The following is a 40,927-nucleotide window of genomic DNA, read 5'->3' as shown; positions in this document are numbered from 1 at the left end:
GTCGCTGTAAACAGCGCCGGTAGGATTGCTGTATTTAGGCACGCACCACATACCACGGATGTCGAGTCTTCAGAAACCAGTTTGCGCACCGCATCCATGTCCGGACCATCCTCCAGCAACGGCACGGGATCATCCGGACATAAATGGCTCGCACAGGGCGAAATGCCGATCGTAGCCAGGTACTGGACAAATAAAAGCCACACCTTGAAGTTCTGCTGCCAAGGCACGGACGATTCAGGAAAGCCGTTGCGCATGGCAAAGGCCAGGCAGTCATGCATCAGTGCAAGGCTTGAATTTCCAGAAACCACTGTCTGTTCAGCTGGCAATCCGAGTAACGGGCAAACAATCGACGCGCTTCTGCAGACCTTGCTGCCCCATGTAGTTACGACAGTCGGTGCCATCTTCAGCCAGGAAGTCGCCCGCCAGTGAATGCTCGAGCAAGCATTAGAGAGGTCCAGTTGCTCGGAACCGGGAAAGCCTCTAGCCAAATTGATCGACAGCTTGCGCTCCGCCAGACGAAGGTACTCAACCTGGCTGGCCATGTAACTGCTCCAGAGCGTCAATAGAATAGTCTGCAAGTTTCAATTTTACCTCTCTATCACGGCATGAACCCACAACAACTGCCTGTTCATCGCACCCGGCAATCGCCCTCGCTGCATTCCAGCTTCAGAACCTGTGACCGTTCGACGATCTCGATCAGGCTTTCAATGACCTCAAACTTCATTTCCAACATCCGCCGGGTTAATTCAGCCCTATACGCTTCAAATAAAGCTGACGATTTTAATCCTTCGGCTTCCAGTGTTCGACATACGTGTGCCGCAATATCTGCTGCGTTCGACCACCAGGGTGTTGCGCGGACGGTTGCAACTTGACCAACCCAAGGTCGTTCAAGAAAGCCGACTCAGCAGCAGACAAACCGCCCAGAAGTCCGGGCGGTGACTGTAAAAGAGGTGACACGTCAGTTTTGTTGGTGGGCCCCGACATGTAGGCCACCGACAGGTTGCTGCGCATGGTTTAGTCGAACGAAATCAGCCCACAGCGCAGGCCCTCCTCCAGCGATGTTCGGTAGGTCATGTCTTTAAGGCGGCGTTAGCGCAGCAGGTCGACGTTCTCGTCGATTCTGCCTTGAATGATATCAGGGTGTCTTGGGTGATTGCGTGTGGGCACATGTTATGGCGATGTCCGCAAACTGGCTAGCGACGCGGCAAACTCTGTCAATGATGCCGTCAGCAGTCTCCCCTGAGAGCTCTGCTTCTTCTGCAAGTCTGACCATCACCTCTCGGTCAATCTCCAAGGCCTCGCCCATCACGTCCATCTGGTGATAACCGCCCGGCCCCTCGCAGAAAGTCACGTCGTAGGCGGCGCCAGCTGCCATGCACCGGACGGCGACATGACGTAGGCGAAGTTTTTGGGGTGGTCGTCTCGATTGTTGAACGCGACATTGAAGACTGTACGCTCGAAGGCGATAGCTTTCTCCCGCACATCATTGGTGCACATCTGTGTCGCACGCAAGAAATTGACATAGTCCAGGGCCCCCGGTGACGTGTAGTCGGCCCGGTAAAGGCTGCAAGGCTTTGCATGGGCACGCGCTGACCGTCTATACGATCAAAGCGTTTACTCGCGAAGGCTGCCAGCCCATTGGGCAGACTGAAGTGCTGAGTCTCCGGGGTCTGAATGCCGCACATGCGCAAGCACTCGGCATAGACCATTTCGATAGCACATACCTCGGGATGTCTGCTTGGCCGGGAACTTAATCAGCCAGGCTTCAAAGCCGGCTTGGCAGCGGTGGTAAAAGCTCCAGTTTGAGAATCGCGATAGACCAATGCCTTTGGCCTGGCGCCTTGAGGCGAGCCCCCCACCAGCAGTAACGTCTGCAGAATTCTCCACCCTCACCATGAGAACTTCCTTAATCTCAGCCGCAAGCAGCTCAAGGGAATATGCGCTTGCGGCTCCTGCCCCTCGGGCGCCACGGGCTCGAACGACATTGCTCCCATGGCTTGTGCCAATATAGGCCAGCCGCTCCAGAGGTCCTATGCGTGCGGTGTTGAGGCCGCGACGCTTGAACAACCGGTCCATCAGCAGCATGCCCCAACCGTCAGGCAACGAGTCATAGACTGGCCCTGGCAGGCCCAACTGGTGGGACGCAAAGCCTCGACGTAACTTGGGACCTTCCAATGGAAGTGTGTAGGACGACAGTTCCAAGCCTCTACTCTTCGCTTCATTACTGTACTCAAACATAATCTGTGGGCGACCGGTGATGGCGGTCGTAGACACGAGCGTGCCCCACAGCCAACGCTCACCCCAACCCTCGTAGTAGACGTCAACCTGCTCAAGCATTGTCGGACTTCCTCTTGGCACGATGACGATTGACGCTGTTTCGTATCGGCGAATATCTTCAAGGCTGTCCAGCTTGGCAAGAACAGTCCTTCAAGCTCCTTCGTTCGTCCAAGGACCATTGCCACACGGACCACATTCTCGAACCCGACATTGCGCCCAGCTTCGAGGTTGGACACGGTATTGGTCCCGATACCGGCGCGACCGGCCACATCGGCTTGCGTCATCTGCAATGCCAGCCGCTCCGTGCGCAGGCGTTCGCAAAGTCTCTTGACGATCTCACTCGGCTTACTAAAGCTCAAATCCAACATAACGTGTCTTCCGTCGCTGTTCACCGCTTAATACCCATATTATAGAATTAACCAATTCAACGCGCTTAATTCCCTGATATTGTGTTTTATTTGGCAAATCCTACTTTATCAACAGTTTATTGGAATTAACGATATCTTTTGTATATTGTTTTTCGTGGATCCGGACAGTCTGGCCTGATTGTGATTTGTATTATCGATACTGATCGCCTCTTCGCGAGCAAGCTCGCTCCCACATTTGATTGTGTGCCCCCCCCTGTAGGAGCGAGCCTGCTCGCGATGGGGACAACTCGGTTTCACGCCTGACCCTTGCAGATCTGGAAACACACAATTGCCATCGACCTCGTTGATCGATACCTTGCGAAAGGCGCAAGCTAGAGCGCTGCCCCGGGTCTCATATCATTCCGAATGATAGTTATCTTCGCCTCGTTCGATTCGTGCGATACAACCCCGCCGCGCATCATTCGCCAATCTCAATACATTGGCGGATGCATCCATGGAACAATCACTCAAACATTTGCGCTTCCCGTTGGCTCTGTTGGCCGTAGTGGTGATCAGCGCATGCGGCAAGGCTCCGCAAACGGCCGCCACTATGCCTGCAGCCAAGGTCAGCGTGGCCAAGGTGCTGGAGCAACCGGTCAACGAGTGGGACGAATTCACCGGGCGCCTTGAAGCGCCGGAAACCGTCGAGATTCGTCCACGGGTTTCCGGTCAGATCGATGAAGTGGCTTTCATTGAAGGCGCACTGGTCAAGAAAGGCGATCTGCTGTTCCAGATCGACCCTCGTCCGTTCCAGGCTGAGGTCCGCCGCCTCGAAGCGTTGGTCGCACAGTCCCGCGCCAATGCCACCCGCAGTGAAAACGAAGCCCAGCGCGGTGAACGCCTGCGCACCAGCAATGCGATTTCCGCCGAACTGGCCGATTCGCGTACCAGTGCTTCCCAGGAAGCTCGCGCCGCAGTCGGCGCCCTTCAAGCACAGCTTGATCTGGCGAAATTGAACCTGAGCTTCACCCGTGTCACCGCACCGATCAGCGGCCGCGTCAGCCGTGCTGAAATCACCGCCGGCAACCTGGTGACCGCTGATACCACCGCGCTGACCAGCGTGGTCTCCACTGACAAGGTCTACGCCTACTTCGACGCTGACGAGCGCGTGTTCCTCAAGTACACCCAGCTCGCCCGCCAGGGTAAACGCGGCGCCACCACCCCGGTTTACATGGGCCTGTCCAACGAAGACGGCAACCCGCATCAGGGCCAGATGAACTTCGTCGACAACCAGGTCAACCCGAAAACCGGCACCATCCGTGGTCGCGCGGTGTTCGACAACAGCGACGGCAGCTACACCCGGGCCTCTACGCACGCCTGAAGCTGGTGGGCAGCGGTACCTACAACGCCATGCTGATCAACGATGAAGCGGTTGGCACTGACCTTGGCAAGAAGTTTGTGCTGGTGATGGATGCCGACAACAACACCGCCTACCGCGCGGTCGAGCTGGGTCCGAAAATCGAAGGCCTGCGCATCGTGCGCAACGGCTTGAACAAGGACGACACCATCATCGTCAAGGGCCTGCAACGGGTACGTCCCGGTTCGCCAGTCACCCTGAAGTGATCCCGATGGCCAGCGAGCAAACTCTCGCGGCCCTTGCACAACAACGACAAGCGCTGGAAGCCAGCAACCTGCCACAAGTCGCACCTGCCAAGGTCGCGCCGGGCACGGTTGTGAAACTGGCTGCTGCGACTCCACGCGGTTAAGGGACAACGACTCCGATGAATTTTTCCCAATTCTTCATTTCACGGCCGATCTTCGCAGCGGTACTGTCGCTGCTGATCCTGATCGCCGGCGCCATCTCGCTGTTCCAGTTGCCGATCAGCGAATACCCGGAAGTGGTACCACCGACCGTTGTGGTCCGTGCCAACTTCCCCGGCGCCAACCCTAAAGTCATCGGTGAAACCGTGGCCGCTCCACTGGAGCAAGCGATCACCGGCGTCGAGAACATGCTGTACATGTCCTCGCAGTCGACCGCCGACGGCAAGATCACCCTGACCATCACCTTTGCCCTGGGCACTGACCTGGACAACGCACAGGTTCAGGTACAGAACCGCGTGACCCGCACCGAGCCCAAGCTTCCCGAGGAAGTGACGCGCATCGGTATCACCGTGGACAAGGCATCGCCCGATCTGACGATGGTTGTGCACTTGACCTCGCCGGACAAGCGCTACGACATGCTCTACCTGTCCAACTACGCGATCCTCAACATCAAGGATGAGCTCGCTCGTCTGGGCGGTGTCGGCGATGTGCAACTGTTCGGCATGGGCGATTACTCGCTGCGCGTGTGGCTCGATCCGAACAAGACCGCTTCGCGCAATCTGACCGCCACTGATGTGGTTACTGCCATTCGCGAACAGAACCGCCAGGTCGCGGCCGGTCAACTGGGCGCTCCCCCTGCCCCGAATGCCCAAAGCTTCCAGCTGTCGGTCAACACTCAGGGCCGTCTGGTCTCCGAGGAGGAATTCGAGAACATCATCATTCGCGCAGGCGACAACGGTGAAATCACTCGCCTCAAAGACATCGCTCGCGTTGAGCTGGGCTCCAGCCAATATGCGCTGCGTTCGCTGTTGAACAACCAACCGGCGGTGGCAATCCCGATCTTCCAGCGCCCTGGCTCCAACGCCATCGAGATTTCCAACGAAGTACGGTCGAAGATGGCCGAGCTGAAGAAGAACTTCCCGCAAGGCATGGATTTCAGCATCGTCTATGACCCGACGATCTTCGTGCGCGGCTCCATCGAGGCAGTGGTTCACACCCTGTTCGAAGCACTGATCCTCGTGGTGCTGGTGGTGATCCTGTTCCTGCAAACCTGGCGTGCCTCGATCATTCCGTTGGTGGCGGTGCCGGTCTCGCTGATCGGTACGTTCGCCGTGATGCACTTGTTTGGTTTCTCGTTGAACGCCCTTTCGCTGTTCGGGCTGGTATTGGCCATCGGCATCGTGGTCGACGATGCGATCGTGGTGGTGGAAAACGTCGAACGCAACATCGGGCTAGGCTTGAACCCGGTCGAAGCGACCAAGCGCGCCATGCGTGAAGTGACGGGGCCCATCATCGCCACGGCGCTGGTGCTGTGTGCGGTGTTTATTCCGGCGGCGTTCATCTCCGGATTGACCGGGCAGTTCTACAAGCAGTTCGCCCTGACCATCGCAATTTCCACCGTGATCTCGGCCTTCAACTCGCTGACCCTGTCGCCAGCGCTGGCGGCGGTGTTGCTCAAGGCTCATGACGCACCCAAAGATCGTTTTTCCAGGGGGCTGGACAAGATTTTCGGCGGCTGGCTGTTCCGTCCGTTCAACCGTTTCTTCGACAAGGCCAGCCATGGTTATGTCGGCACCGTAACCCGCGTGATTCGTAGCAGCGGCATCGCCCTGCTGCTGTACGCCGGCCTGATGGTCCTGACGTTTTTCGGTTTCTCCAGCACCCCGACCGGCTTCGTGCCCGGCCAGGACAAGCAGTACCTGGTGGCCTTCGCGCAATTGCCGGATGCGGCGAGTCTTGACCGTACCGAAGACGTGATCAAGCGCATGTCCGACCTGGCCCTCAAACAGCCGGGCGTGGAAAGCGCCGTAGCGTTCCCTGGCCTGTCGATCAACGGTTTCACCAACAGCCCGAACGCCGGCATCGTGTTCGTGACCCTGAAACCATTCGACGAACGCAAAGACCCGAGCATGTCCGCCGGTGCCATTGCCGGTGCCTTGAACGGCCAGTTCGCCGGGATTCAGGAAGCCTATATGGCGATCTTCCCGCCGCCGCCGGTACAAGGCCTGGGCACCATCGGTGGTTTCCGCCTGCAGATCGAAGACCGGGGCAACCTGGGCTACGAAGAACTGTACAAGGAAACCATGAACATCATTACCAAGAGCCACAGCGTTCCGGAACTGGCCGGCCTATTCACCAGCTACACCGTGAACGTGCCGCAGGTCGATGCCGCTATCGACCGGGAAAAAGCCAAGACCCACGGCGTGGCCGTCAGCGACATCTTCGACACTCTGCAGATTTACCTGGGTTCGCTGTACGCCAACGACTTCAACCGCTTCGGTCGCACCTACCAGGTCAACGTTCAGGCCGAGCAGCAGTTCCGCCTCGAATCCGATCAGATCGGTCAGCTTAAAGTGCGCAACAACAAAGGCGAGATGATCCCGCTGGCGACCTTCATCAAGGTCAGCGACACCTCGGGTCCGGACCGCGTGATGCACTACAACGGCTTCATCACCGCTGAAATCAACGGAGCGGCAGCCCCCGGCTACAGCTCTGGCCAGGCCGAAAAAGCCATCGAGAAGCTGCTCAAGGATGAACTCCCGAACGGCATGACCTACGAGTGGACCGACCTGACCTACCAGCAGATTCTGTCTGGCAACACTGCGCTGTTCGTCTTCCCGCTCTGCGTACTGCTGGCGTTCCTGGTGCTCGCGGCCCAGTACGAAAGCTGGAGCCTGCCACTGGCGGTAATCCTGATCGTACCGATGACCCTGCTGTCGGCCATTACCGGGGTGATTGCCTCCGGCGGTGACAACAACATCTTCACCCAGATCGGCTTGATCGTGCTGGTGGGGCTTGCCTGTAAGAACGCGATTCTGATCGTCGAGTTTGCCAAGGATAAACAGGAAGAAGGCATGAACCCGCTGGCTGCGGTGCTCGAAGCTTGCCGTCTGCGTCTGCGGCCGATCCTGATGACCTCCTTCGCGTTCATCATGGGCGTGGTGCCACTCGTGTTCTCCAGCGGTGCCGGTGCCGAAATGCGTCACGCCATGGGTGTGGCGGTGTTCTCCGGGATGCTCGGGGTGACCTTCTTCGGTCTGTTGCTGACGCCAGTGTTCTACGTCCTGATTCGCAACTTTGTCGAGCGCGGTCAAGCGCGCAAAGCGGCCAAAGCCTTGAAAGTGGATTCGCACCTGGAGTCGCATTAATGAGCTTGAAAGCCTTTCTGCCGAGCCTGCTGGTACTGGCGCTGAGCGCCTGTGCCGTCGGCCCGGACTACAAGACCCCAGCCACTGAACCCGCGAACATCACCACCGCCACCGACGGTGCGGCGGGTCAGAAGAACTTCGACCGTTCGCGTTTCGAAGGCATCTGGTGGCAGCAGTTCGAAGATCCGACCCTCAACCAGTTGGTGACCGAGTCGCTCAAGGGCAACCGTGACTTGCGCGTCGCCTTCGCCCGCTGGAAAGCGGCCCGGGCGATCCGTGATGACGTCAGCAATGACGCCATGCCGACCATCACCAGCCGTGTCAGCAGTGACTTGGGCAAAGGACAGATTCCCGGCGAGACCACCAAACGGGTCAATAGCGAGCGCTATGACCTGGGCCTGGACATGGCGTGGGAGATCGACCTGTTTGGCCGTATCCAGCGCAACCTGGAATCGGCCAACGCTGAGCAACAAGCTTTCGAAGCCGATCTGTACCAACTGCAAGTCACTATGATTGCCGAGCTGGTGGACGCCTACGGTCAACTGCGCGGTGCGCAGCTGCGGGAAAAAATCGCCCTGGCCAACCTGAACAACCAGCAGGAGTCGCGCAAGATCACCGTCAGCCTGCGCGATGCCGGCGTTGGCGATCAGCTCGATGTGGAGCGCGCCGATGCCCGTCTGGCGGCGGTCGAAGCCAGCGTGCCGCAATTGCAGGCCGAACAGGTTCGGCAGAAAAACCGTATCGCCACCCTGCTCGGCGAGCGCCCGGACAAGTTGACTGTGGACCTGAGTCCAAAGAACTTGCCGGCGATAGCCAAGGCCCTGCCGATCGGTGATCCGGGGGAGCTGCTGCAACGCCGTCCGGACATTCTCAGTGCCGAACGCAAACTCGCGTCGGCCACGGCGCGTATCGGCGTGGCCAAGGCCGACCTGTTCCCGCGTGTCAGCCTCAGCGGCTTCCTCGGCTTTACCGCCGGGCGAGGTTCGCAGATCGGTTCCTCGGCGGCCAACGCCTGGGCACTGGGCCCGAGCATCACCTGGGCGGCGTTTGATCTGGGCAGTGTGCGTGCCCGTCTGCGCGGTGCCGACGCCGATGCCGAAGGCGCCCTGGCGACCTACGAACAGCAAGTGTTGCTGGCCCTGGAAGAGTCAGAAAACGCCTTCAGCGACTATGGCAAACGTCAGCAGCGGCTGATTTCGTTGATTCGGCAAAGCGAATCGAGCCGTTCCGCTGCCGATCTTGCCGAGATCCGCTATCGCGAAGGTACCGCCGACTTCCTCGTGCTGCTCGATGCCCAGCGTGAACGTCTGGCGGCGGAAGACACCCAGGCCCAGGCCGAAGTCGATCTGTATCGCGGCATCGTCGCCATCTACAAGGCCCTTGGTGGCGGCTGGCAACCGGAGACAGTCGCCCGTAGGAGCGAGCATGCTCGCGAAAAACCCGAGGGCGCCGTGGGGCATCTGATTTAACGCATTATCGTTCACGACCATCGTCGGAACGCCGCCCAGAGCAAGACAGAGCTCCTTTGGTTGGCCGTAACCAACCAATACTTTGCCCCGCGCCTCATTCGGTCGCGGGGCTTTTTTTTGGGCTTTTTCCGTGTAGGAGCGAGCATGCTCGCGATGATCTCTAATGCAACGCGTGTATCCAGGATCCCGCATCATCGTTGACGTCCATCGCGAGCATGCTCGCTCCTACAGTTTCCCAGGATTGCCTGAAAATCCTTTTATATGCTGTTCCAACAGAAGCCTGAGAGTGCGAGCCTGCCCGTGAAGGCGGCGGCCGTTCAGGCATCAAGCATCAAGGCGCAACGAATCAAGGTGCAAGATGCAGCAGCACGTAGTCATCTTTGTCGAAACGACCATTCAACACCAGCGCCAGTGGAGAGACCTGCGATGATGGGAGCTTCTGGTAAGACTGTTTACTCATGACTATATAGGCGGGGGCTTTGACAGCCTCCAGCTGTTCGGGCGTCTCGGTGAAAATCGGTCGAACGTCAGTATCTGCATTGACCATGAACTTGATTGCTTTCGCGTCTTTGCCCATGCCATGCAGCACCACCGGTACCGAATCACTGTGCATCCGGTCAAGCACCGCTTGAGAGAACTGGCGCGTGTCATACATTCCTCGTTGAATGGGTTCAACGTACAGGATGAAGACCGACCACACGGCCAGCACCGCACAACAAGCAAGACCTGGCACTCTCAATGGTGGTTTAAACATCGAGACCAATGCGGCTATCTGCAAGAAAATCAGCAGCCCGAGGATCAAACCAATGGAGGGCAATGCATCCGGCAGCCGTTGCTGCGCAACCAGCACAACACCGAACAGCACGCCTGGCAGCACCAGCCAGAGCCCTTGTATCAGCAGTCTCAAGCCGGCAAACATTCGACCGCTTGCTGCCTGGAACGGATAAGCCGCGACAATGGCTGCCATCGGCAACATCGGCAACAGATAGCGAGCTTTTTTAGCCTGAGGAATCGAAAGCCCGATCAGCACGATTAAACCTGCAGCCGTGCAAAACATCATCAATCGCCATTGCGGCCCGCGATCACTTCTACCACCGACCAGAACGCCAACCAATGTCAGTAATGCCAGTGGATAAGCCAACGCGTAATTGCCCAGGGAACTGGTGAAGTAAAACAACACATCGCTGGAGCCTTCGCTTCCATCGATACGCCCGGTTACCTGCATGCGAATAACATCCTTCACAAAGGCTGCGTCACCGCTGATATCGGCCAGCCACAAGAGCAAACCGATACAGATGACCAGCAGCGCCAGGGCAACCACACCAAAGCTGAACATCCGCCGGTATTGACCGCTGAACAGGTAATAACTGCATAGCATGCCGGTAGGCAGGACCAGGCCGATCGGCCCGCGAATGGCAAAGCCCAGCATCAACAAAGCCAACAACCCACCCAGACGCCTGCGTGCATTGAAGTGATCTGCAGCATAGGCCAGGTAGAAAGCTGCGAATGAAACCGCAGCAAGCATCAAGTCCAGCGATACCGCCCTTACCTCACTGATGAACGTCACACTCAGCAGCATCAACGCAATACTGGCCAGCGCCCATTTCGGTGAGTACGGCGCGAGCAGGCGATACATGAGCGTCACGATCACCGCTGCGGCAATCGAGGTAGGCAGCCAGGCCGTGAAGCTCGTCACATGCCCGAAAGGCAACGAAAGCACATAGATGAAAAGCGTCGACATTGCACTGTAGTCAGCATAAGGCTCACCGTAGGTCGTCGGGAAAATGCTCGGCCCATGGCGAAGCATTTCCTGAGCGAACATCACGAACCGAGAGTCGAAGCCGATGAACGCCTGATGATTGCTCACCATCACAAATAGCAGCAGAGTAAAGATACCTAGCGCGAACGAATGCAGACGCATAGCCGTTGACGGCTGGAGGATTGAAGGGGAAGACATGTTGTTGATCCCTGTATTGAATGCACGCAAGTTAGCGTGAGCCGTACGCTTTCAATGACGCCGCGCTACGAACAAATCCGGGTGAATCCACTCCACCCGAGTTGATCATATTCCGTTGCCAACATTGCGCAGTCTGGAGCGCGGAGTCTGGAGTGGCATTTGTTAAAAAGAAGTGAACGTTTGGTGAAGACAATTACATTTACAAGGCTCACACACTGACAAATAACAACAAGTAATTTGTCAGACAGCCAATCACAGCATTATGTCAATCGTTGTAGCAAACACGTTCAAATTAAAACTAATGGTTTATTCGCAATCTACTGACATTCTCATCACATTTCGCCGGATAGCTTAACGCTCCCGCCGCTTGCCGATGCCACAGCGAGCGCAAAATGCGAAATAGCCATGAACAACTCATTAGTCAGATTTTTCAAACGTGACCAAGGTGCGCTGATACTTCTACTGGGTGTATCTGCGCTTCTGCTGCTATTCGGGTTGGGGGCAAGAGAGCTTTGGGGCGCAGAAACGCGCTGGGCAAACATCGCCCTGCAGATGTTGCAAACAGGCGATTATTTCGACCCTTACCTCAAGGGCTCGCCCTATTACGACAAGCCCCTGCCTTCCTATTGGCTGATTACCGCCACTGCCCACCTGATGGGTGGCCTCGGACACTGGTCGCTACGCCTGTCCACGGTCATGGCAGCCTGGCTGAGCATCTGGATGGTCTACCTGATCGGTGAGCAGTTATTTAATAAAGGCACCGGCCTGATAGCCGGCTGGTTTCTGGCGACGACTTTCTTTTTCGTTTTCTGGGCTCGGGTAGCAACGGCGGACATCCTGACTGTTTGCGGTGTCCTGGCAGCCGTCTGGTGGTATTGGCGCGGCCCGGACGACACGCGCCTGAGTCGGTACATCGTTTTTTTCCTGATTCTGGCACTGACGTCGCTTTTGAAGGGTTTGATCGGATTCATCCTTCCAGGGCTGTTGCTGCTGCCGCATCTGCTTGGCGAGGGACGCTGGAAGAGCCATCTCAATCGACGCATGTGCCTGGCGATGCTGGTGGCGGGCGTGGTCTACATGGTGCCGTTCATGCTGTCGCACCGCTATGGCGCGCCTACTTATGGGGAGAGTGGGCTTGGCCTGGTATTCAAGGAAAACGTGGTTCGATTTTTCAAACCCTTCGACAACATAGGTCCGATCTATACCTATCTGCTCTATCTGCCGGTCTACACCCTGCCTTGGGCACCCTGCTGGATGCTCGGACTGTGGGTGGCAGTGCGCAGCTGGAAGCACACCGAACCCAACATTCGTTGGCTGATCTGGGGCCTGGCATTACTGTTCTTGTTCTTCACCGCCAGTGGCAGCCGGCGCAGCTACTACGTATTGCCTCTGGTGCCATTTGCCCAATTGCTTGCAGCCTGGTGGGTCACCCGGCGAATGGCCGAGCGCCAGGCTGCCGGTAAAGTCAGCGGGCCCGGTTGGACAAAGGGTATTGCCGGGGCGGCCGGGCTGTTATTTGTGATACTTGGTATTGTCTATCCCTGGACCAACGGTGGAGGTGGCGGTGTCGTACAGTTCGCTCAAGATGTGCGTGCGCAAGCCATCAAAACTGCGCCGTGGAACGAATGGCGCATGGTCTTGGTGGATGTCGACAATAAGCTGCCCATGTACCTGCAAAATCATGGCTCACCGTTCTACTACGTGCTCCCGGATTCAGACATTCCACAAACAGGCGACAGCGCAGCACTGATGGCGTGGCTGGAAAAACAAAGTGGCGAGACCTGGAATCCTGAACGCACGATCATCGTGGAGCAATTCGAGGACATCAAACAATTGCCCCTGGATTATCTGACTGCCGACCATCAGCTGATTACCACCAAGCCAAACAACGGGGCCCAGTTGTTTCACGCTCATGAATCAGGCAGTGCCGCGTTCATTCCCAACGTGAAAAGCGACGGGTAACACTGGAAGCCGGTGCGCTGCCGAGACAAAACTCTCACGCGGACGCAAATCCCCTACAGGGGTTGGTGGTGGTTCTGGGATTTGTGGTTTTCCCGGACGGTCACGGTGGCGGTTGTCCCCGCCCGCAGATTGTTTTTACCGGCGTAATCCGCATCGATCTGTATGCGCACCGGCACCCGTTGCGCCAGTTTGATCCAGGTGTAACTCGGGTTGATGTTGGCCAGCAATCGCCCGCCGGGCAGGTTTTCCCGGTCGGCGATGGCGAAGGCGATGCTTTGCACGGTACCGCCAAAACGTTCGCCACTCATCAATTCGATGTCGACTCGATCGCCCTCGCCAATTCGCGGCAGTTTGGTTTCTTCGAAGTAGCCGCTGACATAGAACGAGTCGCTGTCCACCACCGCCACCAACGGACCACCCGCAGTCGCGTAGTCGCCCTGCCGGGTCAGCAGATTGGTGACATAGCCGCTGACTGGCGATTCGACCCGGGTTCGCTCCAGGTCGTGCTGGGCCTCGGCCAATGCGGCGATGGCCAGTTGCACGTTGGCTTGGGCGAAACCCAGGTTGGCCTGATTGCGCAGCAAGTCGGCCTGGGCCACCGCCACCTCGGTGCTGGATTTTTCCCACTCTTCGCCAGAGATCGCCGAGCGCTCCTTGAGGGTCCGGCGCCGATGCTCCTCGCTTTGACGTTGCTGGAGCAGCGCCTGGCTGGCAACGATGGTCGCTTGCGATTGCCCCAGTGAGGCTTTAGCCACCTCCACCGAACGCTTGGCATGATCCACCGCCAAGGCATAACGCGAGGGATCGATTTCCAGTAGCAACTGCCCCTTGTCCACATGCTGGTTATCCTGCACGCCAAGGCTGACGATGCGGCCCGCGACATCAGCGGACAAGGTCACCACATCGGCCCGCACCCGTGCGTCCCGGGTCCAGGGCGCGCGGGTGTAATGCTCCCAGGCAAACCAGCCGAGCACAAAAGCCAGCGCGACCACAGCCAGCGTCGTGAGTTGAGCAAGGAATTTCTTCAAGGCATCAGGCTCCCATCGCCAGAATCAACGTCGCGCACACGCAGGCGTACAACGCGCCTTCGAACAAGGCTTCATGCCAGACAAACTGCAACACGCCAAGGCGCCGCAGGATCCAGTCCAGCACCAGGAAAACCGGCAAGCCCAGCAGTAACGCCTGGGCAATCGGCGGCAGGTAGACACCGCCTATTTCCAGATCAATGGGCAAGCGCCGGTACCCCTTGCAGGTGGGTGGACTCAAAGTGGCGACGGTGGCGTTCCAGGAACGACACCACGATCAACAACGCCACGCGCATGCGAAACACCGACCACAGGTGCTCATGGACGCTGGAGTGCAGCGTATCGAGTTCATCGCCCAGGGCGTGCAGGCTGTCGAGCACACGATCCACTTCGATATCGGGCCGACCGGCGACCAGCCGTCCGGTTTCGCGAACAGTGGTCAAAAGCCTCGTTTGCGTCTGCGAGCTCAACAAAATGTTGTTCTGCCCCTGCTGCCTGAGCTGGTTCAAGGCAGTGCCCAGCGCCAGATACCCGAGGCTAACCTGGAACAGGTCGCGCGATGGTTGGTCCTCAATGGCTGGCAATAGCCCAAGCATCATGGTCAGGCGGTCGACCATACGACTCTCGAAGGCAAACTGGTTTTCATCGGTGGCGGGCATTTTCAACAGGGCATAGACCTGCTCGCAGTTCTCCTGGTGCAGCCGGCGAATGCGCAACACGGGCCTGAAGGGGAAGATCAAGGCATACACACTCAACGCCAGCGTGGCGGCGCAGACGTAAGCGCCGGCAAATTCGAACCACTGGCTCGCGCTGTTCTGCCCCAGCCCGTAATTTGTGGGGCCCAGTAACAAAAACGTCGACAGCCCCAGACCAATCCCCGTGCCCGTGGTCGGCGGGCTGGATAATCCCACGGCGACGGCATACAGCAATGGTGCCAGCAATAAAGCCAACAGTTCGAAACTGCTGATCATCGGCACCAGCGCGAACTGAAGCACCGCTGACACCACCAGCGCCAGGCCCAGACCCCGGGCATAGCTTTGGGCCGCCAGCAGCGGCCGGGGAAACGTTGCCATCAGCGAGCAGAGAATCCCCGCCACGATCATCCCGCCGCGGGCGCCGTCCCAGCCGGTTTCGATCCATACCATGCCCGCCACCATCAGTGCGCAGTACGCGCGGATGGCGTTCATCGCCGCCAAGGTGAAATCCAGGTGCAGCGGGCTGGCCTTACCGCGAAACATGCTGCTGGCCTTGCGTCCGCTCTGGATCGCATCGCTCAATTCCAGAATCATTTCAAGCTGCTGAAGCATTCGCGCCTGTTCCCAGCGCAATGACCATGACAGTGAGCGCAAGGTAGCCTTCAAGGGCTCGGTCAGTTGTTCGGCACGATAGGCCAATGCATCGAAACGCTGTTGCAACGCTGCAAACTGGTGCCGCTGATCACTGGACAGCGCGCGCCCCTGTTGCGCCAGCTCATCGAGAAAGACCAGTTCTTCGGTCAGTAATTGCTGTATTTCGTCGGGTATCTTGCCCTCCCAGCGTTCGAGCAACAGCTCGCGCTGGTGGCGCAATGCGGTAAGTCGCGCGGTCAGCAGCAACAGTTGGTTGCCGAGCAATTGCACCAGATCGTCAGAACTGCGCAAACGCGGCGCGTCGTAATACAAATGCCGACGTACGCCCTCCAGCGCGCTGATCTGTCCAAGCAGCTGCATCTGCCGACGGTGGAAATCGGCCTCGCTTTCCTCGGTCCGAATGACGGCACTGGCGTGGGTCGCCAGCAGCTTGATCACTTGATCGATCCTGGCAAAGTAATCCTTGGCGACCGCCTCCGGTCGCGCAGTCAACAGGCTGACGACACAGACGCAGGCCACCGCCAGCAGCGTCTCGGTCACGCGGGTCACGGCCAGCAGGAAGGTGCCATCCTGATCAGGCACCGCCAGCAGTCCCACCACCACCGCCGTATAACCGCTGAGCACAAACGCCTGGGAACTGGTGTAGCGCAACAGCGTGCCACCGGCGGTACACAGCGCCAGCCACAGGGACAAGGTAATAAGGAAAGGCACCGGCGCCTGGGGGAAGATCGCCATGATCACCACGGCCACGGCCGCGCCTAGCGTGGTGCCGATGATCTGACCAAAACTACGAGCCAGTGCCATGCCGGCCAAGGGCTGGCTGACGATGACCACGGCCATGATCGACCATTTGGGCTGGTCCAGATCGAACACAAAGGCCAGGTACAGCGTCAATAGCCCGGCCGTAATGGTTCTCAAGGCAAACAGCAGCACCCCGCGACTGGGGTTGATGAGTGCCTTGAAGTACTGCAACAGCGCTTGCATGGGAACGTCCATGGACTGTTATTCAGCAAGCGTAGTCACTGCTTGGGTGACTCGACAGGTTTCAGTGACGGCGCAATCGACAGACAGCGCCAACAGATTGTGCTTCTACAAAGGCTCAAAAAATGATGAGTTAGTAGCCGAGGGAACGTTGGGAGGAGTCAAAAACGATTTCACCGGTACAGGAACCTTGAAAGAGCCTCTGGGAACGCTCACGGCAAGGCTGCTTTCGATAGCATTGGGATTGGGTATGAATTTACCGCCTGGATCGTAAGCACCCAGTATTTTTCCAGATGGAATATTTCGTCCATAGTTGATCAGATAGGGAGTGGTACCTACTTTAGATCCAGGCTGGTTGACCCATTGGTTATTCCTGGACACGTCATAGCCATCGAAGCCCCGAGCATCAATGACATATGTATAACCGCCTTTTTCACCACCCTGATAATAAGCTCCCATGCCGTTATTTTTATAGAAAGGTGATGTTGATATACCCATGGACTCGCCAGGAATCGAACCACTCATACCATTAGCCTGCTTGAGATCGGTGATGGGCGCAGGCAACTTGAACCCACTTCTGAAAACGTCTTCTGGCGGCCGCATGTCTCCTCTCATCACTACCCCGCGATACAAATACCCCTTCCGTTCACCGCCAAAATATTTCACACCCGTGCTGCGCATTAGTTTTTGCGCGACCTTGGGCCCATTGCTTAGCGTTGCTAATCTATCCATAACCAATTTTGATCTAAAGGCATCATCAAACTTTGACTGAATGACCTCTAAACCTTTTACTATGGGAGGAATATATTTACTCGGGGAGCGCACCTGTTTAATGATAGCCCGCGGCACCCCGGCATATCGAGGCAGGTATTTTATTACTCCACTCGGCAGATACCCTGACCACTTCAAGCGCTCAATAATAGTCCCCGCGATGCGGGACTTCATCGCCGTGGAAAAAACCATTCCCAACATTTTTCCCACATAAGGTGCTCCCACTTCAAAAGCCATCCCACGTATTCCATTGGCCTTATGGTGATCAGCCTGCTGGGGATCGTCATTCACGAGTCCCCGCCCATAATTCACTGCTGACGAACTGAAGCCAAACAATATCGCGAGACCTTTCATTACCGCACCACCCTCAGGCCGCAACATCATCGCCGACAACATGGACAATGATTCGACTAGAAGTTCAAGTAGAACGTCCGTCATGCGCTCATTTCTTGTTGATGTCATCGTATCAATATCGGACTGAACCTTACCCACCTGCCGCTTATACAGTTCGCCAAAGACATCATAAGGCTCTCCAATAGCCTCGTAATCAACGCCATCCACCAATCCAAACAAAATGGGCCAATAAGGAAACTTCAAAGTCATGCCATGCAGAACAAAAAACCCGTCACCGAACTCAAATTTCCCCTGACTGTATTTAAAATCGTCGTCATCACGCGCCAACAATTCCTTTATATTAATTCGCTTGGATAGCTCTTCCCTAAGCTCCGGAAACTCCTCTATTGATTTTCCCGGGTTTTTAAATAGATCGAGTGGACACTCAATGACTGCTCCTTTTCCGCCAAGAAAAACGAATACACCACCCTGTTTACCTTCTTTCGACAGATAAACCACATTAGACACCTGAATACGATCACCCATCGCACCATTACGAATGTCTACGGGACGTACATTGACACGCCCTTTCAAGAACTCATTTGCAATATATCTACCTTGAGCGGATATGTCGCCCCCTGCCAAATAACTTTCAATTGTTGTGTGAAGCTCGTTTTTTTTAATATTTTTCCAAAGTTCGGATATATCTGAGCGTGCGAGCAACGTCGCTAAACTCTCTGAAAACCGCTCCTGGAAATTATTATCGGCCACCGCGGTTATGAAGCCGTCCGTATAACCAACAGGCCACTGTATCGAAATACTTTCACCCCATTTTTTGTCTCGATCGTGCTGCCCGGAAAACAACTCCAACAGACTTAAAGACTCGTATCTGACTTCACGCAGTGGCAAATGATCCTCTTGCACCCCCCTGGGATTGGTAAATTCAACATCGAACATTGTATTCATGTCGAGCTTTGTTTTTATGAATGGAGGCAGATCAGAATTCGCAATTGTTTCGTTAATAATCTTTTGCATAAACAACAGGGGATCTGAAGCCGTCTGAATGTCAACGAAAGATTTAATGAACAAATCCGCGCCCTGCTCGACAGTTACACCGGGCGCAATTTCTTCCCCCGGTTGCAGGTGCGTATTACGGTCTACCCTTCGCAAGGCTGCCTGAATCAGCAACTGTGCTCTGGAGTGCGCAACACCTGAGTCGTCAACCAGACTGCGTCTGGAACGAATTTTTTCGAGCTCAGATGAAATCAACGGTATGGCTGGGGGTGTGGAAGCTGGCTCGGTAGTTGATCCATCAACCGTGCCATCCTCCTCGTCATAATCTAACAGCGCTAGCTCGATGATTTCATCTACATAATCTTGATAGGTCACATTGTGATTGCCTGGCACTGGCTGCTGTAATAGTTTTTCAACGCCGGCAACAAGTTCATTATCGGCGGCGAGACCAGAGAATTCGGAATTATCGACGAGTAGTGCCAGGCGCGTTGCCAAATCCGACTCAGCACCGAGCAATCCATCCAGTTCTGCGTCTATAACATCGAAAATTACCAAGCTTTCAGTGTCTGGATTAAATTCCACCCCCTGCAAAGAATCTACCATTGGCTCTGGTTCGGGTTGAAACCAACTGGCGTATAAGTTGCTGAGCGCCAGATACGCAGCAAATACACCAACAGCCTTAACCGGATTTCGCTCTAGTAAAACAGCAACTCTCGAATCTAACAGGCTTGCAATCATTGTGTTGAGTGATTTTCCCAGAATCGCCATGTACGAACTGCGGACTTCTATTGTCTCCACGCAGCTGACATCACGGCATATGGCGACTACCTCTGCCAGCATATGCTCCGTGGCGGAGGCACTGTTCCACGGCATGATGTTATTCATAAACCGGGACAGAACTTCATCAGCCTGTGCGGCAAACTGATCTAGAGTCGCCAGCGATGGGATTACAGAAGCCGCGACCCCAGATGTATTTGTGGATGGGCGGATCGGCTGCGTTGGTAGGCCAGTAATGTCGTCTTCAGTCGCAGCGTCAATTGGTGAGGAAAGAGGTCCAGCCGTTGAAAAACGATTGCTGTCCCACCTCAACAACCCGAACGTGTCCAACGCATTGCAGACGAGCAAGAGCTTGCCCATCAAAGTCTCCGGTTTATGCTGCCCCTTTGTGTTGATGTTCGAAAGAAAGTCCGCGTTGCGTTCAAATTTCTGCATGGCTGAAAGTAGCCACTCGGAGCGGTCATTCGGCGCAGTTTTCTTTGCCTGCGCTTGTGATGAGTGGTTCGACGCTGACGACGAATCGGGACGATCGAACAGGCTTTCCAGCCAACTTGGGCCGATTATCCACTCCAGCCAGCCAGGTTTTTCGACTTCACCGGGTTTGACTTGATCGCGAAGCGCTTTAACTTCTGTTACATAATGTTCTGTCCAACGCACTCGCTTTACGTCCTTCTCCTCGAGACGACGGATAAAATTTTCCAACTGCGTGTGCACATCCTTTGGCGAAGGCCGCAGGTCTCGTGCGTCTTCCAGCATCAGCAAAGAATGGTCGACCTCGCCATCACCTGAGCGAATGTATTGGCGACCTGTTTTTGTGAGTTTGTTCAAGGTCTCCCACTGAGCATCCGTAATCAACTCATCGTTCGCAATCCGCTCGTCCCGCAGAGCACTTGAACGATCCAGATGTGACTGGATGAATCCCGTTAACCCTTCGGTGTTTTGTCCCTTGGTAAACCTCAGATCCTCTCCAAGCGCAGCCTGCCATTGGGCGGGTGGCAAATGGCAGATCGCTTTAACGATTTCGTCCAAACGCTCTTGGGTCAAAGTTCCAGACGGCTTGACCGAACGCCACAGCGCGCTGGCGAACAGCTCTGCAATGACTTTGCCCGTCGCCGTTTGCAGAACTCCACTAGCCAGAACCGCCAGTACTTCCTGCTCAGTCAGTGTTACCGTCATCAGCTGCTCTAGAAGTGAGGTCCACTGATAATCAAGGTCGCGCTGATCTCTGAATTCTCCCTGGGATGTGATGAACGCTTTGCAAGCGAGGACGGGTGGAGGAATGTCTGGATTAAAGCTGGCAGTCGCTGCGGGCATGTTGGCATTGAGTCCATACATGGCTTGTGAAATGTTCCCCGCTCGCAGAAGCCCGCCGGAGAGTGGCGTTTGCGCAACCTGGACGCCGGCAAATGGAGATATCGGCGGCGCGTGACTCACGCCTGTTGCATTAAGAAAGGGGGGCATCAAGTAACTTTCCGTTTCAGCTGGATCATTTGCCAAGCCTGGATACCTGCCCCGTAAATATCTTGCAAAAAACGCTTATGATGCCCAAAGCTATGACCTTGAGACCCGACCTTGAGCCTCCCAAGGTTTGACTCCCGCCCCAGACTGATCAAAGCTGACACTCTTTTGTATTTGCCTCAGCTCCCGGATTCTGCATGCCAAAGTCCCGCCGTTTTCTGCTTATCAGCCTCTGCGCCCTGTTTGCCATCGGCCTTGGGTGGTTTTTCATGCGCAGCACAGCTCCCGTGGTGCCGGAGGCGATCAAGCGTGGTTACAGCGAAGCGCTGACCCAAGCCCGCGCCGGCCAGCCTGGCGCTGCGCGGGTGCTTTACCAGCAATTGGCCCGTGCGGACATTTCGCCCAAACGGCGCATCTGGCTGCATGCCGAACTACCCAACTACCCAAGCTCCGTGGCCCTGAAACTGGCGGGTGCGGATTTGCAGCACGAGTCGCCGGAGGTGCGCATTGCCGCGATCAAAAGCGTCAGCGGCCTGGTGCCCAGCGGTCAGCGCAGCCTGTTGTTGGGGCCGTTGCTCGATGACAGCGATCAGAGCGTCCGGCTGGCTGCGGTCAATGCACTGCTGGGGTTGTCACCGGATGATCTCGGTTTATTTTTCGGGCCGCTGGAACAGGCCATCGATGCCTGGCAGCAGGTGCTCAAAAGCGCGCCGGAAAGTGCCGACAACCACTATCAACTGGCGCGCCTGCATTTGCACAATGCCGAATTGAAAGAGGCCCAGCAGGAACTCGAACACACCTTGCGCCTCGCACCCGACAATCTGCCGGCATTGGTGATGCAGATCGACGTGTTGGACAGACAGGGCCAAAGTGACGCGGCCCGTCAGCTATTGGCCAAACAACTGAAGGCGCAGCCCGATTCAGCCTATCTGCAACATGCCCTGGGCTCTGGTTGCTGCATCACGGTCAAAGTGAGTTCGCCCTGCTCGGTCTGTCCAAGGCCGTGGAACTTGAGCCGAACAACAAGGATTACCGCTATGACCTGGCCACCACGCTGCATGGTGAGCAGGAGCTGGAGGCCGCGCAAAAGCAGCTGCAGGAAATCGTCCAGCGCCACCCCAACGATCGCAAGGCTCGGGTGCTGTTGATCAACTACTGGAAAGAAAGCGGGCAGCTGCAGAATGTGCAGATTCTCCTGGCGCAGCTCGAACAGCTCAATCCTGACGATCCGGCCCTGCAGCAAGGCCTCTGAAACCTAATGAAATGGCTGCCCCCGCCGCCCCAACGCGGTCTGCCTGACACATCGCCTTCGCTGGCAAGCCAGCTCCTACACAAACGCGTGCACATGATTATTTTGTGGACGCCACCAATCCTGTAGGAGCCGGCTTGCTGGCGATGGCGGCGTATCAATCAATATTGATATCGCATGACACATCTCCATCGCCAGCAAGCCGGCTCCTACAGTTAACAAAAGGTTGAACGCTCGTCTCGACCAAAGGTCAAGTGAACAGGCAGCCCGTTCAGGAACTCAGCGCCTGCTGCCTCGTCTCCCTAGTCAAGAGGGCATTTTTTGTCTACATCCAACGAGTTGATCAGGGTAAAAGCCGCCACCGGGATTGAAGGTCTGGACGACATCCTCGATGGCGGGCTGTCCTGTGGCCATTTGTTCCTGCTGGAGGGCGAGCCGGGCACCGGCAAGACCACTGTTGCACTTCACTTTCTGTTGGCCGGCGCCCGAGCCGGTGAATGCTCGTTGTACATCACCCTGTCCGAAACCGAGCACGAGTTGCGCCAGGGGGCCAGGTCCCACGGTTGGGAACTTCCCGACAACGTCTGCATCTTCGAACTGACGCCGCCGGAAAGCCTGCTCAATGCCGAGCACCAGCAGACGCTACTGTACTCATCCGACCTTGAGTTGGGCGAAGCCACCAAGCAGATTTTCGAAGTGGTCGAACGGGTCAAGCCGACCCGCGTGGTTCTCGATAGCCTGTCCGAGATCCGCTTGCTGGCGCAGAGCTCACTGCGTTATCGCCGACAGATCCTGGCGATCAAGCATTACTTTGTGCGCTACGACGCCACGGTCCTGCTGCTGGACGACCTGACCACAGAGTCCCTCGACAAAACCGTGCACAGCGTGGCCCACGGGGTCATTCGCCTGGAGGAACTGGCGCCCAACTATGGCGCTGAACGGCGGCGTATTCGGGTGGTGAAGTATCGTGGCCAGAAATACCGCGGGGCTTTCATGACTTCACCATCATGGGTGATGGCGTGCATGTGTTCCCGCGCCTGGTGGCGGCCGAACACCGAGGTACCTACCAGCGACAGCAGTTGACCAGCGGCATCCCGGAAATGGACGCCCTGCTTGGCGGCGGTATCGAGACGGGGTCCAGCACCTTGATTCTGGGGCCGGCCGGTACCGGCAAATCCTTGATCACGATGATTTTCGCCGCCGCCGCCGTGGCCCGGGGCGAAAAGGCCGCGCTCTTCATTTTTGACGAGGAGATGGGCTTGCTGTTCGACCGCATGAAATACCTGGGCATCGACTTGCAGGCGCTGCATGACAGCGGCAATCTGATGATCGAGCAAGTGGATGCCGCTGAATTGTCCCCTGGCGAGTTTTCCCACCGAGTGCGGCGCTGCGTTGACCAGGGCGACATCAAGACCGTGATCATTGACAGCATCAACGGCTATCAAGCAGCGATGCCCGAAGAGAATGCCCTGGTATTGCACATGCACGAGTTGCTGCTTTACCTGAACCGTAAAGGGGCCGCGACCTTCATGACTGTCGCCCAGCATGGTCTGGTCGGCGACATGCAGGCGCCGGTGGATATCACCTATCTGGCGGATACGGTCATCTTGCTGCGTTACTTCGAAGCATTGGGCAAGGTGCGCCGCGCCATTTCAATCATCAAGAAACGTACCGGCAGCCATGAATCGACCATCCGTGAATATCGGATCAGCTCGCAGGGAATGACCATTGGTGAACCGCTGGAAGCCTTCCAGGGCGTACTGCGGGGGGTGCCGACTTATCACGGTGCAAGCATGCCCTTGCTCGTGGATGAAAACCCGTGATGCTCCAGTCTGCGACGTCCGAGCGCGCGATCATTCTGGCGCCGGTGGGCCGCGACAGCCAGATTGCACTGACGATGCTTAATGAAGCAGGTTTCAACGGCGTCATCAGCCGGGATGTGTGCGGACTATGCAGCGAACTGGAGCAAGGGGCGGGCTTGTTGCTGGTGTCTTGCGAAGCGCTGCTGGGTCAGGATCTTGAACCACTGCTCAGACTGATCGAAAAGCAGCCGGCCTGGTCCGACCTGCCGATCGTACTGCTGACTCACCATGGCGGCCCGGCACAGAACCCTGCATCACGTTTCGGCTCGCAATTGGGCAACGTCACGTTCCTTGAACGCCCTTTTCACCCAGTGACGTTGATCAGTCTGGTGACCACCGCATTGCGCGGACGCCGACGACAGTACGAAGCCAGGGACCGGCTGATCGATTTGAGTCAAAGCGAGCTGCGCCTGCAAAACACCCTGGAAACCCTGGAGCAGCAGGTTGAGGAGCGCACCGCACAGTTGCGCCACAACGAAGAGGTGTTGCGTCAGTCGCAGAAAATGGAAGCGGTCGGACAACTCACCGGCGGTATCGCCCACGACTTCAACAATATGCTGACCGGCATCATCGGCAGCCTGGAGTTGCTGCGCCGGCGTCTGGCCAAGGGGCGCCACGAGGACCTGGACAGTCTGATCGACCTCGGCGTGACATCCGCCAATCGCGCAGCGGGTCTGACTCACCGCCTGCTGGCGTTTTCCCGCCGGCAGTCGCTGGATTCCAAACCTGTGGAGATCAACACCCTGGTGGTGGCCATGGGCGAACTACTGCAACGCAGCATCGACGAAAGCATTCGCCTGGACATGCAATTGAGCGAGCAACTGTGGGTAGCGGAGGCCGACCCCAATCAGCTGGAAAGCGCCCTGCTCAACCTGGTGATCAATGCCCGTGATGCCATGCCCGATGGCGGCAACCTGGTGGTGAAAACCTCTAATCGGCATCTGGACGCGAACTTCACCGACCTCCACAGCAATCTCGATCCGGGCGATTACGTGGTGCTCAGCGTGACCGACAATGGCTGTGGCATGGCGCAAAGCACCATTAACCGCGCGTTCGATCCGTTCTTCACCACCAAACCTATCGGCCACGGCACGGGTTGGGGTTGTCGATGATCTATGGCTTCAGCAAGCAATCAGGCGGTCACGTCGCCATACAGAGTGAAGTAGGCAAAGGCACCACGGTGAGCCTGTATCTGCCGCGTTTCGGGGGCGATGTGCCGCAGGACCAACCGGTAGAAAACCAGCACCCGCTGTTTGCCCGGAATGGGGAAACGGTGCTGATCGTCGAGGATGATCCCGCCGTGCGGCTGTTGGTCAGTACGGTGCTGAGCGAGCTGGGCTATGCCTTTGTCGAGGCCGGTGATGCGGACAGTGCCATGCCGATACTCGATTCGGGGCAGCGTATCGATCTGATGATCAGTGACGTCGGTCTCCCCGGAATGAATGGCCGGCAATTGGCGGAAATCGGTCGGCAATACCGGCCTGAACTCAAGGTGTTGTTCATCACGGGTTACGCCGAGCACGCTGCGGTACGCGGAGGCTTCCTGGATTCAGGCATGCAGATGATTACCAAGCCGTTCACCTTCGACCTGTTGACGGCGAAGGTGCGGGAGATGATTCGGATCTGAGCACCTCTACCCTCGGCTTAATGATCGTTCCCACGCTCCGCGTGGGAATGCCGCCTGGGACGCTCCGCGTTCCGATAGCGACGCAAGTCTTAAGTCCTGCGTATGGTGACGCGGAGCGTCACGGGATGCATTCCCACGCGGAGCGTGGGAACGATCAGGGAAGCTCGCTCCTACGAAAGCAGGTCCTGCATGATGTCCTGCAATACATCCAGGTCGAACGGTTTTTCCAGGATCGGCGCCTTGAGCGTGATCGGGCTACCGGTTTCGCGGATTTCCTTCGCATAGCCGCTGATGAAAATCACTTTCAGGTCCGGTCGCAGTTTTACCGCGGGTTCGGCGATCTGCACGCCGGAGATGCCACCCGGCAGACGATAATCAGTAATCAACATGTCCAGATGGGGTTTGCTGGCGAGAATCTCGAAGGCCTGCTCGCCGTTTTCCGCCTGAAGCACACGATACCCCTGCCCCGACAAGTAGTCGGTCAGCACCATCAGGATAACCGGCTCGTCCTCGACGACGAGTACTACATCTTGTGCATCTTCACTCATGGGAAGCCTTTGTTCGGTCAATAGCTGCTGATACGACCGTGGGGTCGATCAGAGGTTGCGTTTATCGGGCTGTTTTCCTACAGCGGCAGACAAACGCGAAACAGGGCGCCTTCGCCAATCCGGCTCTCGACGGTAATGGTACCGCCATGGGCGGTGACTATCTGTTCGGAAATAAATAATCCCAGACCCAGTCCGGCGACGGCCTGCTTGACCGAAACCCGCTCGAACTGCTGGAAAATCAGTTGCTGGTTTTCTTCACTGATGCCAATCCCGTGATCACGGACCTCCACCCGTGCCTCACCGTTTTCACTGTACACCCTCACGTTGATCGGCTCTTTGCACCGTAACGCAAGGCGTTGGTCAGCAGGTTGGAAATCACCTGTTCAATGCGAAATTCGTCCCAGTTGCCGATCACCGGTTGCCCGGCTTCGAGGGTAACGGAAGCCTCGGCGGTGTCGATCTGCTGGGCAAAATTCTGTAATAACGCCCTAACCAGTACCGAAAGATCAAAACACGTCGGTCGGATCGACAGCTTGCCGGTGCGAATGCGCGACACATCAAGCATGTCTTCGATCAGGCGGATCAGGCTTTTGATCTGCCGTTCGTCGCGATCGACCATCGCGTGCATTTTGTCGAGGGTAAACGCGGCGGCGTTATCCCGGGCCAGGTGCATCTTTCGCAGTTGGGTTTCGAGGATCAGGCCATTGAGCGGCGTGCGTACTTCGTGGGCGACGATGGACATGAAGTCATCGCGCATGCGCACGGCCTGCTCCAGTTCCCGTTGCGTGCTTTGTAACTGCGCAAGCAACGCCTCTTGCTCACGGCGGCTCTGCTCCAGCGCTACTACCTGTTGCTTCATGGCCTTGCTCTGACGGTACAACTCGACAAACACGTTGACCTTGCTCTTGACCGCATGGATGTCCAGCGGTTTGTGCAGGAAGTCCACGGCACCACTTTCATAACCCTTGAACGCATAGTTCAGCTCGCGGCCGGCGGCGCTGACAAACACGATCGGGATGTTTTTGGTCTTTTCCGTACCACGCATCAACTCGGCCAGCTCAAAGCCGTTCATGCCGGGCATCTGCACATCGAGAATGGCCATGGCGAATTCGTGCTGGAGCAACAGCGACAAGGCTTCGTCCGCCGATTGCGCCTTGAACACGGCACGGTCTTCGCGCTTGATCAGCGCTTCAAGTGCCAACAGATTCTCCGGCAGATCGTCGACGATCAGCAGTTTGGCCTGGATATTACTTAGCATGCGATTTGTTCCAGCTCGACAAGCAGACGGCCGATGCCGCGGATAGAAAGAATGTGGTCGGGCTGATGAATATCCATTGCCGCCCGGGGCATGGTCGCAACCTGGGCCTCTTCCGGGTCCTGCACAATGGTCAGGCCGCCATGCCGTTTGACTTGCGCCAGGCCGTAGGCGCCATCGCGGTTGGCGCCGGTCAGCAACACAGCGGCCAGGTGCGGGCCGTAGGCATCGGCGGCCGATTCGAACAGATAGTCAATGGCCGGACGCGAGTAATGCACGCGGTCCTCCAGGCTCAGGGAAAAGCTGCGGTCCAGTTCCACCGACAGGTGATAACCGGCCGTAGCGAAATACAGGGTTCCGGCTTCAATCGGTGTTTTGTCGATGGCCTCCAGAACCGGCAGGGCAACCCGCCGGGCAAAGACTTCCGCCAAATGGCTGCGGCGCTCGTTCGGCAGATGCAGGACAACAATGATCGGCAACGCGAAACCTTCACGCAGCGGGCCGAGAATACTCAGCAACGCCTCTACCCCACCGGCCGAAGCGCCGATCACGATCGCTTCTATAGAAGGCAAATCTTTCGCACTGTTCATGATTTGCGGTAGATCCGTTCTTGTTTGACCAACGGTTCGAACTGATTGCCGAAGACTGAAAAATCCGGGGTTTCCTTGCTGCCCAGCACCAGAAAACCTCGGTGGCACAGTGACTCGTGAAACAGGCCGAACGCGCGGTCCTGAAGACTTTTATTGAAATAAATCAATACGTTACGACAAGATATTAATTGAGTTTCTGAAAACACGCTGTCGGTCGCCAGGCTGTGATCGGCGAAGGTCACGTTCTCACACAACGACTTGTCGAAAATCGCGTAACCGTACGCCGCCGTATAGTAGTCGGCGAACGAACGCTGGCCACCGGCGTGCTGATAATTAGAAGTGTAGGCGCGGACATTCTCCATCGAGAAAATCCCTTGCCTGGCTTTCTCCAGCGAGCGCGGATTGATGTCGGTCGCGTAGATGATGCTGCGGTCGAGCAAGCCCTCTTCGCGCAGCAGGATGGCCATTGAATAAACCTCTTCGCCGGTGCTGCAACCGGCAATCCAGATCTTGATCGACGGGTAGGTTTTGAGCAGTGGCACCACCTCCCGGCGAATCGCCAGGAAGTGCGAAGGGTCGCGGAACATTTCACTGACCGGAATCGTCAGCAACTGCAACAGCTGCATGAATGCGGCCGGATCGTGCAGGACCTTTTCCTGCAAGGCCGAAATAGTGCCGCACTCGAACTGGCTCAACGCGTGGGTCACCCGGCGCTTGATCGACGCGCCGGAGTAATCGCGAAAATCGTAGCTGTACTTGAGGTAGATCGCCTCGATGAGCAAGCGCAATTCGATTTCGACATTCTTTTCCATTAGGCGCTTTCCACTAGGAGCGTTCCATTAGATGCGTTCCATTTTCGGTAGCCACACTCGAACCAACGAAAACAGGCGATCCAGGTCGATGGGCTTGGCCAGGTAATCGTTGGCACCCGCTTGCAGGCAGCGCTCCTGATCGTCCTTCATGGCCTTGGCCGTCACCGCGATGATCGGCAGCTTGCGCCAGCGCGGATCCTTGCGAATTTCGATGGTGGCTTCGAAACCATCCATCTCCGGCATCACCACGTCCATCAGCACCAGATCGATGTCTTCGACTTCATTCAAACGATCAATCGCTTCACGACCGTTTCGGCCAATCACCACGACTGCACCCTTTTGCTCCAGCGCACTGGTGAGGGCGAAGATATTGCGCACATCGTCGTCCACCAGCAGCACCTTGCGCCCCTCGAAAACCTTGTCGCGACTGCGGGCGGTTTTGAGCATCTTCTGTCGTTCATGAGACAGCCGCGATTCGACTTTGTGCAAAAAGAGTGTCACCTCATCAAGCAAGCGCTCGGGCGAGCGCGCGCCCTTGATGATGATCGAGCGTGAATACTTGCGCAGTTCGGCCTCTTCGTCCCGGGTCAGGTTGCGCCCGGTGTAGATGATGACCGGCGGAAAGGAGCAGATTTCCTCGGTGGACATGCGCTTGAGCAGGTCACCGCCGAGCATGTCCGGCAGCTTGAGGTCGATGATCATGCAGTCGAATATCGTCGTGCGCAGCAGGTCCAGCGCCTCTTGGGCAAAACCCACCGCGGTGATTTCGATGTCATCGTCGCCGATCAGCCGGGAAATGCTATCGCGCTGCAAATCATCGTCTTCCACCAACAGTACGCGTTTGACCTTCTGGGTCAATTTGGCCTCCAGACGCGCGAACACGTCCTTGAGCTCTTCACGGGTAGTGGGCTTGACCGCATAACCGACGGCGCCCATGTGCATCGCTGCTTCCACCCGGTCCTCAACCGAAATCACATGCACTGGAATGTGTCGGGTTTCAGCGTGTTCCTTCAGGCGCTGCAGCACGGTCAACCCGGAATGGTCCGGCAGACGCATGTCCAGCAGGATCGCATCGGGGATGAATTGCCTGGCCAGGTCGTAGCCTTCGTCGGCACCGTGGGCCACCAAGCACTGGTAACCCAGTTCATGGGCGAGGTCGTAGAGGATATGGGCAAAATTCGACTCGTCTTCCACCACCAGAATGCAGCGAGTGGTGAACGGTGCCTTGCTGCGGTCATCGTTGAAACGCGCAATATCGACTTCAGCGATCAACGGTTTCAATTGGGGAGCGGCGACGCTGGGTGCTGACGCCACCGGCAGCGCCCGCACCGGTTCGACGGGGTCTTCTCCCCGCTCAACATACTGTTGCGGCAACACCAGGGTAAACACGCTGCCCTGCCCCGGCGCGCTGGACACGTTGATGGAACCGCCGAGCAACGCCGCGAGGTCGCGGGAAATCGACAAGCCCAGCCCGGTGCCGCCGTAACGACGATTGGTGGTGCCGTCGGCCTGGCGGAAGGCTTCGAAAATGCTTTCCTGCTGATATTCGGCAATGCCAATCCCGGAGTCGCGGATGATGAACGCAATGCCCTCGTTCGGCGCGCTGGCAACGCTCAAGCTGACGCTGCCCTGCTCGGTGAATTTCACCGCGTTGGACAGCAGGTTCTTGAGCACCTGCTCCAGGCGCTGGCGGTCGGTGAACATCATGGCTGGTGAGCCGTCCTGCAACTCCACGTGCAATTGCAGCTGCTTGTCCGTCGCCAGTGGCTCGAACATCCCGCGCAAGCCGTCCACCAGACGCGCCACGCTAGTGTTCTCCGGGCGGATTTCCAGCTTGCCGGCCTCGACCTTGGAAATATCGAGAATGTCATTGATCAGGTTGAGCAAGTCGTTGCCAGCCGAATAGATCGACTCGGCATACCTGACCTGTTCGGTGCTGAGGTTTTCCTGGGGGTTTTCCGCTAGCAACTTGGCCAGGATCAGCGAACTGTTCAACGGCGTGCGCAGCTCGTGGGACATGTTGGCAAGGAACTCGGACTTGTATTTGCTCGAGCGCTGCAACTCATCGGCCCGGTCTTCGAGCTGGGTCTGGGCCTGATTCAGTTCGTTGTTCTTCAGGTCCATGGCGTCGCGTTGCGCGGCCAGAATCTCGGCCTGTTCGGCCAGTTGCTCATTGGTCTGCTCCAGCTCCACCTGCTGGGTTTCCAGGTGTGCCTGGGATTCCTTGAGAATCCGCGACTGCTCTTCGAGCTCTTCGTTGGCAGTCTTGAGCTCTTCCTGCTGTACCTGCAACTCTTCATTGAGTTGCTGGGTTTGCGCCAGAACTTCCTGCAAGCGCTGGCGATAGCGCGCCGCTTCGATGGAGGTGCCGATATTGCCGCAAATCAGCTCGAGCAACTCGATATCACGTTCGTCCAATGGACGCAGGAAACCCAGCTCGATGACACCGTTGACCCGATCATCGTCGCTGGTCGGCGCCACCAGCACGCTGTGCGGTAATCCTTCGCCGAGGCCGGAAGTGACCTTGAAGTAGTCATTGGGCACGTTATCCAGGCGAATCAGCCGCGCCTGTTGCGCGACCTGGCCAACAATGCCTTCCTCGCTATAAATATGCTGTTCAAGCGCTTCCTGTTCACGGGAGAAACCGTAAGACGCTACGCGCCGCAGCCCACCGTGTTCCTCACGGACATAAAGCGCCGCCACGGCGCTGCCCAGATACTGCGCGCAAAATTGCAATATGTTGCGACCCAGCAAGTTCAGGGACAGTTGCCCCAGCACTTGTTCGGCCAGTTGGGTCTGGCCATTGCGCAGCCAGGCTTGCTTTTCCAGGCGGCGGGCGCTGGACTGTGCAACAGAGAGATTGGCGCCGTAGCTTTGCGAAAGGTTGAGCAGATCACGGCGGCCAACATACGCCAGCAACCCGCTAATAGCGGCGATGAACAACAGATAAAGGACGATGCTCCAGACTGTGGTACCGCGCACTTCCTCATTGCGCGTGGCGCGCAACTGCTGCTCCATGTCGATCACGTCTTCGAATTGCCTGCGGATTTCGTCAGTCAGGCGCTTGCCCTTTCCGGCCCGAACCACGCTGCGGTAATCGCCGCCGCTGCGCTGCAAGTCGATCATGGCTTGCGCGTAACTGGCCCACTCCTGCTGCAACGACTGCAACCGGTGCAGGCGGTCAGTCTGCACCGGATTGTCGGCGGTCAATTCCAGCAAGGTATTGAGCACGACCTCGATTCGCGGCTTGGCCGTTTCATAGGGTTCGAGGAACTTGTCGTCACTACTGAGTAGAAAACCGCGCATTCCGGTTTCCAGATCGACCGTCAACTTGACCGCCTCATTGGCGTTATTGATCACCCGGTCCGTGTGCTCGACCCACTGGATCGTCGACAGCAGATACATAATCAGCGACACGAAAAAAACTGCACTGATGGCGCCGACGCCCAGCGGCAGGCTGATGTTGCGGCTTAGGAGTTTACGAAACCGTTGCTCATCAACTGAAGACGCAGAGGTCATAATCAAGCCTTTTTGAACGGGTGAAAACCAAGGAGTTTGCCCCAAAACTGGCGTTTCTATCCAATTTTCTCACGCAGTTTCGAGCAAAGTCCTACATTGAGCTGCTCCCATGGCTAGGGGAGCGGTTATCCTTTCCACAATTCTTTTTATAGCGCGTCGGGAACTTGTCGGGATCCGCCACTTACTCATGCAGTAGGGTCCGCGATTTCGATCGGCCGGCGACCGCCCATCCATTTTCGAGAATGCCATTATGTCCACCAACGCCTCCATCATCCTGGTCGTCGAAGACGATGACATCGTGCGCATGTTGATTGTCGATGTGCTGGAGGACCTGGAGTTTAATGTGTTGGAGGCCGATGGCAGTGAGCAGGCACTGGAGTTCCTCAAGGATGTTAACCGGCACATCGACCTGATGATGACCGATGTCGGCCTGCCGGGCATGGACGGGCGCGAACTGGCCAACGTGGCGCATACGCTGCGCCCTGCGCTGCCAATTCTGTTTGCAAGCGGCTATGCCGAGAACATTGATGTGCCGCAAGGGATGCATGTGATCGGCAAACCGTTTTCCATTGATCAGTTGCGGGATAAGGTTAAAAGCATCATCCGTTAGAAGAGCGTCCATAATTCCATCATGTTTGAAGCTCTTGTGGCACCTATCGTTGCGAGTTGATGCTTGCCTGAATGTACTGAACGTTGAGGCATTTTTTATCTCGCGTCTCGATAAGGACCTTCATGCTTCCAGCAAACGCCACAGCAGCCACACCTTCCGCTTTCACTAACAGCCCACCGCCAGTTGCACTCTCGACATTCAGACTATCGGGTGCTTATGTCCGCAATTCAGCGGCCAGCGGTATCAGGTGGTCACCCCAAACCGTCGGAGAAAAGCTCGTTTCAACGGATTCAAAGCTGCCGATTCCGTGCCCTATATACAGCAGCATCACAATCCGAGATCTTCCCGACAGTTTGAAAAATGAGGTGATCTACGATCAGAAGTCACTCGAACGGGACTGGTCGTTAATTGAAGTTCAATTACGAACCCAGACCGTCACTGAAGAAGACGTTCTGCAAACGCTCAAGACCGGTTTTCTGCAGACTCCCACCGGCAAGAGGCTAGCACCGCTATTCGTTGACGCTATCCTGCGGTCAATCAAGCCACTGGACGGACTCACTCCAAAACAACTGCGTGAGATCGTCGTGGTCATTTGTGATCTGCCCCCGCATCAATGGGCGGATGCGTTCGGCGAAAACGTCAATTTCCCTCGTGGCCGAAATGGCGAAGGCGTGCATGGATTTATTCAGGATCAGCTGACGCAATCACGCATGCTACGAGAGCAACAGATCGCCGATGGCGAGCTACTCGATAACGACACGTGGAAAGCAGTGCGTGACTTAACCACGCAAGCGCGCCAATACGTTCGTAAGTCGGCTGAAGGGCCACTCAACATACACCTGCGTCAACTTGAAGATCACGTTCATGTCAGGCCATCACCCAAGCACGCCCAAATGCTTGTGGCTCTTTACGTCGCAGCGCTTGACAACCCTGATCCGGGTCAACGCCCGCGCTGGCCGGGACGTTTCGCAGACACCGCCCATGCGCTTCACGCTCGTTTGCAGGCCATCGAGATCAACGACAACCGGCCGGAACTGACCGAGGTAGTGCATTCGACACTATCGAAAATCGCGACCCCGATGACCGCAGCACTCACTAAACTGGGCTCAATGTCATTTAAAGACGTTGGTGATGAACTGCAGAGCGCCGTGAGTACCGTGCTCACCAAGGCTGGTTGTTACTTCATCTTTGGTGCTGATTTCAAACACGTTTCCGAGCAGAAGGCAGATAACACACCCGCTGACTCAGAACTGCTGCTGAAGCTACAAGAGATTGAAAAGGCGTCGAGTTTTCATGATGAAGTCATCACCACAGGACCTCGCTACACCGGTGGATTCTGGGGGAAATTGCTATACGTCGCCAATGGGTTGGATACGGTTGGATTGCTCGGCATCGCGGAAAAAATTCGCCCACATTTGCCTGCTGCCCCCGCCTCGCCTGTCGATGTCCTACCGTCACCTGTCGAGGCTGAGGCAGATGCCCAGCCGCCTGCCGAGGCCGTCCCGGAACGTAACGTTGGGCAGTGGCTTGATGCTGTGGCGGATCTGGAACAGGAGGTCAACGACTTCATTGCGTCCCACTCACGGTCATCCGCAACCGGCACACGCGAGGATATCAGTGATGATCCCAAACCATCGGCATCGTCACTACCCACTTCTTCGGCAATGGACGGACTCGACTTTGAGCAGATAGCGCAGGCGATCAGCGACTTCTCGAGCAGGATCGACTATGCACTGACATTTCCATCGGCTTCGGCTAATGAACTTCAAGAGCTGTTGCAGAAACTGGAGGAAACGTCGGATGCCCTCGAAGAACTGGCGCAGGCTGAGTCCATCGGACCTATGCAGGTAACGCCGGATTCATGGTGGGCACCGATTGCGCAGCAGTTAAACAGCTATCTGTTCCGAATAACCACGGCCCTCGCCACTTACTCGCTCGGGGCTGCCTCTTCAGCCCTGCAACTGATCAGGGACAATCCCGGGGCAAGCGTCACGACCGCCTTCGTCGCCGTCTCGGCACTCTATAACGAATATCGCCAAACCCTTCAGGACCCAACCGCTCCCGGCACTGCCCTCCCTGCCACCGAAAGCCCGGCGCTGCACCAGGAACGGCTGGAGAACGATATAGAGCAAATTCTGGGGAAACCCGTGGCGGCGGGTGAGCCTGGCCTTTTTCAGACGATACTCAAGCGCATGTACCAGTCCACGGAACATGACCTGCTCGACGATGAGCAACTCATCCAGGACGTTGCGTACGAGCTACAACGACCTAGTCCACAAGATCCGGCAAAACCTACCTTGAGTTGATCCACAAGGTGCAGGCAGCGGAGCATGCTGGGCCAATATCGAGCGCTCATCATGTCAGCAAGCGCGATACTGCGGCAGTTGACGCAAACGTTTTGTTACTCAGCGTCCCGTCGCAAGGCGTTGAACCGACGCCCGACATCGAAGAAAGCGAATCGGAAAAAGTGGCGACCCTCACCCATTACCTCAAAACGATGGATGAGCTGGAAGTGTTGTTAGCGCGACCGACGAAGAGATCAATGAAGGCTCTTCGGATTCGGCGACCGATACGGCGAAACAGGTGATCAGCCTGCTGCGTCACAGGCGCGCTGCAGGCTGGACCGATGCTTCACGGGCCGATGGTGATACGCAGTTGGCTGGCCGTTACGCGAGCGCGTTGACGAACTATGCCGACGGCAAGGTCAGTTACGGTGCAGCGACTGTCCCGGTCCCCATGCATTCAACCTTTGGCCAGTGCTGGCTGAACTTTGTTAACGCCTTCAAAAACCCGTTCTTTATTGATTGGGCCCAGCAGGCAAACCTTGACCTTGCCACTGTGAAAATCCGTACGGCGGACAACACGCTGACCGGCAAGGTCAAGGGCGTCGAAACGACATTCACCCTGAATGACGGCAGCGGCTGGGCCAATGTCGCCGGCCCGATACTGAGGACGGTTGGCATCGTCGACCCAACCTACATTGGCGTGGCCTATCCGACCAGTTCGTCAGTTCCTCTTGCGCTGGTCAGCGGGTTCCATGGCGAACGCTCGGCGCCGGACCGGCCTCAAGCACGCCAGCGCGCCCAGGAATTGGATACTGACCAGGCATTTACCCAAATCGAACCCGACCCGGTCAGACCACGGGAATCAAGATCCGAAGCTCAGGTTGAAAAACAAAGGCAACGTTTGGGTGACCTCTACTCCAACCACGCCTTGATAATCACACTGACCGGCATTATCAACGACCAACCCGATGGCGCTTCCGTAAATCTCAACGCAGGAATATTAGCCACCCACAAGGACTCGCTGTTTGCGATCAAACATCCGCAAGAAGCCCGGCGCATGATCACTGCGCAACGGTTTATCAGCGCCATGGGCTGGACCGTGCCGAAAACCGTGGGAGAGGTCAGTAACTTAATAAATGTTTTAACCTTTGCTTTTCCCGAGAGTTCTGAGAGGGCCAACTACCAAGGAGCCTTGGGTTATCCGCGCCCCCTGACGTCTGCCCAAATAAAAACCATCCGGGACCCGTCCATCGTTTCGAAAAGCCACTTGCCGGCGGCCTGCTTAACAATCTCCTGCAATACAGTCAGTGACCGGTCCTGCTCAAGGGTTGAATATCGCCCTCAACAGCGACAAAGCCAAACTGCTGGGCGAGGCTCTGGAGTCCAGTCTTAATGCCATCACTACGCCAAACAGTGCGGCCGAGTGGGTCATGGCGGCGTTGTTGCTCGACCTTGATGCTACGCCTGGACTGCCGCGCAACCATGTCGCGGGTTACAACCTCACGCAAGCGGGCAATTGGGGGGCGAAACCATCGACTGTCGTCACGCGACTCGAGGCGCATCTTGTAGCGGGTGGAAAAGTCACATCCACCACCGCACCCGTCGCCGCCTACCACTTGCTGGCTGGCACCGCCCCGGAGTTTCTGGTTCGCGATATGCCCGACAATCTGGTCTGCGGCAGCCATACCTGGACAAGCTTCAGGATCGCGGTCGCACGCATTGAACAGCTCAATCCTGGGGCAGCCATTCGCATGACTTTCGAGCAAGTCATGAGCTATGGCAGTACTTCCCCCATTACCGCCGGCCAGGAAATTGCCGTGCAGTCGGCTTCGGTGGATCCACTGATCGACTGGGCGATAGCGAATGGGATCCTCGGGCGCAATGTCAGCGATAGCTACACAGCCTCGCAGCTGGACATCGCTCGTGAGAAATTCAACGCCGTCAGAACGGAGCTGGCCGAGGCTCTGGGTTCGTTATCGTCGGCCGTGCCGACAAGAGAAGGACTGGCGCTGGCGGAGCTGGAACGGGTTTTTGGTAAAGGACTTCCATACGAAGACCTGTGTATTCGTCGAAAAAGCATTCCCAAAAACTTACAGTCTTCGATGTACTCACTCCTTGACCTCTATATCACCGGGCAACTGAAAACTGGAACGTGGAGTTCCTACAACGCACAGATCCCTCTCCAGACATTTGAGAACAAGTTTAAGCAGCTCAAGCCCGTTGAGTCGCTATTCAAGGAGAGCTTTACTTCTTACTTCGACAACTTGCGCACGGGTTCCGGCTCGATATTCAAGTACCTCATTTCACAATTGCCGCTGGAAGATCGACAAAGCCTGGAATATGGCAAGCAAAGATTTTATTCCGTGCGCAGTGCGATCGATGAAGACAGGTATTCTCAAACCCCGGAAAAAATCGAAGCGCACAAGGGCCGCCACGGAATTTTGCTACGTTCGGAATATCAACAAAAAGTCACTTACTACGAAGTATTCCCCGGAGCAGTAGAGATTCGTAAAAACACGAACCTGCCTGACACGCTTTCGTTAAATGGCGAACTTAAGACTTTCAGGAGCATGAAAGATCCTAGCGGTTACATAGAAAAGCAATGCGCCACGCCTCAACATATTGATTGGGACGCCTATGAAAAAGGCACAGGGCCACGAAACGGGGTTTCTTCCGACGTCATCATCGAAGAAATAAGGCCAACGAACCAAGAGGTTGTGTTCTACCCGCCCGGTTACGACTTCACCAAAGTACCTGACGCATTTTCGCCGAACTCCCGGGTTAACCATTTGGCCTCAGTCGTCGTTAATGAACATTTCGTGGTTGGCCGGGACACGTTGGAAAACTTTGCCCGAGGTTCTACAAATTCGGAGAATGAAAAAATCTCAAGAACAACATAAAAGATTTTTTCCTCAGTCTCGTGCCCTTCAAATCCTGTATCGACAACATCATCCAGGGCGACGTCCGCGCAGCTGCACTGGACTGCACATTGGACGCAGCGGGGTTCGTCATACCCGGTGGAGTAGCGGCCGGCCAGGCTGTAAAAGTCGCAAAATCGGCGGGGAAGTTCATACCCAAAGCGTTGCAGATGACCTGGATCATGACTAGCACCCTCATTTCCAATGCAAACCCGCTCGATGGCGTTGGCGACCTGTTGAGATACGGGAAAAATGCGGTGTGCGCACTGGGAACCCAGGCCTACCGAGCTGCGGGCATGGGTATCGATCAAATCAAGAGCCTTTATGGCAGCACCAAGGCCATCGATCGTGCGCAACTGGTCAAACGCTCCAATATCGCGCAAGGCTTTGCCAGTACAGCCGGTCAGACCGGCCCGGTCACGGCTTTGTTCAAAGAAGGGAAATGGTATGCCTTTGACGCCGCTGGAAATCGAGCGTATGGCCCACCCCTTGATAACTTCAGACCCGCCAGTTCGATCCCGTTGGAAACGACTACGTTCAGCGATGGAACAACCGCGTTCACGCCATCAAGACTTTTCGATTCCGAGCCTCACACGATTCAACGCTTGTCCGGCGAGGTTGACGTTGTCGTTGGCGATAATGTCTATCGATTCAATCCTGAACAACCGCAAACCCTCACAGACCTGACATCACCGCTCTATTCAGGGGAACTTGAAGGGTTCGATGCGGTATGCAGCGTAAGGGGTAAGTCCAAGAGAGGTGTGACGTGTCTCTCGAAATTCGTAGGAGACACAGCAACAGACGATCAGAAACTCGCACAAGCGCTTGACCACAAACGTCTTTGGGCATCAAAGGGTACGAATCCTCAGGTGGTACATGAGCGACGTATATTCAATTTCGATGGTGTTAAAGGAAAAGCTAATGCTGCACCTACCAACGAGCCTCTCGAGTTCAAATCCGAAACAACAGGTAGCATTGTCAACGACAAAAATTTCGGTTTCCTACCCAAACAACCGTCGATGACATCGAGAAAGCCACTTGCGTTGTAAAAATCAACGCCATTGTCAACGGCGTTGACGACATGCGCGAGGTAAGAGCATTCAAGGTAGACGTTCCAGGCTGGATATGGGGCAAATACGAATATTTGGTCGCAGAAGTTGACGCCGGGCTGTTTTACTATTGCGCCTACAAAAAAAACGAAATAAACAATATCAATTTTATGAAAATAGACTTTACTGACGACGGTCTTGCCACCGACTTGATCAAGGGATACCACAAACTTAAAGATCCCTTCTTAATGGCTGGACAAGGCGCACCCAGCCGGCCCTTTATGGCACTACCAACGCTGGACAATTTATACAGCACACTTATCGACAAAAAAGGATTTACAGCTGATCAGATTGAAGAGTTAAAAAAGAAGGTCGAGTTATTTTCGGACGAAGCCAAGCGCGAGTTTCTCATTGATGTCTGGAATAAAAATGAAATTCGAGACATCGAAGTCTACGTCATGCCAATAAAGATCAACAAAGCCAACAAACAACCGGGCTTCGAAAAGCTCTCTGAGTACAGCAAAATCGCTTTTATGCGAATACTGCAAAAACAGAAGTAGACAGCCAAATACAGGCCACCGGATTAGGCCCTTCAATCAACAATTGCCGCATGACCCGATTGACATGCAGCGAGTCGCACTAACTGAACGGTTGTCTTGTGGGAGTACTCCAGAATTGGAAAACCCAACTATCCTGAAACAATACTGAAGACCGGTGCGGGAAACTGCGACCAGATGGCCTATGTAAGCGCTGCAATCGTCCTCAACAATGGCGGTGACGCAAGCCTTTGGCGAATGCCAGGAGCGCACGCCTTTACAGTCATCGGGATTCCGATGGAACTCATCACTCAACCATCGATTTTAGTGAACCTGAATTTATGAACGCATGGGTTGTCGATGCATGGGCAAATATCAGTTGCCCGGCCTCCCAATACATGGAAAAACTCAAGGATCAAATGGCCAAATGGAGTGCTGAGGGGAGGCAGATTATTGCCACCGACTGGGGAGTCAACCCACCGGTTACTCGATGGATGGATCGATGGATAAGAACTGGATCGAAAAGGTCATCGATGGTCCAAAAGAATCGAATTCGAAAAAAACCCCTGAAATCACACCAGAATCAATCCAGACCGACGCTCCCTGCCAGGGAGCGTCAACCTCTGCGGTTCGCCACATCGCTCGAAACGGACCCAACCAACCCGCCTTCCACAGCACCTGTGATTTAATTGGCATCCTGCCCGTTCCGCCCTGCCCGCCTCAAGGAAAAGCCCTGATGAATCCCCTCCGCCAACCAAAGTCCTGGTCATTGGTTACGTCTGGCCCGAACCCCGCTCTTCAGCGGCAGGCGGCACATGATGCAAATACTCGAGACTTTCTGCAACAGGGTTGGGACATCACGTTCAGCAGTCCCGCACGTTCCGGTGAACACCGCGCTGACCTTGGCGCTTGGCATTCGCGAAGTACTGATCGAGTTAAACAACAGCAGTTTCGACACGTTCATCAGCGAACTGGCCCGGATGTGGTGTTGTTCGATCGATTCATGATGGAAGAGCAATTTGGCTGGCGCGGTTGAAAAGCACTGCCCCGATGCGCTGCGTGTCCTTGAGACATCGGACCTGCAAAGCCTGCGCGATGCCCGGCATCAGCGGCTCAAGCAGCGTTTGAAGACCAGCGACGACGCCAATGACTTCAGCGAACTGTTCGCCCCGGCGTTGCGTGAAGAGTTCGAGTTCATGGCCGACACTGATCTGGCCAAACGGGAGATCGCGGCGATTTATCGGTGCGACTTGAACTGATGATCTCTGAAGTGGAAATCGAGTTGCTGGTCGAGCAGTTCAAACTGCCACGGGACCTGCTGCACTGGTGCCCGCTGATGGTCGATCTGCCGAATCATCCGCCCGTGCCATTCGAAGA

The 40,927-nt window shown here is 56.2% G+C and carries 19 protein-coding genes and 9 pseudogenes; 14 read left to right on the top strand and 14 right to left on the bottom strand.

Features of this window, described 5'->3' with window-relative positions:
* The 4 genes and pseudogenes from CES87_RS30625 to CES87_RS33845 all read right to left on the bottom strand — a co-directional run.
* A pseudogene (locus CES87_RS30625) lies at nucleotides 1-542 on the bottom strand (hypothetical protein); the annotation flags it as partial.
* An 805-nt stretch (nucleotides 543-1,347) separates the two neighbouring features.
* Nucleotides 1,348-1,685, bottom strand: a pseudogene (locus CES87_RS34705) (HipA domain-containing protein).
* Nucleotides 1,615-2,337, bottom strand: a complete 723-nt coding sequence (locus CES87_RS34700; RefSeq protein ID WP_371858283.1) for a HipA N-terminal domain-containing protein — start codon at nucleotides 2,335-2,337, stop codon at nucleotides 1,615-1,617. The pseudogene CES87_RS34705 and the gene CES87_RS34700 overlap by 71 nt, the downstream one beginning before the upstream one ends.
* Nucleotides 2,330-2,645: pseudogene (locus CES87_RS33845) on the bottom strand (helix-turn-helix domain-containing protein). The gene CES87_RS34700 and the pseudogene CES87_RS33845 overlap by 8 nt, the downstream one beginning before the upstream one ends.
* Nucleotides 2,646-3,138: 493 nt before the next feature.
* Here CES87_RS33845 and mexE point away from each other — a divergent pair.
* The 3 genes and pseudogenes from mexE (at nucleotide 3,139) to CES87_RS30600 (ending at nucleotide 9,063) form a co-directional block, all read left to right on the top strand.
* Nucleotides 3,139-4,390: pseudogene (mexE, locus tag CES87_RS30610) on the top strand (multidrug efflux RND transporter periplasmic adaptor subunit MexE).
* Nucleotides 4,391-4,405: 15 nt separating this feature from the next.
* Nucleotides 4,406-7,594, top strand: coding sequence for an efflux RND transporter permease subunit (locus CES87_RS30605; RefSeq protein ID WP_128609084.1), 3,189 nt, complete (start codon nucleotides 4,406-4,408; stop codon nucleotides 7,592-7,594).
* Nucleotides 7,594-9,063: an efflux transporter outer membrane subunit gene (locus CES87_RS30600; protein WP_128609082.1), complete on the top strand. Its 1,470-nt coding sequence runs from the start codon at nucleotides 7,594-7,596 to the stop codon at nucleotides 9,061-9,063. The genes CES87_RS30605 and CES87_RS30600 overlap by 1 nt, the downstream gene beginning before the upstream one ends.
* Before the next feature lie 346 nt (nucleotides 9,064-9,409).
* Here the strand turns inward: CES87_RS30600 and CES87_RS30595 are convergent, their stop codons facing one another.
* Complete coding sequence (locus tag CES87_RS30595; protein ID WP_178081515.1) at nucleotides 9,410-11,020, bottom strand: glycosyltransferase family 39 protein; 1,611 nt, start codon at nucleotides 11,018-11,020, stop codon at nucleotides 9,410-9,412.
* Between the two features lie 405 nt (nucleotides 11,021-11,425).
* Between CES87_RS30595 and CES87_RS30590 the strand changes: the two genes are divergently transcribed.
* Nucleotides 11,426-12,982 carry a glycosyltransferase family 39 protein gene (locus CES87_RS30590; RefSeq protein WP_128609080.1) on the top strand — a complete coding sequence of 519 codons (1,557 nt, stop codon included), beginning with the start codon at nucleotides 11,426-11,428 and terminating at the stop codon, nucleotides 12,980-12,982.
* 53 nt (nucleotides 12,983-13,035) lie between these two features.
* Here the strand turns inward: CES87_RS30590 and CES87_RS30585 are convergent, their stop codons facing one another.
* From CES87_RS30585 to CES87_RS30570, 4 genes are all read right to left on the bottom strand, one after another.
* Nucleotides 13,036-14,010 (bottom strand): HlyD family secretion protein, encoded by a 975-nt coding sequence (locus CES87_RS30585; protein WP_128609078.1) that lies wholly within the window; start codon nucleotides 14,008-14,010, stop codon nucleotides 13,036-13,038.
* A 4-nt stretch (nucleotides 14,011-14,014) separates the two neighbouring features.
* Nucleotides 14,015-14,215, bottom strand: a complete 201-nt coding sequence (locus CES87_RS30580; protein WP_128609076.1) for a DUF1656 domain-containing protein — start codon at nucleotides 14,213-14,215, stop codon at nucleotides 14,015-14,017.
* Nucleotides 14,205-16,352 carry an FUSC family protein gene (locus tag CES87_RS30575; protein WP_128609074.1) on the bottom strand — a complete coding sequence of 716 codons (2,148 nt, stop codon included), beginning with the start codon at nucleotides 16,350-16,352 and terminating at the stop codon, nucleotides 14,205-14,207. The genes CES87_RS30580 and CES87_RS30575 overlap by 11 nt, the downstream gene beginning before the upstream one ends.
* Before the next feature lie 93 nt (nucleotides 16,353-16,445).
* Nucleotides 16,446-20,729: a hypothetical protein gene (locus tag CES87_RS30570; RefSeq protein ID WP_128609072.1), complete on the bottom strand. Its 4,284-nt coding sequence runs from the start codon at nucleotides 20,727-20,729 to the stop codon at nucleotides 16,446-16,448.
* 158 nt (nucleotides 20,730-20,887) lie between these two features.
* Here CES87_RS30570 and CES87_RS30565 point away from each other — a divergent pair.
* The 3 pseudogenes from CES87_RS30565 to CES87_RS30555 all read left to right on the top strand — a co-directional run bounded on the left by CES87_RS30565 (nucleotide 20,888) and on the right by CES87_RS30555 (nucleotide 25,428).
* Nucleotides 20,888-21,942 (top strand): annotated as a pseudogene (locus CES87_RS30565) (tetratricopeptide repeat protein).
* A gap of 318 nt (nucleotides 21,943-22,260) precedes the next feature.
* Nucleotides 22,261-23,762 (top strand): annotated as a pseudogene (locus CES87_RS30560) (ATPase domain-containing protein).
* A pseudogene (locus CES87_RS30555) lies at nucleotides 23,762-25,428 on the top strand (response regulator). The pseudogenes CES87_RS30560 and CES87_RS30555 overlap by 1 nt, the downstream one beginning before the upstream one ends.
* 170 nt (nucleotides 25,429-25,598) lie before the next feature.
* On the opposite strand, the gene CES87_RS30545 reads toward CES87_RS30555, so the two are convergent.
* The 5 genes and pseudogenes from CES87_RS30545 to CES87_RS30525 form a co-directional block, all read right to left on the bottom strand.
* Nucleotides 25,599-25,976 (bottom strand): response regulator, encoded by a 378-nt coding sequence (locus tag CES87_RS30545; RefSeq protein ID WP_110963035.1) that lies wholly within the window; start codon nucleotides 25,974-25,976, stop codon nucleotides 25,599-25,601.
* Nucleotides 25,977-26,053: 77 nt separating this feature from the next.
* Nucleotides 26,054-27,234 (bottom strand): annotated as a pseudogene (locus CES87_RS30540) (ATP-binding protein).
* Nucleotides 27,228-27,821, bottom strand: a complete 594-nt coding sequence (locus CES87_RS30535) for a chemotaxis protein CheB (RefSeq protein WP_128609070.1) — start codon at nucleotides 27,819-27,821, stop codon at nucleotides 27,228-27,230. The pseudogene CES87_RS30540 and the gene CES87_RS30535 overlap by 7 nt, the downstream one beginning before the upstream one ends.
* Nucleotides 27,818-28,633, bottom strand: coding sequence for a protein-glutamate O-methyltransferase CheR (locus CES87_RS30530; protein WP_128609068.1), 816 nt, complete (start codon nucleotides 28,631-28,633; stop codon nucleotides 27,818-27,820). The genes CES87_RS30535 and CES87_RS30530 overlap by 4 nt, the downstream gene beginning before the upstream one ends.
* Nucleotides 28,634-28,660: 27 nt before the next feature.
* A complete protein-coding gene (locus CES87_RS30525; protein ID WP_128609067.1) occupies nucleotides 28,661-32,152 on the bottom strand; it encodes a response regulator in 3,492 nt (1,163 codons plus the stop codon).
* Between the two features lie 250 nt (nucleotides 32,153-32,402).
* Between CES87_RS30525 and CES87_RS30520 the strand changes: the two genes are divergently transcribed.
* The 7 genes and pseudogenes from CES87_RS30520 to CES87_RS30490 form a co-directional block, all read left to right on the top strand.
* A complete protein-coding gene (locus CES87_RS30520) occupies nucleotides 32,403-32,762 on the top strand; it encodes a response regulator (RefSeq protein WP_128609065.1) in 360 nt (119 codons plus the stop codon).
* Between the two features lie 122 nt (nucleotides 32,763-32,884).
* Nucleotides 32,885-35,068 (top strand): hypothetical protein, encoded by a 2,184-nt coding sequence (locus CES87_RS30515; protein WP_128609064.1) that lies wholly within the window; start codon nucleotides 32,885-32,887, stop codon nucleotides 35,066-35,068.
* 277 nt (nucleotides 35,069-35,345) lie between these two features.
* Nucleotides 35,346-36,440: a hypothetical protein gene (locus CES87_RS30510; RefSeq protein WP_128609063.1), complete on the top strand. Its 1,095-nt coding sequence runs from the start codon at nucleotides 35,346-35,348 to the stop codon at nucleotides 36,438-36,440.
* A complete protein-coding gene (locus CES87_RS30505; RefSeq protein WP_128609062.1) occupies nucleotides 36,376-37,947 on the top strand; it encodes a hypothetical protein in 1,572 nt (523 codons plus the stop codon). The genes CES87_RS30510 and CES87_RS30505 overlap by 65 nt, the downstream gene beginning before the upstream one ends.
* Before the next feature lie 188 nt (nucleotides 37,948-38,135).
* On the top strand, nucleotides 38,136-39,014 hold the full coding sequence (locus tag CES87_RS30500) for a hypothetical protein (RefSeq protein WP_128609060.1): 879 nt from the start codon (nucleotides 38,136-38,138) through the stop codon (nucleotides 39,012-39,014).
* A 32-nt stretch (nucleotides 39,015-39,046) separates the two neighbouring features.
* Nucleotides 39,047-39,574 (top strand): hypothetical protein, encoded by a 528-nt coding sequence (locus CES87_RS30495; protein WP_128609058.1) that lies wholly within the window; start codon nucleotides 39,047-39,049, stop codon nucleotides 39,572-39,574.
* 687 nt (nucleotides 39,575-40,261) lie between these two features.
* A pseudogene (locus CES87_RS30490) lies at nucleotides 40,262-40,927 on the top strand (glycosyltransferase); the annotation flags it as partial.

It is taken from the genome of Pseudomonas sp. ERMR1:02, from assembly GCF_002277815.1.
GTDB lineage: Bacteria > Pseudomonadota > Gammaproteobacteria > Pseudomonadales > Pseudomonadaceae > Aquipseudomonas.
Note: the sequence above shows the minus strand (reverse complement) of the source record. Positions and strands in the feature narration are given on the sequence as shown.

What these genes read in the sequence shown, in the direction of transcription:
- CES87_RS34700 (WP_371858283.1), bottom strand. Translation starts at nt 2,337, where the DNA reads ATGCTTGAGCAGGTTGACGTCTACTACGAGGGTTGGGGTGAGCGTTGG.
- CES87_RS30605 (WP_128609084.1), top strand. Translation starts at nt 4,406, where the DNA reads ATGAATTTTTCCCAATTCTTCATTTCACGGCCGATCTTCGCAGCGGTA.
- CES87_RS30600 (WP_128609082.1), top strand. Translation starts at nt 7,594, where the DNA reads ATGAGCTTGAAAGCCTTTCTGCCGAGCCTGCTGGTACTGGCGCTGAGC.
- CES87_RS30595 (WP_178081515.1), bottom strand. Translation starts at nt 11,020, where the DNA reads ATGTCTTCCCCTTCAATCCTCCAGCCGTCAACGGCTATGCGTCTGCAT.
- CES87_RS30590 (WP_128609080.1), top strand. Translation starts at nt 11,426, where the DNA reads ATGAACAACTCATTAGTCAGATTTTTCAAACGTGACCAAGGTGCGCTG.
- CES87_RS30575 (WP_128609074.1), bottom strand. Translation starts at nt 16,352, where the DNA reads ATGGACGTTCCCATGCAAGCGCTGTTGCAGTACTTCAAGGCACTCATC.
- CES87_RS30545 (WP_110963035.1), bottom strand. Translation starts at nt 25,976, where the DNA reads ATGAGTGAAGATGCACAAGATGTAGTACTCGTCGTCGAGGACGAGCCG.
- CES87_RS30535 (WP_128609070.1), bottom strand. Translation starts at nt 27,821, where the DNA reads ATGAACAGTGCGAAAGATTTGCCTTCTATAGAAGCGATCGTGATCGGC.
- CES87_RS30530 (WP_128609068.1), bottom strand. Translation starts at nt 28,633, where the DNA reads ATGGAAAAGAATGTCGAAATCGAATTGCGCTTGCTCATCGAGGCGATC.
- CES87_RS30525 (WP_128609067.1), bottom strand. Translation starts at nt 32,152, where the DNA reads ATGACCTCTGCGTCTTCAGTTGATGAGCAACGGTTTCGTAAACTCCTA.
- CES87_RS30520 (WP_128609065.1), top strand. Translation starts at nt 32,403, where the DNA reads ATGTCCACCAACGCCTCCATCATCCTGGTCGTCGAAGACGATGACATC.
- CES87_RS30515 (WP_128609064.1), top strand. Translation starts at nt 32,885, where the DNA reads ATGCTTCCAGCAAACGCCACAGCAGCCACACCTTCCGCTTTCACTAAC.
- CES87_RS30500 (WP_128609060.1), top strand. Translation starts at nt 38,136, where the DNA reads ATGACCTGGATCATGACTAGCACCCTCATTTCCAATGCAAACCCGCTC.
- CES87_RS30495 (WP_128609058.1), top strand. Translation starts at nt 39,047, where the DNA reads ATGCGCGAGGTAAGAGCATTCAAGGTAGACGTTCCAGGCTGGATATGG.